Source organism: Halomonas sp. MMSF_3323, assembly GCF_030733595.1.
GTDB classification, from domain to species: domain Bacteria; phylum Pseudomonadota; class Gammaproteobacteria; order Pseudomonadales; family Halomonadaceae; genus Halomonas; species Halomonas litopenaei.
The window spans coordinates 1-55,376 of the sequence record NZ_JASHIT010000013.1 but is presented as its reverse complement, the minus strand read 5'-3'; the positions used below and the strand labels follow the sequence as shown (position 1 = coordinate 55,376).

Sequence of the window (55,376 nt, the reverse complement as noted above, 5' to 3'; positions counted from 1 at the left end):
CAGAGTGTTCGATGGCCCGGATGAATTCACCATAGGCGTCACCCAGCAGATCGCCGAGCCGCTGACGCACGTCATTGATCGACAGCAGTGGCTCAAGGCGAGCCGTCATCGGGTCTTCACCTGTCAGGGCGGGAAGCTGCAGGCGGCCGCGAGCGTCTCGCTTCAGGGTGAACAGCACCCCCGGGACACGCTTGAGACAGGCAAGACTCGCGCTTTCATTGCAGGTCGGGGAGGGTGACGGCGGGTCACGATCTTCCATAGCAGGCAGTCCTTGGCCACGGGATGGCGGGTCAACCCGAGGTATCGGGCCTTCACCACCATCTTAAAGGCAGGGCATTGCGGGTATATCAGTCCAAGGGACTAAGAAATATCAGACAAAATTCTGCATTTATGGATTGCGCCATAGGGAGGAAAGGCTTGAACGTTCTCGCTAGGCCGCTGATAGCGGGCGTTGTGGCCGTGGAGCCGGGAGCTGATCTATCGGCAGACATCGGCGTGAGGGCTTGATCAAGGATATGCCGCAGCGAGAGTGACTAGGCAGGTTCCCGTCATGATTCACCGAAAGCGCGCGCATTTCCGGCAACTTCGCGGTCACCGGGGTGCGTCATAGCGAAGCTCTCGCCCCCTGGAAAAGACTACCTGCCACAGTTGCAGGTAGCGGGCACGGAAGGCTCCGGCACAGATCGCCAGGTAGTAGCGCAGCATCCGATAGGTGCGTTCGTTGTAGTGCCGTGTGTTGTAGTGACGTGCAATGTCATGCCTGCAGGCGTCAAGGTTGGCAAGCCACGCCAGCAGGGTGGGATCGTAGTCGGAGCCGAAGTTCTGCCAGTCTTCCACCATCAACATCTCCTCGCTGTGCTGGCAGATCTGGCGGGCGGACGGCAACACGCCGTTGGGAAAGATGTAGCGATGGATCCAGGGGTCTGCGGTGATGCGAGAAGTATTGGAGCCAATGGTATGCAGCAGGAAGAGCCCGTCATCCGGCAGCAGGTCGGCCACCGTCCGAAAGAAGGTCGTGTAGTTGCGCTGTCCTACGTGTTCGAACATGCCGATCGAGGCGATCCGGTCGTACTGGCCTTGCAGGTCGCGGTAGTCGGCCAACTGGATATCGACGGGCAAGCCCTGGCAGCGCTCCCTGGCCAGTGCCACCTGCTCCCGGGATATGGTGATGCCGGTCACGCTGACGCCGTAGTGACGGGCGGCGTGCTCGGCCAGGCTGCCCCAGCCGCAGCCGATGTCGAGAAGGTGCATGCCAGGGCGCAGGGCCAGCTTTCGACAGACCAGATCGAGCTTGGCGAGCTGGGCCTGATGCAGCGTCGTTGCCTGGCGCCAGTAGCCACAGGAGTAGCACATGGTGTCGTCCAGCATATACCGAAACAGGTCGTTGCCGAGGTCGTAGTGAACCTCGCCGACCTGATAGGCTCGGGCGCGACTCTGGAGGTTGAAGAAGCCCGCCTGCAGGCGATAGAAGAGGTGGCTCGCGGCGCTACGCGAGCGTTGGCCCAGACCGTGGCGCAGTAGCCGATGGGCAAGCTGGTCGATACGCCGCGCCTCCCACCAGCCATCCATGTAGGCTTCCCCGAGCCCCAGCGTGCCCTGGTGCAGGATGCGGGCGAACAGATCGGGATGATAGATTTGGATATCGTGGGGTTCAGGTCCGTTGAGGCGAATGCCCGAGCCCTCGAGCAACTGCTCGATGATCCGTCGAGGGCGATTGTTCGGCAGTGCGATGGGATGGGGGCGGGCGTCGCTGGTCATGTGGCCTCCTGGTGTCCGTGCAGGCGGCATGTCCGAGGAAACGAGAAGCGGGCAGGAGAGTTGCCCGCTCCGAAGTGAGGCCAGGTCCGCCACCTCGGCAGGGGCCTGAATCACCTTCGGCTATCTTTATTGTTGCAAAACAGCATAGTTCAGCTGGCATGCCTTTCCAGCGAAGAACGCGGGCGGGTTGGCACAGAATCAAGGAGGCTTAAGTTATGCACGTTATCGTCGATCTTTGCGTGGTCCCCCTGGGTGTGGGCGTTTCGGTCTCCGACCACGTGGCCGCTTGCCAGCGGGAGATCCAGGCGTCCGGTCTCAGCCACCAGATGCACGCCTATGGCACCAATATCGAAGGCCCCTGGGACGAGGTCATGGCGGTGGTCAAGCGCTGCCATGAGGTGGTGCACGAGATGGGGGCGCCACGCATCACCACCACCTTGAAACTCGGTACCCGGACCGACCGCGATCAGAGCATGGCAGACAAGGTCGAGAGCGTGGCACGACGCCTGGGTGACTGACGGCTCACTTCGAAAGCACACTTTACCGCCTGCCCCGACCTCGCGACGCTGATCGCTGCATGAGACGGGGCGCGTACCTAGCCGGGCCCCGTCAGTCCGCAGGTGGCAACAGATGGTGACCGGCCTGGTCGGCCAGGTGGCGGCCGAGTCGCTCCAGCGGCTCGCCGCCGTGGCGCCAGTAGTGCCAGTAAAGCGGTACGTCCAGATGCCAGCCCGGCACCACGTCCTCAAGCTCCCCCGTCGAGAGCTCCCGATACGCCTGGATTTCGGGAATGAGCCCGAAGCCGAGGCCCGCGTGGGCCAGGCGCAGAAATCCCTCGACGCTGGCGCAGCGGTGGTGCGGGAAGGGGCCGTTGACGCCATGGGCCGCCATGAAGCGGTGTTGCAGTTGATCGTTGGGCCCGAAGATGATGGCCGGCGCCTGGGCCAGAGAACCGGCGTCCGCGCCCTGGGGGCAGTGTCGGGCCATGAAGTCGGGACTCGCCAGGGCGCGGTAGCGCATCACGCCCAGGGCGATGACCCTGGCGCCCTGAACCGGCATGTCGCTGGCGCACAGGCAGGCAGCCACTTCGCCCAGGCGCATGCGTTCAAGTCCGACCTCCTGATCCTCGATGACCAGATCCAGGGTAATCGCCTGATGCTTGAGGTAGCCGGCGATGGCGCCCGGCCACCAGGTGGCGAGGCTATCGGCATTGATGGCGATACGTAGCTGACGGTGGCCCAGTGCCAGCTGCGGTGCATCCTGGATCAACTCGCCCTCCAGCAGTTGTACCTGCTGGACGTGGTTCAAAAGCCGTTGACCCAGTTCGGTCGGTGTCGGCGGGGAGCCCCTCACCAGCACCGGCTGTCCCAGGCGAGCCTCCAGCAGCTTGATGCGCTGGGATACCGCCGATTGGGTCAGCCCCAGCGCGCGGGCCGCGCGCTCGAAGCCCTGGTGGGTCAGCACGGCGGCCAGTGCATCGAGCAGTTTGTAGTCCAGCATGGGCGTCTATCCATGTCCTTGAGTATAAGAAATGGTAATGAGGCAGTGGGAGAAGTGATTTCTCTTATTTACCAGCTTGCCCTAGTCTCTGCCACATCCAGCAGCGCCCGACATCGGCGCAGCGTCGACAATCATCGTGAGGAAGGACAGACCATGTGGCTTTCACTGATCCAGGGCGTGGGCACCGGAGCGGGACTGATCATCGCCATCGGCGCGCAGAACGCCTTTGTGTTGTCCAAGGGACTGAGGCGACAACACGTCTGGTGGGTGGCGGGGATCTGCGCCCTGTGCGATGCCGTGCTGATCGGCCTGGGGGTGATGGGCCTCGGCGCCCTGATCGCCCAGAGTGAAGGGGCCATGTTGTTGGCGCGCTACGGCGGCGCCGCCTTCCTTGCCTGGCAGGCCTGGCTGGCCATTGGTCGGGTTCGACGGCCCAGGGGCATGGACGTTGCATCGTCTGCCTCCAGTGCCAGCCTTGCCCAGGTGGTGCTGGCGACCCTGGCGGTGACGCTGCTCAACCCCCAGGTCTATCTGGACACCCTGGTTATGCTGGGCGCCATCGGTTCGCTGCAAGAGAGCCCGGTGGGGTTCTACGTGGGGGCGACCATTGCTTCCTTTGTCTGGTTCTTCGGTCTGGTAAGCGCCGCCGGCGCCCTGGCACCGCGGCTGAAGAGTCCGAGGGCATGGCAGTGGGTGGATGGGATCATCGCCGTGATCATGCTGCTGGTGGCGTGGCAGCTGGTGACGCTGACGGTGTAAAGGTCCCAGCGATAGGCAGCCTGTCATGCCAGCGTGACGTCGTGTAAGGATTTCGTGACGCCTGGGGTGCAGAGCGCACACGGGGTGTCACGCCAGCGCTACAGCGGGCCGACGCCGGGGCGTGTGCGCTACCACCTCAAGCCGCTCCGGGGGGATGGGGGGCGCGTGTCGAGGAGCCTAGGATGGGGAGTGACAATCACAATGACGGAGGCCCACATGACCGCAGTCGCTCCCATCGATACCCACAACCCCATCGGCACCAATGGCTTCGAGTTCGTCGAATACAGCGCCCCGGATCAGGCTGGCATCGACGCCCTGCGCGAGCTGTTTCTCGCCATGGGGTTTACCGAGACGCGCCGCCACCGCTCGAAGCGGGTCACCCTGTTTCAGCAGGAGGGGGTGAACTTCGTGCTCAACGCGGAACCCGGCAGTCACGCCGCCAAGTTCGCCGAGATTCACGGTCCGGGCGCCTGCGCCATGGCGTGGAAGGTAGCGGATGCTCGTCAGGCACTGTCCTACGCCATCGATCAGGGCGCCCGTCAGGTCGATAACCCTGTCGGTGCTGGCGAGGTCGGCATTCCGGCGGTGGAGGGTATTGGTGGTTCGTTGCTGTATTTCGTCGATGATCGGGTCGACGAACAGGGACGTACCATCTACGACATCGACTTCGAGCCCATCGCCGGCACCTCGGCTCAGGACAACAGCGTTGGTCTCAAGGTGCTGGATCACCTGACCCACAACGTGGCGCGGGGCCAGATGGACCCCTGGGCCGACTTCTATACCCGTATCGCCAACTTCCGTGAGAATCGCTATTTCGACATCGAGGGCAAGAAGACCGGGCTTCATTCCCGCGCCATGACCGCACCCTGCGGCAAGATGCATATCCCGATCAACGAGTCCGCCGACGACAACTCCCAGATCGCCGAGTTTATCCGCGAGTACAACGGCGAGGGCATCCAGCACCTGGCCATGGCCACCGACGACATCTACGCCACGGTGCGCGCGTTGAAGGCCAACGGCATTCGCTTCCTGTCCACCCCCGACACCTACTACGAGAAGGTCGATGTGCGGGTGCCCAACCACGAAGAGCGGGTCGAGGATCTGCGTGAGTTGAGTCTGCTGATCGATGGCGGTCCGGATCAGGGGGTGCTGCTGCAGATCTTCACCGAGACCGTGATCGGTCCGATCTTCTTCGAGATCATCCAGCGCAAGGGTAACGATGGCTTCGGCGAGGGCAACTTCAAGGCGCTGTTCGAATCCATCGAGGAAGATCAGATTCGCCGCGGTGTCCTCGACGCCGACTGACGTCGGTCGGCTACAGCCGCTGTCGTCACTGGCGTCTTGTCGGCCAGGTGAGCGGCAGCGGATCCTTCGCCAGGTAGGCCCTTGGCCGCGACTTTGCGTCGTCGGCCTGCCCAATCACAACAAAATCCGTCACAATGGCGCGCTGGATGCCCTGGGTCTGTGCTGTTTCAGGCTGTTTTCAGGGCGCCACCGCCATGGTGGACAAACAAAAGTGCGCAAGCGATCTCTGGTGAGTCATGACAACCAATGAACCCTCTCGCACCCAGTGGCTAGGCCGCTGGGGCTTCGTTCTGGCCGCGACCGGCTCCGCTGTGGGCCTGGGCAATATCTGGAAATTTCCGTACATGACCGGAGAGTACGGCGGCGGCGCCTTCGTGCTGGTCTACCTGGTCTGTATCCTGTCGGTCGGTGTGCCCATCATGATGACCGAGATCGCCCTGGGGCGGCGTGGTCGGGGCAGCCCTATCGACGCCATTCGCCGGGTAGTCAAGGAATCAGGGGGCAGTTCGCTGTGGTCGCTGTTCGGCTGGATGGCGATGCTCTGCGGCTTCTTGATCCTGAGTTTCTACGTGGTGGTCGCCGGCTGGTCCTTCGCCTACCTGTGGAAGATGATCTCCGGCGGACTGGTCGGTTCCAGCGTCGATGACATGGCGGCCATCTTCGGCGCCAACAATGCCAACCCCTTCAGCCTCGGCGGCTGGAGCACCCTGGTGACCGTGGCCACCATGGTGATCGTCGGCAAGGGGGTGCAGCAGGGCATCGAGAAGAGCGTCGGCTGGATGATGCCGGGCATGGTGATCATGCTGCTGATCATGATCGTCTACGGCATGTTCTCCGGTGGCTTCGGTCAGGCCGTCCACTTCCTGTTCGACTTCAAGGCTTCCAGTCTGTCAAGCGAAGGCATGCTGGCCGCCATGGGCCATGCCTTCTTTACCCTGTCACTGGCCTCCGGGGCCATCCTCACCTACGGCAGCTACCTGCCGAGACGTGCTTCCATCGGTCGTACCACCCTGACAGTCGCGGTGGCCGATACCCTGGTGGCGCTGATGGCGGGGCTGGCGATCTTCCCGGTGATCTTCGCCAACGGCATGGAGCCCAACAGCGGGCCCGGCCTGATCTTCATGAGCCTGCCGCTGGCGTTCCAGGCGATGCCGATGGGCACGCTGTTTGGCATCCTGTTCTTCATCATGCTGTCGATGGCGGCGCTGACCTCCTCGATCTCGATGGTCGAGGCCACGGTGTCCTGGCTCAACGACAACAAGGGTATCAGCCGCAAGGCGGCCGCCTGGGGCACCGGCATCGTGCTGTGGCTGATGAGCACCCTGGCGATGCTGTCGTTCAATATCGGTGCCGACTGGACACTGGCCGGCAAGCACTTCTTCGATTGGCTCGACTTCCTCACCTCGCGTCTGATGATGCCGCTGGGCGGACTCGGCATGGCGCTGCTGGCCGGTTTCTTCCTCAAGAGCGAAGCGGTACGCGATGAGCTGGACCTGCCGGCGGGCATGCACGCCCTGTGGCTGTTCATGGTGCGCTACGTCAGTCCCCTGGGCATCCTGGTGATCTTCGTCGATGCGCTGGGCATCGTCGCTGTAGATTTCGCCGCCCACTGGCTGTGGCTGGCACTGATCCTGGTCGTGATGACCGGTCTCGGTGAAACCCTCAGCCCGAGGCTGCGGCGGACGCTGAGCGCCAAGGGGTAAGACAGTCACCCCACTGACCCTGCCAAAGCCGCCAGAGCGCCGCTTTCCCCGTCGGGGAAGGCGGCGCTCTGGTGTGGGGTGACGACGCCTTGCAGCAGCAATGAAGTGTGTTTTTGGTAATAACGAAGTGGACGTTTAATTCCGGCATGGCATAATGATGCCCGTTGTCATCGCCCGTTGTTCACTCTGGAGTCCACCGTCATGAGCCCTTCCCAGTTGCCTGCCCACAGTGGCTTTCCGGCCGGTAGCGTGAGTCTCGTCGGTGCCGGTCCCGGCGATCCTGAGCTTCTGACCCTGCGAGCCTGGCGGCGACTGTGCGAGGCCGAGGTGGTGCTGCACGATCGACTGGTCAGTGAGGAAATCCTGGCGCTGGTGCCGGCATCGGCGGATCGCTACTACGTCGGCAAGGCTCGCTCCGATCACAGCCTGCCCCAGCAGGACATCAATCGCTCGCTGGTCGACTGGGCTCGTCAGGGCAAGCGTGTGGTCAGGCTCAAGGGGGGCGACCCTTTCATCTTCGGTCGTGGTGGTGAGGAGCTTGAGACCCTGGTGGCCGAAGGCGTTCAGGTGGAAGTGGTACCGGGCATCACCGCGGCTTCCGGCTGCAGCGCCTACGCCGGCATCCCTTTGACCCATCGTGATCACGCCCAGTCGGTGCGCTTTATCACCGGGCACTTGAAGGAAGGGGGTTGCGAACTCGACTGGCGGGCGCTGGCAAGCCCCGGTCAGACGCTGGTGTTCTACATGGGGCTTGGCAGCCTCGACTACATCAGCCAGGGCCTGATCGGCGAGGGACTGAGTCCGGACACCCCGGTGGCGCTGGTCGAGCAGGGAACTACCCAGCGCCAGCGCGTCCATCTATCCAGCTTGGCTAATTTGCCGAAGTTGAATGATCGGGATATCATTCGACCGCCCACCTTGATCATCGTCGGCAGCGTGGTTTCGCTGCACGAGCAACTGGCCTGGTTCGATCATGCGCAAGCGGGGAGTCGTGGGTGGATGCACGGCAAGCATCCGTCACCCCGAGAACGTTCTTCGGATTGAACGTGCGCCATCGCTGGAGACTTCGCACCAGGCTCTGAATCCCCGCGTCTCGCGGGTCACCTGAGGTGAAGATGATGTTGTCCATTTCTCTGCGTCGTATGCTGTCCGGTCGATCGACCATGGCCGCCTGGGCGGCCGCCGTTGTTCTGGCCATGGCGTCGCTTGCGAGCGCGCCGGCAATGGCCCGTGACGACGGAGAGGTTGCTTCCCAGCGCGGCCAGGCTTCCTACTACAGTGATCGCTTCCAGGGGCGTCGAACCGCCAGCGGCGAGTCCTTCGACCAGCAGGCGCTGACCGCCGCCCATCGCAGTCTTCCCTTCGGTACCAAGGTGCTGGTCACCCGTCGTGATACCGGCCAGAGCGTCGAGGTCGAGATCAATGACCGCGGCCCCTTCGTCAAGGGACGGGTCATCGACCTGTCCAAGCGTGCCGCCCGCGAGCTAGGCATGCTCAAGCGCGGCACCGCGCCGGTCCTTCTGACCTACCTGCCCGGAGCGTGACCCGGGGCACCAACAGGGGCCACAAGCATCGGTACGTCGAAACGAAGATGTGCGATCGCAGGTGATCGACCAAGGCCCGCCAGGCAAGCCTGGCGGGCCTTGTCGTGTCTGCGCAACGATAGCAGGGCGCATCGTCACCGCGAGAACTGCTCGATCGCCCGGGTATCGACCGGCTGATCGTGAAATTCGCGCTGCCAGCGGGCGAGCAGGGCGGTGCGCTTCAACTCATCGAGGGTCGCCAGCAAGCCGGGGCTCAGAGGAATCGGCCTCAGGCCGTCAGGGTAGTCGCGGCGCATGGCGGTGGCGGTGCCCGGGCCATCCAGTTGGGGGTGCAGGGCGCCGAGTTCGCCGGCCTCGGCGATGACCCTTTGGCCGTCGGCGCTCAGCAGGTAGTCGATAAAGCGGCGCGCTGCCCCCGCGTGCGGCGCCTGGCGAGGCACGAAGGCCAGACGTCGAATGACCAGGGCATAGTCGTCAGGAATCACCAGCCTGAGCTCGGGGTCATCGGCGATCCTTTCCCGGGCATAGCTGCCCAGCACGTTGTAGGCGATGTCGTAGCGACCCTGCCTGAGGCCTTCCAGCATGGCGCCTGTGGTATTCACCAGGGCGGTATCTGCCTTGCCCAGCGCCGCCACAAGGTCCCAGTAGCGCGGGGACAGGCGTGACTCCTCGATGGCGTAGGTGTAGCCGGCGCCGCTGGAGGTGGGGTCGTAGGTGACCAGGCGTCCTTGCAGCGGCGAGCGCGCCTCGGCCAGCAGGCCGAGCAGATCGGCGCGGCTGTCGACGGGGCCGAGGCGCTGCTCGAGACGGCGGCTGACCACCATCACGATGGGTTCGAAGGTAAAGGCAAACAGCTCCTGACGCCACTTGGCCGTGTCCGGCCAGCGCTGGGTGATGGCGGTGTCGATGCTCTGGGCGTGACCCTCGTTGACCAGCAGGTACTGCCAGGGCATGGCCGACGAGATGACCACATCGGCCTCTGCCGGGGCGTCGAGAAAGCGCTGATGCACGTCCAGCGTCGAGAAGTTGCGGTAGGTGATGGTGTAGCGCGGATTACGACGATGGAAGTCCTCGAGTAGCGGCAGGGCGTAGGGGATATCCAGGGCCGCGTGGATCACCAGCGCATCTGACGACTCTCCTGTACCTTCGAAGGTGACCTCATCGTAGGCTGGCTGCTGCGAGGCGTTCCCCGGGTATGCCTCGAGGGGGGAGTCGGCCCCTGCCTCGGGTATGGATTGCGCCAGGGACTCATCAGGCAGAAGCGACCACAGCGCCAGCGACGCCACCAGCGTGACAACGGCGGTCATCCAGGGGGGCAGCGCAAGGGTGCGGGATATCATGGCTGGCTCCGTGAAGGGGCGGACGTCGATCCCTTGTCGACGCCTTCGCCGAATTGCAGGCTGACTCGCAGGCCCGGCGGTGGTGCTTCCCGGGCGTCACCGAGGCTCAGTCGAGCGCCGTGGGTGCGGGCGATGCCGTCGACGATGGCCAGGCCCAGACCCGAGCCTTCGCTGGTGTGCTCACCGCGGTGGAAGGGGCGCAGTACCAGCAGTCGACGCTCGTGGGGGATGCCCGGGCCGTCATCGACGACCGCCAGCGCGATCGGGTCGGCGCTGACCTCGACGGTGATGTGCCTGGCACCGTAGTGGCAGGCGTTGTCGATCAGGTTGGCCAGCGCCTCGCCCAGCTGCCAGTCGAGCCCCCGCACGTGCACCGGTGCCTCTGGCGCTTCCAGTCCAAGGTCGACGCCGACGCGCTGACAGCGTTGCCAATGGGCCATCACCGCCTCACGGGCGACCTGAACCAGATCGGTGGGGGCCAGTTCGGGCTGGTACTCGGGATTGTCCAGGCGGGTCAGTGACAGCAGTTGCATGGCCAGGCGCGAGGCGCTCTGGCTGGTGGTCTGCATGGCGCCCAGGGCCGAGTGCCAGATGGCGGGGTCGTCCTGGCGCAGGGCCAGTTCGGCCCGGGCGGAAAGCCCCGCCAGGGGGGTGCGGAGCTGATGCGAGGCGTCGCCGATAAAGCGTTCCTGGTTGGCCTTGACCCGACGCATCCGTGCCAGCAGCTCGTTGACGGTGTCGCGCAGCTCGGCCAGCTCTCGCGGCAGCGGCAATTCCAGCGGTGCCAGGGTGCGCGGATCACGGGTGCGTATCTGGCGTCGCAGTCGTGTCAGCGGTGCCAGCGCCAGGCGAATGGCGATCAGCAGGGCGGCCACCGACAGCACCGCCACCGCCAGCAGGTAGGCGAGGCTCTGGCGAAACAGCTCGCCGCTGAGCGCGTCGCGCCCCTCGCGCGTGTGGGCGACCCGGATCTCGAAGGGCTCGCGCAGGCGCCAGTCCTCAAGCCGAGAGCGGCGCACGCCGAGGCGCAGAGGCATATCGTGGTAGTCAACGTCGCCATAGACGACGTCGCTTGCGTCCTGGGCGGCGCCTTCGATGCCGGGCAGGTTGGCGTTACCGGTGACCCGCTCACCGCGAGCGTCCACCAGGGTATAGAACACCCGTTCGTCGTGGCGCGAGGCGAGCATTTCCAGGGCCGCCGGGGGCAGATCGAGCCAAAGGCGATCGTCCTGCCACTGGGCCTGTTCGGCGATCGACAGACTGGCGGCGTCGAGCAGTCGGTCGAAGGCCCGGTCGGCGGTCTGGCGAGCGTCCAGCCAGGCCCGCCACAGCACCACCGAGCCGACGATCAGCATCGGCAGCAGCAGCCAGGTCAACAGTCGGCGGTGCAGTGAATCCCCGCTCATGGTGCTTCCAGCAGGTAGCCGAGACCGCGCACCGTGCGCAGGTTCACTCGATGCCCCTGAAGGCGCTTGCGCAGACGATGCACGTAGACCTCGATGGCATTGTCGCCGAGTTCCTCCTCGCCGAAGGCTTCACGCACCAGGGTAGCCTTGTCCACCGGCTGGCCGGCGTGTCGCATCAGGCACCCCAGCAGGCGCTGCTCTCGCGGAGGCAGTGCCAACGCCTCGTCGCCCAGGCTGAAGCGCTGGGCCAGGCTATCGAAGCTGAGTTCGCCCACGGTGATCAGGCCGGAGGGGGCGCGGCGACGCATCAGGGCGCGTACCCGGGCCTCCAGCTCCTCCAGCGAGAAGGGCTTGGCCAGGTAGTCATCGGCACCCAGGTCGAGCCCTCGCACGCGATCTTCTACCGCGCCGCGAGCGGTGAGAATCAGCACCGGGGTCGAGCTGTCGTGGCGCCTCAACGCCTCCAGCACCTCCAGGCCGCCGAGCCCAGGAAGGTTCAGATCCAGAAGTACCATGTCCAGTCGGTGATTTCCCTGGAGGCGGTCGCGGGCGTCGATGCCGTTGTCGAGATGCACAACCTCGTGGCCTGCGATGCCGAGGGCATCGACCAGGGTCTCGGCCAGAAGCCGATCGTCTTCCACCAGCAGCAGTGTCATGCGCGCCTCCCTTGGGTGTCCCGCTGATCGATCAACTGTGTCACCGCCTCGTCGAGCCGTGTCGCGGCGGCCTGTGTGTCCAACCGTCCCTCGGGCCCGGACAGGGCCAGCCAGAGTTCGTGACGACCTTCCAGTGGCAGCCGCCGACACACCATGATGCCTCCCGCAAGGGCCGGCGCCGGAGCGTCGGTGTCGCGAAGGGGCCACTGGCTGCCGGGAACAAGGTCATGGCGCAGGCTCTGATCGGGCAGGGCGGCCAGGCGACAGTGAACCACGCCGGCGGTCACCTCGAGCAGGCTGGCGGTGTCGCCGAGTTGTCGCGCCAGGCCGTCGAGCAGCGGCTGGATCAGCGCCGCGAGATCGCGACTGGGGGCGTGGCGACGGGCGAGGCGCACCGGAGCACCGCCAATGCGCCAGCGGCCATCCTCTCCACGCTGGGTGTAGTCGAAGCGTTCCAGCGAGGCCAGAAGCCTGAGCAGGGTGCTCTTGTAGAAGCCGGTGGCGTCGGCCAGTTCTGCCAGACTGAAACTATCCTGAGGAGTATCGAAGACCTCCAGGACCGAGAGGGCCCGTTCGACCGCCTCGACGCGATCCTGTGCCATGTGAACCTTCCTGTCGGTGATAGCGAATGATGTCGCTGGCATTCAACTTTGGTCGGAATTACGCGATCGCGCGTTGACCCGGATGCTGTCCGGGCTTAGCTTTCCATCCAAGGGAACGACGTTCTGCCTTACAGAATTGTAAGCCAGGTGTCAGTTTCCAACAAGTGGAAATCTCGGCGCCGTCTCGGCGTCAATCGCGACGGGATGTCGGCTCGTGCCTCCTGTCAGCAGACAACAACAGAGGACTTCGTCATGTCCATGAACACGCCAGTCAAACTGATCGCCATCGCTGCCATCACCGGTGCAGCCAGCACTGCCGTTGCCTTTGAGCCCGAAGGCAAGGTCGAGTGCCTGGCGCCTGCCGACCCGGGCGGCGGCTGGGACTTCACCTGCCGCAGCGTCGGTACCGTGCTCGAAGAGCTGGACCTGGTGCCGCGCGGTGTTCAGACCGTCAACATGGCCGGTGCCGGTGGTGGCGTGGCTTACGCTCACACCGTCAGCAAGCGCGCCGGTGATGACCAGCTGCTGGTCGCGGCTTCCACCGCCACCACCACACGCCTGGCCCAGGGGCAGTTCCCGGGAATGACCGCCGACATGGTCAACTGGGTCGGCGCCCTAGGGGCGGACTATGGGGTCATCGCCGTCAGCGCCGACAGCGAGTACCAGGACCTCAACGCCATCATGGACGCGATCAAGGAAGACCCGCGTGCGGTGAAGTTCGCCGGTGGCAGCGCCAAGGGCGGCTGGGATCACCTCAAGGTGCTGATCGCGGCTCAGGCCGCCGGCGTCGAGAACCTGCCGAGGATCCCCTACCTGTCCTACAACAACGGCGGCGAGGCCATGACCCAGGTGGTCGGCGGCCACGTGGACGCCTTCACCGGTGACATCACCGAGGCCCAGGGTTTCATGGAGTCCGGAGACCTGCGCGTGGTGGCGGTACTGTCCGAGGAGCGTCTGCCGGGCGAGTTCAGCGAGATCCCCACCGCCAAGGAGCAGGGCATCGACGCCGTGGGTCCGAACTGGCGCGGCTTCTACATGCCGGCGGATATTCCTGAAGACGCCAAGCAGTACTGGGTCGACGCCATGGACACCATCTACGAGAGCCAGGAGTGGAAGGACGTCATGGAAAGCAACGGCCTGATGCCGTTCCACATGAGCGCCGGTGAGTTCGAGACCTTCGTCAAGGAGCAGATCGCCGACATCAACCAGCTCTCCAAAGATATCGGACTGATCCAGCAATGAGCATGTTCAACGACCGCGTATTCGGGGTCTTGATGATCGTCCTGGCCGTCGCGTACGGCTGGGGCGCCACCCAGTTTCCCGAACCCTTTGGCGGGGCCGAGGCGGTAGGCCCCGAAACCTTCCCCTACCTGCTGGCCGTGGTGCTGGGGCTGTCCAGCCTGTACATGGTGGTGCGCCCGGATCCTGACAATGCCTGGCCCTGGAGCCGCACCGGCGTCGAGCTGATCATCGCCCTGGTGGTGCTGGTGCTCTACGCGGCCCTGCTGCAGCCGCTCGGCTTCATCCTGGCGACCCTGCTGGCGGTGGGCACCCTGTGCTGGCGCATGGGCGCGCCGCCGGTCAAGGCCTTCATCGTCGGCGGTATTTCCGGCGTGGTGGTATTTCTGATCTTCAACTTTGCGCTGGACCTGCCCCTGCCCCTGGGTGTGCTGTCCTTCCTGGAGGTGGGCTGATGGAAACCCTTGGCTACCTGATCGATGGCTTCGGGGTGGCGCTCGCCCCGCATAACCTGATGTTTGCGCTGCTGGGCGCCTTTCTCGGCACCCTGATCGGCGCGCTGCCCGGACTCGGCCCGGCCAACGGTGTGGCGATCCTGATCCCGCTGGCCTTTACCCTTGGGCTCAAGCCCGAGACCGCCCTGATCATGCTCACTGCGGTCTACGCTGGCGCCATGTACGGCGGGCGTATCTCGTCGATTCTGTTGAATATTCCCGGTGACGAGCCGGCCATGATGACCTGCCTCGACGGCTATCCGATGGCCCAGAAGGGCAAGGCCGCCGAGGCCCTGGCGATCTCCGCCATAGCTTCCTTCATGGGCAGCCTGATCGCCACCGTGGGCCTGATCCTGCTGGCGCCGATCCTGGCCGATTTCGCCCTGACCTTTGGTCCTGCGGAATACTTCGCGCTGTTCCTGCTGGCCTTCGCGACCCTTGGCGGTATCACCGGCAAGAACCCGATGAAGACCGTGGTGGCCGCCTGCATCGGTCTGATGATCGCGACCATCGGTATCGACAATACCGGGGTGCAGCGCTACACCTTCCAGGTGCTCGAACTTTACGAGGGTGTCGACTTCATCATCGCCATCGTCGGCCTGTTCGCCATCTCGGAGCTTCTGTTCTTTATCGAGGACCGTGCCGGCAAGGGCAAGAAGACCATCAAGGTCAACAAGCTCAAGCTTTCCTGGGCCGACATCAAGGGCATCATGCCTTCGAGCATCCGTGGCGGCATCCTCGGCTTTATCGCCGGCGTACTGCCGGGGGCCGGTGCTTCGCTGGGCAGCTTTATCGGCTACACCCTCGAGAAGAAGGTGGTCGGCAAGAAGGGCTACTTCGGTGAAGGTGACCCGCGCGGCGTGGCCGGCCCCGAGGCTGGCAACAACGGCGCTTCCAGCGGTGCCCTGGTGCCGATGCTGACCCTGGGCGTCCCGGGCAGCGGCACCACCGCGGTGCTGCTGGCGCTGCTGATCTCGCTGAATATCACCCCTGGCCCGCTGATGTTCACTCAGAACGCGGACATCGTGTGGGGGGTGATCGCGGCGCTGTTGATCGGCAACTTCCTGCTGCTGGTGCTCAACATTCCGCTGGTCGGTATCTTCGTCAAGCTGCTGTCGGTGCCGCCGATGTACCTGCTGCCGATCGTCACCATGGTGGCCTTCGTCGGCATCTACTCGATCTCCAACACCACCTTTGATCTGTACTTCATGGTGGCCTTCGGGGTCGGTGGCTACATCCTCAGGAAGCTCGAGATCCCACTGGTGCCGGTGATCTTGGGTCTGCTGCTTGGCCCGGAGATGGAGAAGAACCTGCGCCACGCCATGGACATCTCCGACGGCGACTGGACGATCCTGTGGGACAGCGGCCTGGCCATCGGCCTGTGGCTGTTCGCCGGTCTCGGCCTGATCCTGCCGTACATTGTCGGCCCGATCCTGAGAAAGCGCATGGAGGTTCAGACCGGCCACACCACACCGGGCGATTGAGCGACCCCGCTCCCGGTGGTTGAAGAAGGCCTTCGGGCTCGACTCGACTAACGACCTTGGGCGCCCCGATGGGGCGCCCTTTTTTTGTGTGCATCATGACCGTGCGGGCGTATGCGGAGGCATATCAGCCCGCTGGCTGGTGTTGTCGGTCATCGATCCAGGCCCTGGCCAGCCAGCCGCCGGCCTCGGCGATCCGCTCCGGTGTCGAGCCGGCGTAGCCCAGCACCAGCCCAGGCATGGCGTCAGGCGCCAGGTAGTGACCCGATAGCGGCGACAGGGTGACGCCCTCGCGCCGTCCGCGCTCGATCAGGCGTTGCTCCTGTGCCCGTGAGGCGAGCCTTGCCACCAGGTGCATGCCGGCCTGGCCGGCCGACAGTTCAAGTCCTTGCTCTACGGCAGGCGCCAGGGCCTCGCGCAGGCATGCCTGGCGCTGTCGATAGCAGTGGCGCATGCGCGCGATGTGGCGAGAGAAGTGTCCCTCGACGATAAAGTCTGCCAGCGCTGACTGGGAGACGTACTGGCCTTCCCGGTGCAGTCGCGCGTTGGCGCGGCGAAAGTCGTCCACCAGGGCCTCGGGAAGTACCAGGTAGCCGAGCCTGAGGCCCGGGTAGAGTACCTTGCTGAAGGTGCCGACGTAGAGCACCGGACCGCCCCCGGCCAGCCCCTGCAGGGAGGCCACCGGCGCGGTGGTATAGCGAAATTCGCTGTCGTAGTCGTCCTCGATGATCAGCGCGCCGTGGTGGCGGGCGAAGTCGAGCAGGGCGAGACGTCGTGCCACCGGCATCGTCACGCCGCAGGGGTACTGATGCGAGGGGGTGACATAGATCAGTCGCGGTGGCGGGCTATCTGGGGCGAGAGCCTCAGGCTGCATGCCCTGTGCGTCCACCGGCACCGGGACGGGCGTTAGCCCGGCCATGTTGAAGCAGGCCTTGGCACCGGCATAGCCGGGATCCTCGACCCAGACGCTGTCACCGGGGTCGGCCAGCAGGCGGGCGATCAGCTCGAAGCCCTGCTGGGCGCCCTGGGTAATGAGGATCTGATGTGGTTGGCAATTGACCGAGCGCGATAGACGCAGGTAGTCACACAGCGCCGTCTTGAGGGCGTGATGCCCGCCGCTGGTGGCGTAGCCGAAGGCATCCAGGCTGGCCTGGTGGCGATGGCGCCGTAGCAGGCGCTGCCACGCCTCGCGCGGGAACAGATCGAGGGCGGGGACGCCCGGGGCGAAGGCATCCCGGGAGCCCTCCATCTCGCCGCAGCTCTCTAGCAGGCGCTGACCTCGCCGAGAATGCCAGCGGCTCGCCTGGATGGGGGCGCCGGGCAACGGGCTGGGTTCGGGCAGTGCCAAAGACGCCACGAATAGCCCGGCCCCCGGGCGCGCCTCGACGAAGCCTTCCGCCACCAGGCGGTCCATGGCGGCAAGCACCGTGTTGCGGCCGATGCCGAGGTCCGCGGCCAGCCGTCGAGACGAGGGCAGGGCGCTGGCGGCGGGCAAGTTACCTTGCTGTATCCACTCGCGCAGGGCCGCGTACAGGCGCTGGGACAGCGAACCCGACGGGGGTTCGGCGGCGGGTGGCGCCAGGCGCATGGCCAGCGCTTCGGTGATCCACTCGGCGTGACGGTGAAGGCTGGGCACTGGTTCCCCTTTTCTGGACAGTATTGGTTCTTATGGTGGGACCACTATTGCGCAAGACTGGGTGCCTGTCATCCCGACGAGCCGGTGCGCCTCTGGCCAGCCGGCGCACACGACCGCCAATGTGAAAGGTGACTCATGAACCATGTTCGTCCTGCCTGTATCGCCGATCTACAACCCCTGAGTGAGCTGCTCGATGGCTACCGGGTGTTCTATTCACAGGAAAGCGACATCCAGGCTGCCCGCGACTTTCTCCAGACGCGCTTCGCGCTCGCCGACTCGCGCCTGCTGGTCAGCGACAACGAGGGTGTGCTCGAAGGCTTCGTTCAGCTCTATCCGACGCTATCCACGGTACGGGTGGGACCGCGCTGGACCCTGGCCGACCTGTTCGTGGCGCCCGAGGCGCGTGGCAAGGGGATCGGCCGTGAGCTGATGGCGGCCGCCGCGAACCTGGCGAGGGAGCAGGGTGTCGGGCAGTTGACGCTCAATACCCAGACCCACAACCACACCGCCCAGGCGCTCTATGAGTCACTTAACTGGCAACGCAACGACGCCTTCTACGCCTATACCCTGAACCTGGATGACCCTGCGGGCACTTAAACTTCTACTTCTCGCAGTCAACATTGATGGATGCCAACCACTCTGAAGGAGCACGTGACCCTTGTATCAGCCAAGACACTTCGCCATGACCGACGAAGACGCCATGATGGCGGTGGTCCGAGCCTATCCCTTTGCGACCCTGGTCACCGACGGTGACCAGGGGGTATGTATCGACCACCTGCCGCTGATGGTCGAGCAGACGTCCCAGGGCAAGCTGGTGCTGCGTGGCCATATCGCCCGCGCCAACGCCCTCTGGCGGCTGGGTGAGGGTGAGCGAGCAGACGCGGGAGCGATCGAGGCGGTGGCGATCTTTCATGGCCCCGACGCCTATATTTCGCCTGGCTGGTATCCCGACAAGCGCCGCCATGGTCGCGTGGTGCCGACCTGGAACTACCAGGTAGTGCATGCCCATGGCCGGCTCGCCTTCCAGCGTGAAAGCGATTGGCTCACCTCGCACCTGACGTCGCTGGTCGATCGCTTCGAGGCGGGCCGGGAAGCGCCCTGGGCGGTGGACGACGCCCCCGAAGACTACCTGGAGGGGATGCGTCGTGGCATTGTGGGGGTGGAGCTCGAGGTGACGCGCCTGGTGGGCAAACATAAGGCGAGTCAGCACAAGCCTCAGGAAGAACGCGAGGGCATCCGCGAAGGCCTTCGAGGGGATGGGCGTTCGGCTTGTGACGCTGCCGTGCTGTGTGGCGATCAGCAGCGATGATTCCACCTGCTGGGGCAGCAACGATGGGGCAACAACGATGGAGCAAGGACGCGAGATGAATGACTGCCTGAGACAGGCAACGCTCGAGGACGCCGAAACGCTGGCCGCCCTGGGGCGCAGGAGCTTTTACCAGACCTTTGCCGACTTCTACTCGAAAGCGACCATGGAGCGCTATCTGAGTGATGCCTTTGACCTTGGGCGGGTTCAGCGCGAGCTGGCCTGCCCACAGTCGCGATTCTGGCTGCTGGAAGAGGCCGGCCGCAGCGAGACGGGTGAAGCGGGAAAGGAGCGCGAGGGCGTTGCCAAGGGGCCCGTAGCGGTCGGCTATCTCAAGCTCAACTGGGGGGAGGCCCAGACCGATTTGAGCGAGCACAATGGTCTCGAGATCGAGCGCATCTATCTGCTGGCCGAGTCCCAGGGCCGAGGGCTTGGCAAGATGCTGTACGACAAGGCCATCACCGAGGCGCGAGAACAGGCCAGGGCCTTCGTCTGGCTGGGCGTGTGGGAAAACAATCATCCCGCCATCGCCTTCTATCGCTCCCGGGGCTTTGTCGAGGTAGGCACCCACAGTTTTCAGATGGGCGATGTGGTGGACAGGGATCTGATCATGCGGCGTGATCTCTGACGTAGCCATCGCCATCGCCATCGCCATCGACCATAAGGTCCCATGGATAGAACATCGCTGCACCACGATACTGCGAGGCCACCATCAATGGACAACAACAAGACGAGGGAATCTCTGTGAGTTATCGAATTGCCACCATCGCTGGTGACGGTATCGGCCCGGAGGTCGCGGGCGCCACGGTGCAGGTACTGCAAGCGCTGCTGGGCAGCGACGTGCTACGTTTCGACTGGCTCGACGGTGGGGCGGGGCACTATGACAAGACCGGCGAGGTGCTGCCCCAGTCGACGCTGGACGCCTGTCGGGCCAGTCACGCCATCCTGCATGGCGCCGCCGGGCTGCCGGGGGTGACCTACGACGACGGGACCGAGGTGGGCAACGACCTGCACCTCAAGCTGCGCTTCGGACTGGACCTTTACGCCAACGTGCGTCCGATCCGCCTGCTGCCCGGGGTCGAGTCGCCGTTGAGACACCATCAGCCCGGTACCATCGACTATGTCATCGTGCGCGAGAACACCGAAGGCCTCTACGCCAGTCGCGGCGCAGGGGTGGTGCTGCGAGACGAGATGGCAAGCGACAGCCTGGTGATCACCCGCAAGGGCACCGAGCGAGTCGCGCGCTTCGCCCTGGAGCTGTCACGGCGACGTCAGGGCGCACCGAAGGACGGCAAGCGGCGGCTTACCGTCTGTGACAAGGCCAACATCCTCAGAAGCTACGCCTTCTTCCGTCGGGTATGCGACGAGGTAGGCGCTGAGTTCAACGACGTCGAACTCGACTACGCCTACGTTGACGCCATGACGGTACACCTGGTCAAGCGCCCGGACTTCTATGACGTGATCGTTGCCGAGAATCTGTTCGGTGACATCATCTCGGACCTAGGGGCGGCCACCGTCGGCGGGATGGGGGTGTCGCCGTCTGCCGAACTGGGCGATCGCCACGGTCTGTTCCAGGGGGCCCACGGCAGCGCCCCGGATATCGCCGGGCAGGACGCCGCCAACCCCATCGCCACCCTGTTGTCCGGGGCCATGATGCTCGAATGGCTGGCGGTGGAGCACGCCGACGATCGTCTGTCTGACGCCGCCGGTCGGTTGCGTCAAGCGGTGGACGGCGTACTGTCCGATGGCCGGTATCGGCCCCGGGAATTCGGCGGCGATACCGGCTGCAGCGCCTTTTCCGAACAGGTGCTGCGACAGCTCGAGGGCTAGGCGCTGTCCGAAAAGTCGACGAGCGAAGGTTAGACAAGGCAAAAATCGGTGAGAAAGCGCAGTTTACGGGGTGTAAATGAGCATTTTGATCCGATTTTTAACGCCGTATTACCGAGCGCAGGCACTTTTCAGACAAGCCCTAAGCCTTGTCGTTGAAACGGTCTGGTGCTTGGCCCCGTGTCGGGTCCCAAGGGGGCTCATGGCGGGACACCCAGTCCGGTTCAGGTTCGATGTCTTCAAGGTAGTGCGCGCCAAGTGTTGCGAGAGACGTCGGTCGCGCAGACGGTCCTGGTCGGGTTGCTGGGGTGGCTAATCTGGCCACCCCTGGCCAATCTTGCACCAGATGTATTCTGGTCAATAGGAGGGCGTATGCCGGCCAATCATGCTCGAAACGTGGCGCTCACGCCTGAACTAGATGGTTTTATCGACGAACTTGTGGCCTCTGGGGATTACGCCAATGCCAGCGAAGTGCTACGAGCGGGGTTGCGTGCAGTCAAGGAACGTCGTGAGATTGCGCTCATCGGCTCTCGAATAGGTGTCGCGCTTGAGCAGCTTGATCGTGGAGAAGGTGTAACCGGTGATCCACGAAAAGTTCTGGGTAGTGTTCTCGAGGCTGCTCGAACTGGCGATGCTTCTTGACGTGATTGATTTATGCGCCGGCGGCACTTGCAAGCCTGAAAGATATTCTTCGTTGGACCCTATCGGAATTCGGCGAGGCGAGAGCCGAGCGGTATACGGCACAACTTGTTCACCGCCTTGAATCCCTGGCGGCGGGACATCCGCCCCATCCCAGGCCATGCTCGACACTATCGAGCACTGTTGGCCATGAATCTCACCTTCGCTACTTCCGTGAAGGTCGACACTATCTGATCTTGCGCGAGACGGACGAGACACTCGAACTTGTCGAAGTCTTCCACGAACGGATGAATGTGGACGCATGGCTACGTGCCTTGTCTCGGTGATGTTTTCATATCGACTCCCATTTGCCTTCCGAGCAGACACCCCCGTGTGTCGCTGAAAGGTGGCTGCGCTCGGAACACTTGTACTCGCCGCTGCCGTCATGCTGAGCCCTGCAAGTGAAGCGTCTCGATATAGGGCGCCCCTTTCTGGTGCCGGCCGTGGCGGGGTGCACCGCTGGTTGGCGCTGTGATGGTGCAGAAGCAGGGGGCGGGGGAGCGAAGTGCACCACATGTGGTGCAACGGTGCGCCCCGGTGGCGCGAGATGCTCTCTTGTGGCGCAAGGCGGGGTGGGTAAGCCCCCGTCTAGGCCGACGTAATGTCGGAATTGATAAATGTTTTATATGGCTGGCATGGGACTTGCTTGAAGTGGTGATGGAGGTCGACGTCGCAAGACGTCAGGCCTGAGCGATACAGCGGTTTTACCTGAACCGCCTGGCTCCCTCTCGACGATGGTCCATCACAACGACAAGGCAACCCCTGGAGGTTTCCCATGCCCACCGCTTCGATGTCTTCTACGCAGGTTTGTGCCCACCGTTCCAAAGCGCTTTCGACAGAGACGCTTTCCCGCAAGGCGCTGGCCAGCCTGGCCGTGTCCACGCTGTCGCTGGCCATCGCCGCACCGGCGCTGGCCCAGGAGGACCCGATCAAGGTCGGTATCCTGCACTCCCTGTCCGGCACCATGGCGATCAGCGAATCGACCCTGAAAGACACCATGCTGATGCTGATCGAGCAGCAGAACGAAGCGGGTGGCCTGCTCGGCCGCGAGCTCGAGCCGGTGGTGGTGGACCCGGCTTCCAACTGGCCGCTGTTTGCCGAGAAGGCCCGCGAGCTGCTGGCGCAGGAAGAGGTCGACGTGATCTTCGGCAACTGGACCTCGGTATCGCGCAAGTCGGTACTGCCGGTGGTCGAGGAGCTCAATGGCCTGCTGTTCTATCCGGTGCAGTATGAAGGCGAGGAGTCCTCCGAGAACGTCTTCTACACCGGCGCTGCGCCCAACCAGCAGGCGATTCCGGCGGTGGACTACCTCATGAACGAGGTCGGTGTTGAGCGCTGGGTGCTGGCCGGTACCGACTATGTCTATCCGCGCACGACCAACAAGATCCTCGAAGCCTACCTGAAGTCCCAGGGCGTGGCCGACGAGGACATCATGGTCAACTACACCCCCTTCGGTCATTCCGACTGGCAGAACATCGTCTCCGAGATCAAGCAGTTCGGTGGTGCCGGCAAGAAGACGGCGGTGGTCTCCACCATCAATGGTGACGCCAACGTGCCCTTCTACCGGGAGCTGGCCAACCAGGGCGTCGAGGCCTCGGACATCCCGGTGGTGGCCTTCTCGGTGGGCGAGCAGGAGCTGTCCGGTCTCGACACCGCGCCGCTGGTCGGCCACCTGGCGGCCTGGAACTACTTCATGAGCGTGGATGAAGACGTCAACTACGACTTCATCGACGCCTGGTACGACTACACCGGCGACGACAACGCCGTCACTAACGACCCCATGGAAGCCCACTATATCGGCTTCAACATGTGGGCCGAGGCGGTGCGCAAGGCCGAGACCACCGATGTAGATGCGGTCAAGGAAGCGATCATCGGTGTGTCGGTGCCCAATCTCACCGGTGGCTACGCCACCATGATGCCCAACCACCACATCACCAAGCCGGTGCTGATCGGCGAGATCCAGGACAACGGCCAGTTCTCGGTGGTGTGGCAGACCCCGTCCACCGTGGCCGGCGACGCCTGGTCCGACTATCTGGAAGGCTCCCGCGATCTGATCAGCGACTGGCGTGCTCCGCTTGAGTGCGGCAACTACAACGTGGTGCAGGGTAGCTGCGGTGGTGGCTCAGACGTCGCCTCCAGCGAATAGAACATAACGACAAGGGGCCGGTGTGCACGGCGCACCGGCCCGGATCACGCCAACCCTGCCCGTGGTGCCGTCGGCACCCGGGTGTCTCAAGGGACCTCACCATGAATTTAATTGCAGGTCGTCACTGGCTGAGCGCGCTGGTGCTGCTTTGCCTCGTCGCCCTGGGGCTGGGCCAGGCTTGGGCTCAGGACGCCGGCGCTTCCGAGGCCGCTTCTTCCGACCAGGGGCCAGCGCTGTTGTCGGCGCTGGCCGAGTCCAGCTTCCGCGACAAGGAAGCGGCCATCGACGCCATCGCCGAGAGCGGTGACGAGCGCGCCCGGCGCTGGCTCGAGAGCTTTGCCGAGGGCAAGCTCGCCCGCGTCAAGGACAGCGGCGCTATCGTCGTGGTACTGGAAAATCGCGGTCGCAACTGGCCCGTGGCCGACGCCCTGACGCTGGAGCCGGCCGGCGAAATATCGCGCCGCGAGCTCGACCGCGTCTCCATCAACAACAGTCTCAGGGGCTATCTGGACAGCACCCTGGCGCTGATCGACCTGCGTGTCGACGACCCTGCCCAGCGGCTGGCGGCGGCGCGGGATCTGCTGGGCGAGGTCGAGGCCGACGCCGTCGAGTCGCTGAGCGAGCTGGCCGCCGCCGAGAGCGACCCCGAGGTGGCCGCGACCCTGGAGCAGGCCATCGCCATCGCACGGGTCGAACAGGGGGACGTGGCGGCGGTCGAGGCGCTGTCCGGTAGCCTCAATGGCCAGGCCAGGGCCGCGCTGATGCAGGCCAGCCGCAGCGACGATGTAGCGCTGGCGGAAGCTGCCCAGGCGGCGCTGGCCGAAAGCGAGCAGGCGCTCAAGCTCAACCGCGCCGCCGAGACGCTCTACTTCGGTCTGTCGCTGGGCTCGGTGCTGGTACTGGCGGCGATCGGCCTGGCTATCACCTTCGGCGTCATGGGGGTGATCAACATGGCCCACGGCGAGCTGATCATGCTGGGGGCCTACACCACCTGGGCGATGCAGCAGCTGTTGCCGGGGCAGCCGGGGCTTGCGCTGCTGCTGGCGATTCCGGCGGGCTTTCTGGTGGCGGCGCTGGTGGGTGTGGCCATCGAGCGAGGCGTCATCCAGTTCCTCAAGGGGCGTCCGCTGGAAACCCTGCTGGCGACCTTCGGCGTCAGCCTGATCCTGCAGCAGCTGGTGCGCACCCTGATCTCACCGCTCAACCGTACCGTGGTGACGCCCGAGTGGATGAGCGGCTCGCTGGTGATCAACGAGGCGCTGTCGCTGACCCTCAATCGCCTCTATGTGCTGGGCTTCGCCATCCTGGTGTTTGCCGCCCTGATGCTGGTGATGCGCCGCACCCGGCTGGGGCTGGAGGTACGCGCGGTGACGCAGAATCGTGCCATGGCACGCTCCATGGGCATTCGCGCGACCCGCGTCGACATCCTGACCTTCGCGCTGGGGTCGGGGGTGGCTGGCCTTGCGGGGGTGGCGCTGTCACAGCTCACCAACGTCGGTCCCAACCTCGGCCAGAACTACATCATCGATTCCTTCATGGTGGTGGTGTTCGGCGGGGTCGGCAATCTGTGGGGCACCCTGGTGGCGGGGCTCTCGCTGGGGGTGATCAATCAGGTGCTGGAGCCCTGGGCCGGGGCGGTACTGGCCAAGATCCTGGTGCTGGTGTTCATCATTCTGTTCATTCAAAAGCGCCCGAGGGGACTCTTTCCCCAGAAGGGCCGCGCGGCGGAGGGCTGAGCGATGCCATCATCCCGACTATGGCTGGCTCGCCCGTTCGGCGAGCGGTCGACCCTGATCTTCCTGGCGGTGCTCGGTGCCACCATGGCGCTGGTGGTGGCGGCAAATCTGCTGCTGGCGCCGGAGCACCCGCTGCACGTCTCCACTTATACCGTTACCTTACTGGGCAAGTACCTGTGCTATGCGCTGCTGGCGGTGGCGGTGGATCTGGTCTGGGGTTACCTGGGGATTCTCAGCCTGGGCCATGGCGCTTTCTTCGCCCTCGGCGGCTACGCGATGGGCATGTACCTGATGCGCCAGATCGGCGACCGCGGTGTCTACGGCGATCCGCTGCTGCCGGACTTCATGGTATTCCTCGACTGGGACAGCCTGCCCTGGTACTGGCTTGGCTTCGACATGGCCGGTTTTGCCTTTGTGATGGTGCTGCTGGCGCCGGGCCTGCTGGCGCTGGTGTTCGGCTTCCTGGCGTTCCGTTCGCGGGTCACCGGGGTCTACCTGTCGATCATCACCCAGGCGCTGACCTTTGCGCTGATGCTGGCGTTCTTCCGCAACGAGATGGGCTTTGGCGGCAACAACGGCCTGACCGACTTCAAGGAACTGCTGGGCTTCGACCTGTCCGCCGACGCCACACGACTGGGGCTGTTTATCGCATCCGGCGTAGCGCTGGCGCTGGGTTTCCTGCTGTGTCGAGCCATCGTGGTCAGCAAGCTTGGGCGGGTCTGCGTGGCGGTGCGCGACGCCGAGTCCCGCACCCGCTTTCTCGGCTACCGGGTGGAGCGCTATCAGCTTTTCGTGTTCGTCGTCTCGGCCATGCTGGCCGGGGTCGCCGGCGCCCTCTATGTGCCCCAGGTGGGCATCATCAACCCCAGCGAGTTCTCGCCGCTGTTCTCCATCGAGGTGGTGGTGTGGGTGGCGCTGGGTGGCCGTGCCACCCTCTATGGCGCGGTGATCGGTGCGCTGGCGGTGAACTACGCCAAGAGCGTGTTCACCGGGGTGATGCCGGAGGCCTGGTTGTTCGCGCTCGGTGCGCTGTTCGTGCTGGTGACGGTGCTGCTGCCCCAGGGCATCGCCGGGCTTTTGTCACGCTCTCGCCAGCAAGGCAGCGACGATGACAGTGACACGCAAACCGACACGCCAACCGACACGCTGGATGCAACCCCCAGGGAGGCCACCTCATGAGCTTTCTTCAGAGCCTGGCCGATCGCGATCGGGTCTTCGACTTCCTGGTCCCGGAACAATCGCCGGTCGACGTACGCCACGGCCCGATCCTCTATCTCGAGGACGTGTCGGTGAGCTTCGACGGCTTCAAGGCCATCAATGATCTCAACCTGACCATCGACGACGGCGAACTGCGCTGCATCATCGGCCCCAACGGGGCCGGCAAGACCACCATGATGGACATCATCACCGGCAAGACGCGCCCGGATCAGGGCAGCGTGTGGTTCGGCAGCCGCCACAACCTGTTGACCAAGAACGAGCCGGAGATCGCCCGGCTCGGCATCGGACGCAAGTTCCAGAAGCCCACGGTGTTCGAGGCGCTGACGGTGTTCGAGAACCTCGAGCTGGCGATGGCCATGGACAAGAGTCTGTGGCCGACCCTCAAGGCGCGCATGACCGGGGAGGTGCTGGCGCGAATCGAGGAGGTGCTCGAGACGGTGGGCCTGGCGTCGCTCAGTCGCCGCCAGGCGGGCATCCTGTCCCACGGACAGAAGCAGTGGCTCGAGATCGGCATGCTGTTGATGCAGCGCCCTCGACTGTTGCTGGTCGACGAGCCGGTGGCGGGGATGACCGAGCAGGAGATGGAGCGTACCGCAGAGCTGTTGTTGAGCCTCGCCGGCAAGCACTCGGTGGTGGTGGTGGAGCACGACATGGGCTTTGTGCGTTCGATCGCCCGCACGGTGACGGTGCTGCATCAGGGTTCGGTACTGGCCGAGGGCAGTATGGACAAGGTGGCAAGCGACCCCAGGGTGATCGAGGTCTACCTGGGTGGCGACGAGGAGGCGGCATGATCGGACTGGAGCGGGTACCTCAGCAGTCTTCGGTAAGAGCGCTGTACTGGGCGGACGGCGCATCCCGCGGCAGGCTGGCCACGCTGTGGGCGAAGGTCTGCGGCCGGTGGGCGCGAGAGACAGGCAAGGAGGTGGATCGATGCTGAGCATTCGCGGGCTCAATCAGTTCTATGGCGAGAGCCATACCCTGTGGGATCTCGATCTCGACGTGCCCAGGGCGGCCTGTACCTGTGTGCTGGGTCGTAATGGCGTCGGCAAGACCACCCTGATGAAGGCGATCATGGGCGAGGTGCCGATCACCGGCGGTGAGCTTCACTACGCCGACGGTGTCGCGCTGGAGAAGCGTCGCCTCGAGGATCGCTCACGCCTGGGCGTGGGCTATGTGCCCCAGGGACGCCAGATCTTTCCGCTGATGACGGTGGAGGAGAACCTGCGCACTGGCCTTGCCGCCCGTGGTGATGGCCTGCGCCAGGTGCCCGAACGGATCTATGAGCTGTTCCCGGTACTCAAGGAGATGCGTCACCGGCGTGGCGGCGATCTGTCCGGCGGTCAGCAGCAGCAGCTGGCGATCGGGCGCGCCCTGGTGATCGAGCCGAAGCTGTTGATCCTCGACGAGCCGGGGGAGGGCATCCAGCCCAATATCGTCGCCCAGATCGGCGAAGTCATCCGTCGGTTGATCGCCGATGATGGGCTGACCGTGCTGCTGGTGGAGCAGAAACTGCCCTTTGCCCGTCGCTTCGCCGACCACTTCGCCATCCTCGATCGCGGGCGGAGAGTCGCCGTCGGTGATATCGGTGAGCTCGACGACGCCGTGGTGAAGCACTACCTGACCGTCTGAGCGGTAGCGCGTCAATCAGGATGAATCGCTGCACATCAATGGTGCGCAATCGTAAGGTTGCGCACTTTTTTTGTGCGCGACCAAAGGCGTGCTTTTCTCTGGTGCAATCCTTGGTTGTTCTATAAGAAATTGAAAATTAAGTAGAAAAATAGAGATTCGAGAAGCTGGTACGGGGCTTGCACCTTGATTGGGCAATGGTGGTGGCCTTTTTTACTTTCGCTTGCCACGCCGACTCGACGGACCGCCCGGGAGAGCCATGAGCGCGCAGACAACACAGGATTCGACCGATCGGCACGGCCATCGCTTCGACGCGGGACGGCGCTGGGAGGCCAGCCTCGATCTCGGCTTTCGCCATGATGGCCAGGCCACTCGCCTCTATCGGGTGGATCATCGCGGCCCCCTGCGGGTGCAGCGTCCCTTCTACCCCGAAGGCCGCGACGGCACCTGCCACGTCTATCTGCTGCATCCCCCGGGGGGGCTGGTCAGCGGCGATATCCTGGATATCCAGGCGCGGGTGGGCGCGGGCGCGCGGGCGCTGCTGACCACACCGGCGGCCAACAAGCTGTATCGGGCCGACCGCAACGCCGTGGCCTGGTCCCAGCGCACTCATCTGGTGGTCGAGGAGGGCGGGCTGATCGAGTGGTTGCCCCAGGAAACCATCGCCTTCGACGGCTCGCGAGGGGTGCAGGCCACCGAGATCGAGCTTTCCGGCAGCGCCCGCTGCCTGGGCTGGGAGGTGCTGGCGCTGGGCCGGCCGGCCAGTGATCTGCCGTTTGCCAGCGGCCACCTCGAACAGCGCTTCCGGTTATCCCGGGACGGACGACCACTGTGGATCGAGCGCCAGCCCCTCGACCCTGACCATCGTCGTTTTCACGGCGCCTGGGGGCAGCGAGGGTGCAGCGTCCAGGCAACCCTGTGGGCGGTCGGGCTCGAAGACGAGTCCGCGGCGATCGAACGTCTGCGCCAAGGGTTGGGGCAGGGAGGGAATGACCTTGCCGGCAGTCCCGGCGCTGGTGAAGCCGAGCGCTGGGCCGTCACCGTACGTGATGGCGTCCTGCTGCTGCGCTACCTCGGTCACTCGCGGCGCGAGGCCTGGTCGCTGTGCGAGGCGGCCTGGACGTTGCTGCGTCCGATGCTGATGGATCGCGAGGCCTGTGTGCCACGCATCTGGTTTACCTGAATGTCATGCCGGGCGGGACAGGCGACCCCTGGCCACCCTGACCAACATCGAGGATGAAAGGATGGAGCTGACACCGCGTGACAAGGACAAGCTCTTGCTGTTTACCGCTGGCCTGGTGGCCGAGCGGCGACGCGCCAAGGGGCTCAAGCTGAACTATCCCGAGGCGGTGGCCTTGATCAGCTGCGAGATCATGGAGGGTGCCCGGGAAGGCCTGAGTGTGGCCGAGATGATGAGCCGAGGGCGCCAGATACTGGGGCGTGACGAGGTGATGGAAGGGGTGGCGGAAATGGTCGACGAGGTGCAGGTCGAGGCCACCTTTCCCGACGGCACCAAGCTGGTAACGGTGCACAACCCGATCTCGTGACGCTGCCAGGCCCCGGCTTGATCCGGGGGCGACGCGACAGGCTCATACGCTGATACCAATAGGGAGGGCGCGGGATGATCCCCGGAGAATACCAACTGAAGGACGGTGACATCGCCCTGTGCGAGGGTCGCGACAGGGTCACGCTGGAGGTGGCCAATCGCGGAGATCGACCGATTCAGGTCGGATCCCACTATCACTTCGCCGAGACCAACCCGGCACTGGCGTTCGATCGCGACAGGGCGCGGGGCTTTCGTCTGGACGTGGCCGCCGGCAGCGCGGTGCGCTTCGAGCCGGGGCAGAGCCGTGAGGTCACCCTGGTGAGCTTCGCCGGACGTCGTCATATCTACGGCTTTCGCGGTGAAGTCATGGGCGCGCTGGACGATGCCGGTGCACCCAGCGGCGACAGCGGCCAGGAGGACGCCCGATGAAGATCAGTCGTCAGGCTTATGCCGACATCTATGGCCCCACCGTCGGAGACCGGGTGCGCCTGGGAGACACCGAGCTGTGGATCGAGGTAGAGAAGGACGCCACCCACTACGGCGACGAGGTCAAGTTTGGTGGTGGCAAGGTCATTCGTGACGGTATGGGGCAGAGCCAGCGTCTCGACCAGACGGTGATGGACACCGTCATCACCAATGCCCTGATCCTTGACTGGTGGGGCATCGTCAAGGCCGACGTGGGCCTTCAGGCGGGTCGCATCGCCGCCATCGGCAAGGCCGGCAATCCAGACACCCAGCCGGACGTCACCATCGTGATCGGACCCGGCACCGAGGTCATCGCCGGCGAGGGCAAGATCCTCACCGCCGGCGCCATCGACGCCCACGTGCACTTCATCTGTCCGCAGCTGGTGGACGAGGCCCTGGCCAGCGGCATCACCACCATGCTGGGGGGCGGTACCGGGCCTGCCACCGGATCGAACGCCACCACCTGCACGCCGGGGGCCTGGCACATCCATCAGATGCTCAAGGCCTGCGACAGCCTGCCGATGAACATCGGTCTGCTCGGCAAGGGCAACGCCAGCCTGCCTGAGGCGCTGGAGGCCCAGATCGAAGCGGGCGCCATGGGGCTCAAGCTGCACGAGGACTGGGGTACCACCCCGGCCTCCATCGATACCTGCCTGAGCGTGGCCGAGCGCTACGACGTTCAGATCGCGATCCACACCGACACCCTCAACGAGTCCGGTTTCGTCGAGGACACCCTGGCGGCGTTCAAGCAGCGTGGCATCCATACCTACCATACCGAAGGCGCCGGGGGCGGCCACGCACCGGACATCATCACCGCCTGCTCGAAGGACTATGTGCTGCCGTCGTCGACCAACCCGACCCGGCCCTACACGGTGAACACCGTCGACGAGCACCTGGACATGCTGATGGTGTGTCATCACCTCGACCCCAATATTCCCGAGGACGTGGCTTTCGCCGATTCGCGCATTCGCCGCGAGACCATCGCCGCCGAGGACATCCTGCATGACCTCGGCGTCATCTCGATGATCGCCTCGGATTCCCAGGCCATGGGACGCGTCGGTGAGGTGGTGTGCAGGACCTGGCAGACCGCTCACAAGATGAAGGTGCAGCGTGGTTTACTGCCGGAAGATCAAGAACGTGGCGCCGACAACCTGCGTGCCCGCCGCTATGTGGCCAAGTACACCATCAACCCCGCCATCACCCACGGCCTGGCCGATGAGATCGGTTCAGTCGAGGTGGGCAAGCTTGCCGATCTGGTGCTGTGGGATCCGGCCTTCTTCGGCGTCAAGCCGGCGCTGGTGCTCAAGGGGGGAATGATCGCCATGGCCCCCATGGGCGACCCCAATGCCTCTATCCCGACACCCCAGCCGGTGCACTACCGTCCGATGTTCGGGGCGCTGGGCCAGGCCGCCGCGGCGACCCGGGTGAGCTTTGTCTCTCAGGCCGCGCTGGATGCGGGGCTCAAGGATCGGCTGGGGCTTCAAAGCCGCCTGGTGGCTTGCCGGGATGTGCGTGCGGTGCGCAAGGGCGACATGAAGCTCAATGACCGTTGCCCGGATCTCAAGGTCGACGCCCAGACCTACGAGGTCACCTGCGATGGCGAGCTTCTGACCTGTGAACCGCTGGACGTGCTGCCGTTGGCCCAGCGCTATCACCTTTTTTGAGTCAGCGATGATGACGGTTTTCGACAGTGCCGCTGACAGTACCAAGGAGTCATCCATGAGTTCGCTATTGTCGCTGACCCGCCGGCTCGGGCCGTTGCCCGTCGGCGATGGGCAAGACGGCGTCCAGGACACCCTGACCCTGAGCTACGACGATCGCATCAAGGGGCGCCTGCGGGTGACCCTGGACAGCGGGCGTGCGGCGGGTCTGTTTCTCGAACGCGGTCCGGTGCTGCGCCACGGCGACGGTCTTCAGGCCGAGGACGGCAGCCGCGTCCGGGTCATCGCTGCGCCGGAACCGGTGGTGACCGCCTGGGTAGCGCCGGGGCCGGACGCCGGCCTTGCGTTGGCTCGGTTGTGCTACCACCTGGGCAACCGCCACGTGACCCTCGGTATCGGCGAGGGCGAGTACCAGGGTGACGCCTGCTGCTACGTGCGCTTTGCGCCGGACCATGTGCTGGAAGAGCTGGCCGAGCGGCTTGGTGCGCGGCTCGAGCACCACCAGGCGCCGTTTGATCCCGAGCCGGGCGCCTACACCATGGGTGGGCATTCGCATGGTCATTCGCACAGCGATTCTCATGACCATGACCATGACCATGGGCACGGGCATTCGCACGGGCATGGCCATTCACACGGCTCGCCACATGGCTCTTCACATGGCTCCTCACATGGCTCCTCACACAGCCACGCTCAGGGGATCACCTGATGGCCGGGATCGAGTCTGCGTCACAGGCGCACGATGATCTGGCCCTGCTGGGGCTGCTGCAGCTGGTCAGCCCGGCGTTGCCGATCGGCGCCTTCGCCTGGTCCCAGGGGCTCGAGAGCGCCTTCGAACTGGGCTGGGTTCACGATGAAAAGAGTCTTGGCGACTGGCTCGAGGGCGTGCTGGAGGATGGCCTGGCGGTGGCGGAACTGCCTGCCCTGGCGCGACTCGTCGAGGCCTGGCAGCAGGGCGACGAGGATAGGGTGGCGCATTGGGACTGCTGGCTGGGGGCGGTACGCGAGACCCGAGAGCTGCGCGAGGAGGATCGCCAGCTGGGCGCGTCGCTGGTGCGCCTGATGCGCAGCCTGGGGCTGGCGCCCGAAGCCGGGTTGCCTGACGAGCCTGGCTATGTGACCGCCTTCAGCGCCCTGGCGGTAGCCCGCGGGTTGCCGCCGCGCCAGGCCATGCTGGGCTTTGCCTGGGCCTGGCTCGAGAACCAGCTGGCGGCAGCCTGCAAGGCGCTGCCGCTCGGGCATACCGCGGCCCAGCGACTGGTCGAGCGGCTGCGTCCGGCTCTGGTCGAGGCGGTGGGGCGTGCCCTGATCATCGACGATGACGACATGGGGCCGGCGCTGCCGGGGCTCGCCCTGGCCAGCGGCCTGCACGAAACCCAGTACTCGCGGCTGTTTCGCAGCTGAGCGAGTGACAACGATGCCATCGATACCGGGGTATCGACGGCGCCATTCTCCGGTCTTCGACACGTCGGGGAATGGCCTTACATGACAGGCAGGAGAACACCATGACCACTTCAACCACTCCCTCCCAGTGCCTGCGCGTCGGCGTGGGCGGCCCGGTGGGCTCGGGCAAGACGGCGCTGCTCAAGCAGCTGTGTCGGGCCCTGCGTGATCACTACGATATCGCCGTGGTGACCAACGACATCTACACCAAGGAAGACGCCGACTTCCTGACCCGCAACGAGGCGCTGTCGCCGGATCGCATCCTCGGCGTCGAAACCGGCGGCTGTCCGCACACCGCGATCCGCGAGGACGCCTCGATGAACCTGGCGGCCATCGACGAGCTGCACCGCCGCCATCCTGGGCTCGAACTGGTGCTGGTGGAGTCCGGCGGCGACAACCTGTCGGCCACCTTCAGTCCTGAGCTGTCGGACCTGACGCTCTACGTCATCGACGTCTCCGCGGGTGACAAGATCCCGCGCAAGGGCGGGCCGGGCATCACCAAGTCGGATCTGTTGATCATCAACAAGATCGACATTGCCGAGCAGGTGCATGCTTCGCTGGAGGTGATGGACCGTGACTCGCGCAAGATGCGTGGCGAACGTCCTTTCGTCTTCACCAATCTGTATGACGGCGTCGGTCTCGACACCATCATCGGTTTCATTCTCGAGCGGGGCATGTTGCCCGACCGGCGAGCCGAGGCAGTGGAAGCCTGAATCGCCCGTTACCACGCAGCCGAAGCGTTGCGTTCTCAGTCAACAAGGAGTCTGTCATGACACAGCGTTCTCGTGTTTCTTCCCGTTCCCTGGCGATCGCCGGCGCCATGGCCGCTGGCCTTGTCGCACCGCTGGCGCTGGCGCACCCCGGCCACGGCGTCGAGCATGGCGGCCTTGCCGCCGGCCTGATGCATCCCTGGTTGGGGCTCGATCACCTGCTGGCGATGGCGGCTATTGGCCTGTGGAGTCTGGGGCAGGGGGCAGCCATGCGACGCTTTACCCCGCTGATGGCACTGGCTGGCATGCTGGCCGGGGCTGGTCTGGCGCTGTCCGGCGCGCTTCCCGCCGGCGCCTTGCCCGGTGTGGAAGGGGGAATTGCCCTGTCGGTGCTGATCGCCGGGGTCATGGTGGCGGCGCTGATGCGTCTGCCGGCAGCGCTTGGCGGAGGCCTGGTGATCGCCCTGATGACGATGCATGGCATCGCCCACGGCGCCGAGATGCCCGCAGCCGCCTCACTCGTCGCCTACGTGGTGGGCTTTTCGGCCTCGACGCTTGCCATCACCATGCTGGCGCGGGTGCTGGGTGGCTGGCTGGCCAGCCGCGAACAGCGCCTGGTGCGTGCCCTCGGCGCCGCCATCGCGGTCTGCGGTGGGGTGCTGGCGCTGAGCTGAGCGATCTCCCCCTGACCGTCGATGGTCTCTCGCGCCCGGCCCTGTGCCGGGCGCGAGCGTTTGAGGCTGCTGCATCGCCCTGCCTGCGACGGCGGAGACGGGTACGTGTTTGGGTGAAACGTTTTGGGCTATGCTCGTGCGCCACGGATGAATTCGCCAAGAGGACGCTATGGCCAGGCTGGGACGCACGATCAAATGGAGCGGGGCAGTACTGCTGGTCGCCTGGGCGGGGATGGGGCTGTGGCAGAGTATCAAGCCACTTCCGGAAAACGTCGGCAAGGCCTGGCCCGAGCGGCCAGTGGGCGAGGTCGAATTTCTCGCCGATCGAACCTGGTATGACGAGGGTGGCCGCCGTCATCTTGATCAGCACATCTTTGACGAAGCGGTCACCATGATCGAGGGTGCCCGCCGGCTGATCGTCGTCGACATGTTCCTGTTCAATCGCCTCGAAGGCAGCGGCGGGGGCGAGTTTCTGCCCTTGGCCGAACGCCTTGCCGATGCGCTGATCGCCGCCCGCCAACGCCAGCCGTCGCCGCGAGTGGTGGTGATCACCGACCCCCTGAATACTCTCTATGGAGGCCAGCGGGTGCCACTCTATCAGCGGCTCGAGGCGGCGGGGGTCGAGCTTGCCATCACCCGTCTCGATCGCCTGCGCGCCTCCAACCCGCTGTGGTCAGGCCTTTGGCATCTGGGACTGGATCGGCTTGGCAACGATCCGGACGGCGGCTGGCTGCCCAATGCCTTCGGTGGCGAGCCGGTGACCCTGAGAAGCTACCTGGCGCTGCTCAATTTTCGCGCCAATCATCGCAAGACGCTGACGGTGGATCACGCCGAAGGGTGGTCGACACTGATCACCTCGGCCAATCCCCACGACGGCAGTAGCCTGCACTCCAACGTGGCGCTGAGGATCGACGGCCCCGTGGCCCATGACGTCATCGCCTCCGAGGCCGAGGTGGCGTCCTGGTCCGGCGTCGAGGTATCGCAGCCGCCAGCGCCCGAGGCCGAGACATCGGATGGCGCGATGGCGCAACTGCTGACCGAAGCCGCCATCCGTGACGCCGTGCTTGCTCAGGTCGATGACACCGTCGCCGGCGATCGACTGGATGTCGCCGCTTTCTACGTCGCCCACCGCGGGGTGGTCCAGGCGCTGAAGGAGGCCAGCGGGCGAGGGGTGGCGGTTCGGGCGCTGCTCGACCCCAATCGTGAGGCCTTCGGTTTTGAAAAGGGAGGCCTGCCCAACCAGCCGGTGGCCGAAGAGCTGCTGGACGCGGGCGTTCAGGTGCGCTGGTGTGTCACCGACGGTGAGCAGTGCCACAGCAAGGTGGTGTTGGTGAGAAGGGGCTCGGCGAAGGACGAGCTGGCGGACGCCGTGATTCTGGGCTCGGCCAACCTGACCCGACGCAATCTCGACGACTTCAATCTTGAAAGCAGCGTCTTGCTAAAAGGGCGAGGGGTCGCCGCCATCGACGAAATCGGCGCCTGGTTCGACCAGCGCTGGGACTCGAGCGACGGACGTCGAACCAGCCGAGCCTGGGCGCCGCGGGACGAGGCTGGCTGGTTCGATGGCTGGCGCTATCGATTGATGGAGGCCAGCGGCCTGTCCACCTTCTGACCTCGCTGGTGGGCTGCGCAGGACGGTGGAGATACCGACGCGGGACCACGATGTGCCTCGACCGGCCAGCTTGACAGTCCGCCACCCCGCGACCATGTTTCACACGCTGGCCGACGCTCGCTTTGACACAATTTCGAGCTCGGCCTGGCGACATCGCAACGCCCGTGTCGGGCACAAGGAGAGTCTTCGATGGAAAAGTTCTGGTTGGTGGTAAAGGTCGTGATTCTGGCGCTGATCGCCATCCTGGTGGTGCAGAACATCGAGATGGTGCAAGTGAAACTGCTCGGCTGGACCATTGCCATGCCGATGGCCCTGCTGGTGGTGGTGATCTACCTGCTGGGCATGATCAGCGGTCGCGGCCTGATGGGGCTGATTCGTCGCCTGCAGGGCAAGGAGCCGCAGCGCCGCTGAGGGCATCGACCCGCGAGCGCTTTCGAGGGTCCTGGTGCCAGGGCAGGCCGAGGCGGCAGTTGTGCTCGAGCTCTGCGATGACCTGGGCGCCCAGCAGCAGGATCACGGCGCCGATCTCGAGGCTCAGAAGTACCACGATCAGGGTCGCCAGGGGGCCGTAGACCGCGCTTACCAGTGACAGGTTGGCGAAGTAGTAGACCAGGGCGATCCTGACCCCTTCCCACATCAGGGCGGCGGCAAAGCCCCCGGCCAAGGCGCGCCTCAGGGAAATGCGTACCACCGGCAGGACCTTGTAGATGGCGCTGAACAGCAGGAAGACGCCGACGAAGCTGGTCAGGTTGAGGGCCGGCTCCGACAGCGAGGCCATGGGCAGCTCACGGCCGTATAGCGCCATCCACAGTCCATTGAGGGTGCTGGCCAGGCTGACCGCCATGGCCAGCGCCAGCAGCGCCGCACTCAGCACCAGCATGAAGGCGTAGGGCAACAGGAAGGACACCCAGAGGCTGCGGGTGTCCTTGACGTCGGGCTTTCTGAAGATCAGCGCCAGGGCGTCTTCCAGCATGCGAAAGGCGAAGGAGCTGAAGATCAGCAGCACAGGGATGCCGTAGATGCCGATCGCGTCGCGGGAGTCCAGCAGTGCGCGCACCGACTCCAGCATCACCTCGGCGTGGGTAGGGGCGATGTGGCGTGCCTGCATGGCGATCACATTGAGCAGCTGCTGCTCGTCAACGACCTGAGCCATCGCCACCACCATCAGTGCGAACAGCGGAATGGTGGACAGCAGAATATTGAAGCCGACCCCGCCCGCCAGCAGCATTCCCCGATTGTGCAGAAAGTGGGTCAGCACCCGCCACATGAAGAAGGCGAGCCGTGGCAGCAGAGTAAAGACGGCGTGTTGGTACCAGCGCGGTGCTGTCATGGGCCCGAATCGTCCTTGAGGGATAGGGCATGATACGCTGGGAGCCAGTGTCAGCGTCAAACCCTTGCCCAACCAGATGGTCTAAGGGCGGGGGTACGCCGGGAGGAACGAGTGGCATCTGCAGACCAGGAATCCCGCACCGAATCCGACGCCAGGCTGATCTACGATGGACAGTGTCCATTGTGTCGGAGCTTCGTGTCGCGCTACGGACTGTCCAAGGGACGGCTGGAACTTGTTGATGCGCGCCATCACCCCGAAGAGGTCCGGCGTCTGGAGCGTCTGGGCTGTCGCCTGGACGAGGGTATGGTGCTGGAGCTCGGCGACGAGCGCTACCATGGTGATCAGGCGGTACGTATGGCGGCAGTGGCCGGGCGAGGTCGAGGTCCGCTGTCGCGTGGGATGCTGTGGTGGCTGTCGTCGAGACGGCGAGCACGCCTCAGCTATCCGCTGCTCAAGGCCGTTCGTCGTGTCATGCTCAAGGGGCTCGGCGTCGGTCCGATCAGGCCTTGAAGTGTGTCGCTCTCACCGGATGGGGCCGCCGACGGCCTGGCGTTGAGCATCAACATTGAGCATCGGTAACGGGCATCAGCACTGGGTATCAGCACCGGGCATCGGCACCGACCAGCGATACTGGCCACCAACGCCGTTCATCTACCGTTATTTATCACAAGCCACCAGGAGGGAGGCAAGATGCAACTAAGTCGACGTCTGTCGGTCCCTCATAGCGAGATCGCCATGAGTGCGATTCGTGCCCAGGGAGCCGGCGGCCAGAACGTCAACAAGGTCGCCTCGGCGATTCATCTGCGCTTTGATATTCAGGCATCGTCGTTGCCTGACGACGTCAAGGAGCGCCTTTTGGCGCTCAATGATCATCGCATCACCCAGGACGGAGTGGTGATCATCAAGGCCCAGTCGGAACGCACCCAGGAGGCCAACCGCGCAGCGGCACTGGCGAGGCTGAAATCGCTGTTGCAGCAGGGACTGGTGATTCCCAAGGCGCGTCGCGCCACCCGGCCCAGCAAGGCGGCCAAGCGGCGTCGCCTCGAAGGCAAGAAGCAGCGGGGCAAGCTCAAGTCGCTACGCGGCAAGCCGGAGACGTAGCGCATCGAACAGTCGCTGCATCCTGAACGCTTGTGAGGGCGGCTTTCCGCAGACTCCTGCGCTTCGCTAATGGGGCTCGACGCTCTGCGGAAAACATGCTCGGATAGGGTACACGGCAATTTTCTAATGCTCGCTAGCGCGTATTTTTGATGGAGCACACCCCTGACGCGCCCGCAGTCAGGCAGTATGCTGTGATCACTTTGGTCCTCGAACCTCAGGACCCGTCCCACCCCAAGGGAGACCCCCGAATGGAAGAGATCAATCCCGACAAGGACAACAACACCGAGAAGGATGGCAACACCTCCGAGGCGACCCAGTCTTCAGCCTCCGGCAAGGATGCCAAGGAGCTGTTCAAGGACAACCGCGTCAAGGGCCTGGCGGCGGTGGCCGGCGTCAGCCTGATCTGGGCCATCGGTGCCCAGCTCAGCGCCAGTTCCAACGGCGAGGCACGCACTGCCCTGACCAAGGAACTCGATGCCAGCGAGTCACGCGTCGAGACCCTGCGCGAGCAGGTGTCCGGGCTGGAAGAGAGCCAGGCTACCCTGGAAGCCCAGCGTGCCGAGCTCGAGAGCCAGGTATCCCAGTGGGAAGAGGCCGAGACCTCGCTTGAGGAAATGCGTGCCCAGCTCGAAACCCTGAAGGCCGAGGAGGCCGAAGCGCGTACCGCCCAGGCGGCAGCCGAAGAGCAGGCCGCCCAGGTACAGGCCGATCTGAAGGAACTCGAATCCACCCAGGCATCCTTGCAGTCCGACCTGGTGGCGGCGCGCAATCGTCTGGAAGAGGCGCAGAACGAACAGCAGCAGCTGGTGGAGCGTCGTGATTCGCTCAAGTCCGAGGCTGAGTCCTTGACCGGTGAGGTCGATGACGCCGAGAAGCGCCTGAGTGATCTGGAAAGCTCCATCGAAGAGAAGCAGAGCGCCGTCGGTTCACTCGAGGAAGAAGTGGCGAGCCTCGAGAGCCAGCAGCAGGAGGCGCAGACGCAGGCCGAGCAGGCCCAGGCCCGCCTCGAGCAGACGCTGGCCAGCACCGCCGAGCAACGCGAGCAGGCCGAGGCGCGTGTTCGCCAGGCCGAGTCCCGTGCCGAGGAAGCGGTCGCCCGCCGCGATGAGCTGCAGGCCAGGATCGATGAACTCGAGGCCCGTGCCGACGAGCGTCGCCAGCGTCTGGCTCGTCTCAACAATCAACTCGACACCTGGCGCATCGAGCTCGAGAACCTCGATCGTGCCACCGCCGAGCTCTCTGACGGCGCATCCTCCGGTCAAGGCAGCGACAGCGAGGGTAGTGCCGATGAGCAGGCCTCGTCCCAGGGCGAAAGCAGCAGCGGCTCCGTCGAGGTCATCAGCTCCGGGGGTGGCGACCAGAGCAATGGCGACCAGAGTGGTGGCGGCGAAAACAGCGGCGACCAGAGCAGTGATGGCATGAGCCAGGCCGATATCGCCGTTCAGTCGGCGAAGCGGTCGGCGGCAGAGGAACAGTCGTCGCAGGAGCAGGACTCTTCTCAGTCCTCGGGCAACAGCGCGGCCTCGGCCAGCGAGCAGGGCTCCAACGAGAGCGCCGCCGAGGACGAGGACGTGGCCTCGTCCGAGTCCATGGAGAAGACCCCGGGTGGCAGCGAGGGTGATCAGGCTTCTGCCGACGCCTCCCAGAGCGGGGAAGGTTCCTCCGCCGACGCTTCCCAGGCGGATGCGGCCAGCGAAGAGGGCTCCGCCGATGCGGCCGCCGAGGGCGAGGAATCGTCTACCCAGTGGACCGATGAGGTAGCCTCCGGTGCCGCCGAGGCCGTCGAGACGGTCAAGGACGTGGCCCGTCAGGCTGCCGAGAAGGTGCGCGATGCGGCAGCCTCGGTCACCGACGACGCCAGCACCGAAAGCACCAACTGAGCGTCAGCGAGACGGTTGCCGGCGGTGACGTCGGCAAGGTTGCGGGAAGCAACAGCGGCGGGCCTTCGGGCCCGCCGCTGCGTTTGGCGGTCCCGCTTCGCTTAACCTCGCGCCGCCTGGGCCCTATACTGGCCCGGCGGATTAACCGCGCCCATCTGGAAACAGGAGCGAGACGTGATCGAAGGGGTCAAGCATATCGTTGCCGTGGCATCGGGCAAGGGTGGTGTCGGCAAGTCGACGGTGACCGTGAATCTGGCGCTGGCCATGGCCGCCGAAGGCTATCGCGTCGGCGTTCTCGACGCCGATATCTACGGGCCCAGCCAGGCGCAGATGCTGGGAGTCGGCGAAGGCGTGCGCCCCCAGGCGAGCGGCGAGAACCAGTTCCTGCCGCTGGAGGCCCACGGCATCCAGGCCATGTCCATGGCGTTCATGGTCGACGTTCGCGAGCCCATGGTGTGGCGTGGCCCGATGGTGGCGGGGGCCTTCCAGCAGATGCTTAACCAGACACGCTGGAGCGACCTGGACTATCTGTTCGTGGACATGCCGCCGGGCACCGGTGACATCCAGCTCACCCTGGCCCAGAAGGTACCGGTGGACGGCGCGGTGATCGTCACCACGCCCCAGGACATCGCCTTGCTGGACGCGCGCAAGGGCATCGAGATGTTCCGCAAGGTCAAGGTCCCGGTACTGGGCGTGGTCGAGAACATGAGCCTGCATACCTGTTCGAAGTGCGGCCACAGTGAGCCGGTCTTCGGCGAGGGGGGCGGAGAGCGCATCGCTGCGGAGTACGATACCCGGGTGCTGGGGCGCCTGCCGCTGTCGATGGGCATTCGTGAGCAGGTGGACGGTGGACGTCCCAGCGTGGTCGCCGAGCCCGACGGCGAAGTGGCGACGACCTTCCGGACCATGGCGCGTCAGGTGGCCGAGCAGATCGACGGTGACGGTGGCGACCAGGGGCCGAGCATCAGCTTCAGCGAGTAAGGGCCAGCGGAGGATGACGCCTGGCGGCGTCGCCGGCTGATCCTCATCAAGCGCCTGTCAGGCGCCTATCACCTTTGCATCGTGACGTGGCAGCGAGGGGCCGCTATCATGTGGCCCCACCGAACGCGTCCACTCTTCGAGCACCCAGCAGGAAGTCCCATGAGCATCAAGTCCGACAAATGGATCCGCCGCATGGCCGAGAACGAAGGCATGATCGAGCCCTTCGAGGCCGATCAGGTTCGCTACGTCAACGACCGGCGGGTCATCTCCTATGGGACCTCGAGCTACGGCTATGACGTACGCTGCGCCGACGAGTTCAAGGTGTTCACCAACATTCACTCGGCGGTGGTCGATCCCAAGGCCTTCGACGAGAAGAGTTTTGTCGACATCAAGGGCGATGTCTGCGTGATTCCGCCCAACTCCTTCGCGCTGGCGCGGACCGTCGAGTACTTCCGCATCCCGCGCAGCGTGCTGACCATCTGCCTGGGCAAGTCCACCTATGCGCGTTGCGGCATCATCGTCAACGTGACGCCGCTGGAGCCGGAGTGGGAAGGTCACGTGACCCTCGAGTTTTCCAACACCACCAATCTGCCGGCCAAGATCTACGCCAACGAGGGCGTAGCACAGATGCTGTTTCTGGAGTCCGACGAGATCTGTGACACTTCCTACGCCGATCGTGGCGGCAAGTACATGGGCCAGCGTGGAGTGACTCTGCCGCGCACCTGAGTGCGAAGAGGCGAGGGCTTACCGCTCACGCGACTGCTGCATGCAAGGCCCACAGACAACAAGGCCCGCCGATCGCTCGGCGGGCCTTGTTGTTTCAGTCGACAGCGCGGCCAGGTTTCAACGGGACTCGTCGTCCTCGTCGAGTTCCTCGGCGGCGTCCTCGTGGGACAGTCGCATGCCGCCCGGCGGCAGCGGCTGGCCGTCGATGGTCGCGATGTCGCCCTGCAGGCGCAGACGCCCCTCGAGGAACCAGCGTACCGCGATCGGGAAGATCAGGTGCTCACGACTCAGCACTCGCTCCTTGAGGGTCTCTTCGGTGTCATCCTTGTTAACCTTGACCACGGCCTGGATCGCCACCGGCCCGCCATCGAGTTCCTCGGTGACGAAGTGTACGCTGCAGCCGTGCTCGTCGATGCCGTCGGCCAGCGCCCTGGCGTGGGTGTGCAGGCCCTGATAGGCCGGCAACAGCGACGGATGGATGTTGATCATCCGCCCCATGAAGCGCTGGACGAAACGTGGCGTCAGGATACGCATGAAGCCGGCCAGCACCACCAGGTCAGGCTCGTGGCGCTCGATCACCTTGATCAGGGCGCCGTCGAAGGCATCGCGGCTGTCGTACTCGCGGTGGGGCAGGGCCACCGCGTTGATGCCGGCATCACGCGCCCGCTTCAGACCGTAGGCGTCGGCGACATTGGACACCACGGCCACGATCTCGCCACCCAGTTCGTCGTGGCTCTGGGCGTCGATCAGGGCCTGCAGGTTGGTGCCACCCCCCGAGATCAGCACTACCACCCGTGGCTGGGTGGCCTCTTCCGGGGTGAAGCCGTTGAGCTCGCCCTCGTTCACGCCCTCGCTCATGACGCTGGCATCTCCAGTTGCACCTGCTCCTCGTCGCCCTGGCGCGCGGCGATGTGGCCAATGCGATGGACGCCTTCGCCCTGGGCCTGCAGATGAGCGCGGATCTGGTCGGCCTGATCTTCAGGTACCACCAGCACCATGCCGATGCCGCAGTTGAGCACGCGGTGCATCTCATGTTCGTCCACGTTGCCCTGCTGCTTGAGCCAGTCGAACACCACAGGGCGCTGCCACAGGCTGGTATCGACGTGGGCGGTGAGGTCCTCGGGCAGTACCCGGGGCAGGTTCTCGAGCAGGCCACCACCGGTGATGTGGGACAGGGCGTGGACCTGATAGTCGTCGTGGCGCAGCAGTTCCAGCAGCGGCTTGACGTAGATGCGTGTCGGCGCCATCAGGGCGTCACCCAGTGACTGGCCGTCGATGTCGGTGGACAGGTCGGCGTGAGCCACTTCGAGGATCTTGCGGATCAGGGAGTAGCCATTGGAGTGAGGACCGGATGAGCTCAGGCCCAGCAGTACGTCACCGGCGGCGACCTTGGTGCCGTCGAGGATCTCGTCCTTCTCCACCACGCCGACACAGAAGCCGGCCAGATCGTAGTCGCTGCCTTCGTACATGCCGGGCATCTCGGCGGTTTCGCCACCGACCAGAGCACAGCCGGCACGTTCGCAGCCTTCGCCGATGCCGCTGACCACGTCGGCGGCGATATCGACGTCCAGCTTGCCGGTGGCATAGTAGTCGAGGAACAGCAGCGGCTCGGCGCCGGCGACCACCAGGTCGTTGACACACATCGCAACCAGATCGATGCCGATGGTGTCATGGCGGCCCAGGTCCATGGCCAGGCGCAGCTTGGTGCCGACCCCGTCGGTGCCGGAGACCAGCACCGGCTCACGGTAGCCGCTGGGCAGCTGGCACAGCGCGCCGAAGCCTCCCAGCCCGCCCATTACCTCGGGGCGGGTGGTGCGTTTGGCGACGCCCTTGATGCGATCGACCAGGGCGTTGCCGGCGTCGATATCGACACCGGCGTCCTTGTAGCTGAGCGAAGCCCTTTCGGGGGAGGAGGAGGAGTCGGTCATGACAGATCCTGTGGAGTCGGTCGACCCGCGGGCGTGGTGCGCACCAGCGGACGAACGTGAGACAATGGGCACGTTGGGGGCGGAGATTGTAGCACTGTGCTTCGGCCATCGCAGCCATGGCACACTATCGGTCGGGCATCACAGGGAATGGTGGTTTCTTTCGGGGAAAAGCGAATGAGCAAGCAGTGGTGGATCGTCGCCGCGGTGGCGGCTGTTGTGCTGTGGTTCTTCGTCAGCATCGAACCGGTGTTGGCGCCCTTCTTCGTCAGCATGGTGCTGGCGTACCTGGGTGACCCTATCGCCGATCGCCTGGAGGAGCGCGGGCTGTCGCGTCAATGGGCGGTCTGCGTCGTGTTTGTGCTGTTGACGCTGCTGGTAGGGCTGACGCTGCTGCTGCTGGTGCCGCTGCTGGGACAGCAGATCGGGCAGCTGGTGGAAGCGCTGCCGGCAGTACTGAGCTGGATTCAGAGCACGGTGTTGCCGGAGCTGCAGTCGTTGACCGGGCTCGATCTCAGCACCGACTTCGATGCACTGCGCAAGGCAGTACTGGAAAACTGGAAAGAAACCGGTACCGTCGCCGCCAGCGTACTGGCCCAGGTGTCGCGGTCGGGTATGGCGCTGGTCGGCTGGCTGGCCAATCTGGCGTTGATTCCGGTGGTGACCTTCTACCTGCTGCTGGACTGGGACGTGCTGGTGGGCAAGGTCAGGCGTCTGCTGCCGCGTCAGTGGGAGCCGACGGCCGTTCGGCTGGCCAAGGAGTGCGACGAGGTGCTGGCGGCCTTCCTGCGTGGCCAGTTGATTGTGATGCTGTGTCTCGGCGTCATCTATGCCATCGGACTGACGCTGCTGGGAGTTCGCTTTGGCCTGCTGATCGGGCTGCTCTCAGGACTTGCCAGCATCGTGCCCTATCTGGGCGTGATCGTGGGGATCTCGGTGGCCGGTGTGGTGGCCTTCTTCCAGTTCGGCGACTGGCTGGTACTGCTGGGCGTGGGGCTGGTGTTCGGCTTCGGGCAACTGGTGGAAAGCACCCTGCTGCAGCCGAAGCTGCTGGGGGACAAGATTGGCCTGCATCCTGTCGCGGTCATCTTTGCGGTGCTGGCCGGCGGCCAGCTATTCGGTTTCACCGGTGTGCTGCTGGCGCTGCCGGTGGCGGCCATGGTGATGGTCATCTTGCGCTACCTGCATGATACGTATAAGAATTCGTCGCTCTATGACGCGGAGCATGAATCCGACAAGGAGCCCTCCGCCGCCAACGAGGAGTCCTCATGAGTCGAGCCCCCGCGCAGTTGCCTCTGGGCGTCGGACTGCGCGACGACGCGACCTTCGACAACTACCATCCGGGTGCCAACGCCACCCTGGTGGAGTGCCTGAGCCATCAGTTCGATGACAACGGCGAGCCCTTTCTGTACCTGTGGGGGGGCGACGGCGTCGGTCGGAGCCACCTGTTGCAGGCGGCCTGCCACCAGGCCTCCGCGCGGGACCTGCGAACCCTCTATCTGCCACTGGAGGAGCTGGGCCACTTCCCGCCGTTGATGCTCGAGGATGTGGAGCGTCTCGACCTGGTGGCCATCGATGATCTGGATCGAGTGGTGGGGCGCAAGCGCTGGGAGGAGGCGCTGTTCCATGCCTTCAACCGGCTGCGAGACAGCGGCAAGCGATTGTTGATCGCCGCGGATCGCCCGCCCCGGCAGCTCGATATCAAGCTGGCGGACCTGGCGTCACGGCTGACCTGGGGCATGACCTTCCACCTCAGGCAGCTGTCCGACGAGGACCGCATGCAAGCGTTGAAGCTGCGTGCCCACCTGCGTGGCATGGAGTTGCCCGACGAGGTGGCACGCTACATCCTGCATCGTGGTGCACGCGAGCTCAGTGAGCTGTTTCGCTCGCTCGAGGTGCTGGACAACGCCTCGCTGTCGGCACAGCGCAAGTTGACCATCCCCTTCGTCAAGAAGGCACTGGACTGGTAGCGGTCTGGGCATCTCCAGGAAAGCTCTCCAGGAAAGCTCTCCAGGAAAGCAAGACGGCGACCCATTTTGGGTCGCCGTCTTGTTGTCAGGGCCAGGTCGAATCGGTACGCGGTATCAGCGGCTGAGCTGAATCTCGCTGTGGCCACCATTTCTTAGCGTGACTTCCTTGATCACGATCTGGCGGCCGCCACTGGCCGGATCGACCACCGTGCCCGAAACGTAGAAGTCGCCGGGGGGCAGGTCGCGTAGCTGAAAGTAGCCGTTGGTGTCGGTGCGGGTGGTGTGGGTGTATTCGCGGGCCCGTGGGTCGGCGCGTTCCACCGCCCGGCCGGCCAGCGCCTGGGCCGCCGCCTCGGCGGAGTACTTGGTGATCGGTGCGACCGATACCGTCTCGCCACCGCCGATGACCGGGCCTGCGGGGGTGTTCAGGGTGAGTCTGCCGGACAGCACGGCGCTGCCGCTCTTCGGCAGCTGGGCGTAGACGTCCGCGGGGAAGGGGATCTCCCTGGGGACCCTGGCTTGATCGGCGGTGGGCTGGTCGTCTCTCGGGCCCGGCTGTTCGATCGGGGTGTCGGGTTCGCCGATATCGATGACCTCCGGGGCGCGGGACGTGCCGGTGGTGCTGACGCTCTGACAGCCGGTGATCAGCAAGGCGAGGATGGCGATTACCGCCAGGCGGAATCGGCGTGACAACAGCGGGTAGGGTGCCTTCATGGCGCGGTCTCCTTGCAACGAATGTCGTTGGGCCCTGTGTGCTGTCAGCTTATGGAATCGGCGTCGGAATTGCCACGCGTGGCGTGTGCGTGGCCGGACAGGCGTCTGCCCGAGCCAGTCATGATGACTTGGCGTTGGCGCTAGCCTTGGTGGCGGTGTCACAAGGCAGCGCCTTGATTGACGCTGGCTGCAGACGCAAAACGGCCCCCGATTGAAATCGGGGGCCGCTTGGTGAACGACCTGAGTCGTTCAGGCGTCTGCCGTAGCCAGATTACTTGGCGTTGGCGGTAGCCTTGGTGGCGGTGTCGGTGGCCTGCTTGACGTTCTCTTCGGCCAGCTTCTGGCTCTTGGAGACGAAGTCCTGCTGCAGAGCCACGACCTTCTCGGCGTCGCCTTTCAGGCGCTCGGTCAGGTCCTTGGCGACCTTCTGCTGGCCTTCCATGTAGGAGCGCAGACCTTCGACGTCCTTGACGGAAGTGAAGGCGCGAGCCTGGGCCAGACCGGTCTCGGTGTAGGCCTTGGCGGCTTCCAGCTGGGCGCTGGTCAGCTTCTCGGCGAAGTCGACGGTCAGGCTGGCGTAAGCGCGGGCCGGGCCGAAGAACAGGTTTTCGACTTGCTCGTTGTTGAACAGTGCTTTGGTATCGATAGTGCGCATCATGTGAACCTCCTGGGGTTTCGAACTACTTGTCGGCGATGACCGTGGGACCATTCCCAGTGGTCGATGCCGTTGCGTCGTCTGTTGCAGTGCACAATAGCAGAGGGTTTTGTGCATCGCAACATGGATTGGGTCGAGAATCGGGGGAAGAGGGGTTTGGATCCAAAGAATGCTTGAAACAGCGAAAAAACGACGAAAAGTCCGTTATCTAGCCTTCTTCGCCCTTTGATGGGATACCGGCGTGCAAGTTCACCGTGCCCCTGGATCACCTTCAGCCTAGTGTGGAGACATGACAGCGATGTGATCCCTGCAAGCCTTGCAAGCAGGAAGTCTCGCCACCATGGTATTCAAGAGAAAACGAAGGACCGTACCCTTAACCCTTTGCCTTTGACGATCAGGAGTGATCCATGACGCAGACCCGTATCGAACGCGACAGCATGGGGGAGCTCGAGGTTCCCGCCAATGCGCTCTATGGCGCCCAGACGCAGCGTGCGGTCAACAACTTCCCGGTGTCGGGCCAGCCGATGCCGTCAGCCTTTATCCACGCCATTGCTCGCATCAAGCGAGCGGCGGCGGTGGTCAACGGCGACCTGGGATTGCTGGACGACGATCGTCGTCGTGCCATCGTCGAGGCGGCAGACGCGATCATCGCGGGTCAGCACGATGATCAGTTCCCCATCGATGTGTTTCAGACCGGGTCCGGCACCTCGAGTAACATGAACGTCAACGAGGTGATCGCCCACCTGGCGAGCTCCGATGACTTGAGCGTCGGACCCAACGACCACGTCAACATGGGGCAGTCGAGCAACGATGTCATTCCCACCGCCCTGCACCTGTCGGCGGCGCTGGAAGTTACCGGTACGCTACGCCCGGCGCTCGAGCACCTCAGAGGTGTCATCGACGCCAGGGCAGAAGAGCTGGACGAGGTGGTCAAGACCGGACGCACTCACCTGATGGATGCCATGCCACTGCGTCTTGGTCAGGAACTCGGTGGCTGGTCGAGCCAGGTGGGGCAGGCCATCGAGCGTCTCGACAGCGCCATGGTGCGGCTGTGTCGGCTGGCCCAGGGGGGGACTGCGGTCGGCACCGGTATCAATGCCCATCCGGAGTTTGCCGAGCGCATGGCCGCCGAGCTCTCCGCCCGCACCGGGCTCGCTCTGACGCCCAATGACAGCTTCTTTGCCAGCCTTGGCTCCCAGGACGCAGCGGTGGAACTGTCGGGTCAGCTCAAGGGTCTGGCGTGTGTGGTGATGAAGATCGCCAATGATCTGCGCTGGATGAACTCCGGCCCGCTGGCGGGGCTTGGCGAGATCGAGCTTGAAGCCTTGCAGCCGGGCAGTTCGATCATGCCGGGCAAGGTCAATCCTGTGATACCCGAATCCGCCGCCCAGGCCGCCGCTCAGGTGATCGGTCTGGACACCGCCGTGACCGTCGCCGGACAGAGCGGCAACTTCCAGCTCAACGTGATGCTGCCACTGGTGGCAAGCAACCTGCTGACGTCGATCACCCTGATGAGCCAGACATCGCGGCTGCTGGCGGACAAGGCGATCGCCACCTTCAAGGTGCGCGAGGACAACCTGAGTGAGCCACTGGCGCGCAATCCCATCCTGGTGACGGCATTGAACTCGGTGATCGGCTATAACGCCGCGGCGGCCATCGCCAAGAAGGCCTACCAGGCCGGCCGGCCGATCATCGACGTGGCCGAGGAGGAGACCGACCTCGGACGCGATGAGCTCGAACGCCTGCTGGATCCCGCCTCCCTGACTCGTGGCGGTATTCCCGAATAGAGGTGACGAGGGCGCGGCCGACATGGCGCCTCTTGGAATAGCGCCTCTTGGAATAGTGCCCTTGGAATAGCGCCCCTTGAAGAAGAAGAGCCTTGCCACGACGGCAAGGCTCTTCTTTTCTACTGCTACCCGTCTTTTCTATTGCTGCGAGTCCATCGCCACACTTGTTACCACTACATGGACATCGCCTGGAAGGCGGGAACTCAACTCGACTGATCGCGCTCCCTGGCTTCCTCGACGGTTTCACGGGCGTCGTGATGCTCTTCGTTGTCGGCGTCCGGGGTGTCGTGCTCGTCGGCTCTGGAGGGGCGATAACAGACGGTGGCAAGGATCGGGAAATGGTCTGAGCCAAAGGCCCGCAGCCGATCCATCTTGGCAAGGGTGAAGTGCTCGCTGACGAAGACATGGTCCAGCGGCCAGCGCAGGAACGGATAGCCGGCGTGGAAGCTCGAGAACATGCCGCGGCCGCGCCGCAGGTCCAGCATGCCGCTGACGCGGCAGAACAGGCGCGTGCTGCGTGACCAGGCAACGTCGTTGAGGTCGCCGGCGACCAGCGTCGGTACCGGGTTCTGGTGGATCTCTTCGGCGACCAGCGAAAGCTCCGCGTCCCGCCACAGCGATTCCTCGCTCTCGCTCGGTGCCGGTGGCCTGGGGTGAAGGGCGCGAAAGCGGATGTGATCTCCGCTTTCGAGTTCCACCTCACAGTGGATCGAGGGGATGTCATCCTGGATCAGCCACTTGACCTCGGGGTCGATCAGCGGGCGACGGGAATACAGGTGCATGCCGTAGAGGTTGTCCAGCGGGACCCGCACGGCGTAGGGGTAGCCGTCTGCCAGGCCGGCATCGAGCTTGTCGCCCCACCATTGGTCGGATTCCAGGGTCAGCACCATGTCCGGGTCGCGCTCGGCGATGATCTCCAGCAGGTCGTCGCTGCGCCGGTTCGGCGTGAGTACATTGGCGATCAAGAGCGTCAGGCAACGCTCCGGGGCGTCGCCCTTGGCGGCCATGACCTGCACCGGCCACAGCGGTGTCCAGGGCAGTACATAGAAAGCCTGGATGGCGAAGACGACCAGGCCGGCCGTGGCAATCCAGAGTGTCAGGGAGTCGCTCGCCAGCGGGCTTGCCAAAGCACAGAACAACCCGATGAGTCCGATCTGGACACGGGGGAACTCGCAGGCCCTGAGCCACCACCAGTGGGACGGAATCCTGGCGATCAGGGTTGCGCCGGCGACGATGGTCACCACCGCGATCAGAAGGGTATCGATGACAAGTGAGAGCATGCAGGGGTCCCTTTTCGGTCCGGCGCACCGGCTCGGCGCAACAATGATGATGACGAGCCTAACGGTCCTCGGCCTTTAACGATAGAGCCAAGGAGCGCCGTTGAGGACCTCAGGCCCGTTCGCGCGATGTCGGTGTGGCACTCGCGAAGTATTCCTCGAGCCGTTCTTGGGCCTTGTCGCCGAACAGGATTCGGGCGGCCTCATCGAGGCCAGGTGACCCGTGCAGGGTCTGAGTGTCCACCACCAGGGCGATCTTGGAGCGGCGGCGCAGGAAGTCCTCGAGTCGTGTGATCATCTCTCGCCGGGCGGCGTGCTCGAGCTCGCAGCGCAGGTATTCGGTACCCTCGATCAACAGCTCTCCCTGTCGCGGGTCCTGGCGGATCTGCTCCAGCATGTCGAAGGCGTTGAGGCCGTAGCGACGCCACAGGCGCTTGCTCAGAGGTTCGCTGGACGAGGAGGGGGTGCGCTCATCGAGGTCCAGCAGGCTTGCCTGGTGCAGGAATTCTCGCCTGTCCGTGTCCGAAGGTTCGCCGTACCAGCGGGCGCGGGGCTGTGGCAGCTCGAGGCCTAATCGTTGCACCTCTCTGACGATCTCCTCGCCGACGTTGAGGCAGTCGGTGAGCTTGCCACCAAAGATGCTGATATGGCGCTCATTGGCGTTGATGTCGATGGCATGCTTGCGCGACATCTGGAGAAAGTCGCGGCCATTGCCGGCGTTGGCCTTGACCGCCAGCGGGCGCACGCCGCAGCGAGTGGCGATGATGTCCGAACGGTTGAGTGGGCGCTTCAGACTCAGGCGCTTGTTGATGTTGTCCAGCACGAAGTCGATGTCGGCGTCGCTGATCGCGACCTCCGGGCGCTCTTCCTTGGTGTCGGTGGTGCCGATGCAGGTGCGCGGCCCCATGGGAATGGCGAAGAACAGCCGCCCGTCGTCGGCAAAGAAGGCCAGCACCCGCTGGCGCTCCGACAGCCGTGGCACGATCAGGTGGATGCCCTTGGAATAGGCGTGGTGGTGATCGGTGGTCTGTCGGCTCAAGGCGTTATGGTCGTCCACCCAGGGGCCGGTGGCATTGATGATGATTCCGGCGCGAAGGCTGAAGGTCTCGCCGCTCTGGTTGTCCCGGGCGTCAACGACCCAGCCGTTGTCGCTGCGTCGTGCCCCCCGCGACTCGACGTAGTTGGCCGCCGCCGCGCCGTAGTCCAGCGCCGAGCGTACGAAGCTATAGACAAAGCGGGCATCGTTGTCATGCAGGTAGGCGTCGGAGTACTCGAAGCCACCGATCGCCGCACGCGTATCGACCAGTGGCTCGCGTCGGTTGATGCCTTTTGGCGTCAAGTAGCGCGGCAGTCGGGTGAAGGCGTTGCCCATCAGCCAGTACAGCCAGGTGCCCGCCCAGAGCATGCGAGGGTGATAGCGAAAGCCCCTGTCGATGGTGGTCAGAAAGCGAATTTCCTGGACCGTCGACGGAAAGCTCCTGATCAGGTGGTTGCGGCTCTTGCATAGCTTGCGCACCAGCGAAAAGTCATAGCTTTCCATGTACTTGATGCCGCCCCACACCAGATTGGACGAGTGCTGACTGGTCTCGCCGGCGAAGTCGCCACGGTCGATCAAGGCCACCCGGGCGCCCTTGCCGGCCAGCGCGGCGGCGCTGGCGGCGCCGTTGATGCCGGCGCCGATGATCAGTACATCGAAGTGCTCCTCCTTCAGGCGCTGAAGGTTGGCGTCACGTAGTTGCATGCAAGTCCCCCGCGGTTCCTGAAGGAATCGGGACGTAAAGCCCCGGTGTGGTCAGTCTTCGTCGCGCTCCCAGTTCATGGTCCGTCGCACGGCCTTTTTCCAGCCCTTGTAGCGTCGTTCCCGTTCGGCGTCTTCCATGGCGGGCGTAAAGGTGCGTTCGATGTCGCCCCGGGTGGCGAGCTCCGGCAGGTTCCACATGCCCACCGCGATCCCCGCCAGGTAGGCCGCCCCCAGGGCGGTGCTCTCGATGACCCTGGGGCGTTCGACGTCGACCGCCAGCATGTCAGCCTGGAATTGCATCATGATGTTATTGGCGACGGCGCCGCCGTCGACCCGCAGGGCCTTGAGGGTGATCCCCGAGTCCTTCTGCATGGCGTCGATGATGTCTCGCGTCTGGTAGGCCAGGGCGTCCAGGGTGGCGCGGGTGATATGCTCCTTGCCCGAGCCTCGGGTCAGGCCGAAGATCGCTCCACGGGCGTACATGTCCCAGTAAGGAGCGCCGAGGCCGGCGAAGGCGGGGACCACGTAGACACCACCGGCATCCTCGACCTTGCTGGCGTAGTATTCGGAGTCTTCCGCCGAGTCGATCATCTTGAGTTCGTCGCGCAGCCACTGCACCGCCGCGCCGGCGATGAAGATCGATCCTTCCAGCGCATAGGTGACCTTGCCGTCGAGCCCCCAGGCGATGGTGGTCAGCAGGCCCGAGGTCGAAGGCACCGGGGTCTCGCCGGTATTCATCAGCAGAAAACAGCCGGTACCGTAGGTGTTCTTGACCATGCCCTTGTCGAAGCAGGCCTGGCCGAACAGGGCGGCTTGCTGGTCACCGGCGATACCGGCGATGGGGATCTGGGCGCCACCGAACATTTCCTTGGCGGTGGTACCGTAGACCTCGCTGGATGGCCTGACCTCGGGCAGCATCGCCCGGGGAATATCGAGGGCCTCGAGCAGTCGGTCGTCCCAGTCGAGCCGCTTGATGTCGAACAGCATGGTGCGCGAGGCGTTGGAGACATCGGTCAGGTGGCGTTCGCCGCGGGTCAGGTTCCACACCAGCCAGCTGTCCATGGTGCCAAACAGCAGATCGCCAGCCTCGGCGCGCTGCTGGGCACCGTCCACCTGGTCGAGGATCCAGCGAATCTTGGTGGCGGAGAAGTAGGCGTCGACCACCAGGCCGGTGGTGTCGCGGATATGGGCTTCCAGCCCCTGGGCCTTGAGGTCGTCGCATAGCGGTGCGGTGCGTCGATCCTGCCAGACGATGGCGTTGTGGATCGGTTTGCCGGTGTGCCGGTCCCAGATCAGGGTGGTCTCGCGCTGGTTGGTGATGCCGATGGCGGCTACCTGGGACGGCTTGACGCCCTGGGTTTCCAGCACTTCTCGTGCGACTCCCATCTGGCTGCCCCAGATCTCCATGGCATCGTGTTCCACCTGGCCTGGCTTGGGGTAGTGCTGGGTAAATTCCTTCTGCGCGATGCCGACGATGCGGGTGTCCTGGTCGAACAGGATGGCCCGGCAGCTGGTGGTGCCCTGATCAAAGGCGAGAATATAGCGTGTTGGCATGTTCCGGTGTCCTGACGGTTGTTGTGGTCGAGCGATACCTTCACCTTCGGTGAGCAGACGGTTTCCGTCTAGTGCTGCCGGCAGGGACGTGGCCAGATGCAGCGACGTCGGGTGCCCCTATGCAACGTCGCCGCCGCGGGTGATCAATGGTCGTACGAGGCCACAACAAGTTCGTTATCGAAAATAAAGGTAGCGTTGAGGTCGTGAACGAACAACCAGAGCGCGAAAGTTTTCGCTAGCACTTTGGTCGTGGCGTCTGGAGAGCAGGCGCAGAATGTCGCCTCGGCTGGGTTGGTGCGCCAAGGCGTCCACGGGACCGAAGAGGAGTCGGGAGGGCCTGGCGTTTTCGCAAGATGACACAGAGCGGCTGTGGCAGGCCAGGTGCAGGAACAGGCCTGGCGCAGGATCACGCAAGGTGCAGGGCGACCCCGTGGTCCTGCAGTAGCCGTGCGATGGCCTCCGGTGGCTCGCGATCGGTGAACAGGGCGTCGAGTTGGGATACGTTGCCCTGGCGCACCACCGGGTTGCGATGAAACTTGGAGTGATCGGCGACCAGAAACACCTGACGTGAGTTCTCGATAATCGCCTGAGCGACGCGGACTTCCTGATAGTCGAACTCGAGCAGGGAGCCGTCCTGATCGATGCCGCTGATCCCGATCAGCCCAATGTCCACCTTGAACTGATGGATGAAGTCGATGGTCGCCTCGCCGATGATCCCGCCGTCACGGGGTCTGACCTGGCCGCCGGCGACGATCACCTTGAAGTCTTCCTTGTGATGCAGGATGGACGCCACATTGAGGTTGTTGGTGATGATCTCCAGGCCCTGATGCTCAAGCAGTGCCTCGGCCACCAGTTCGTTGCTGGTGCCGATATTGATGAACAGCGAGGCATGGTGCGGCACCTGGCGCGCCACGGCATCGGCGATGCGTCGTTTGGCGTCGAGGTTGAGCGTCTTGCGGGTGGCGTAGGCGGTATTGACGGTGCTCGACTCGAGGCCCGCGCCACCGTGGACTCGGCGCAAGCGGCCTTCGCTTGCCAGTGTGTTGAGGTCGCGGCGGATGGTCTGAGGGGTCACCGCGAAGTGATCGGTCAACTGCTCGATGCTGGCGTATCCCTGGCGACTGACCAGTGCAATGATGGCGTCCTGACGCTGCTGCTGGTTCATCCCGATTGCCCTTGTGCTTGGAAGGCCTTGAAAGATGGAAAGCCCTTGTGCCTGAAAGGACCCTGACAGACGGAAGGCCTCGATAGATGGAAAGCCCTTGTGCATCGATGGCCCTGGAACAGGCAGGCCCTGGTGCATGGAACGTCCTGGTACATTGTCGGCGAGGACGTCGCTTTGGGGACGCCGATGAGGCTGTCGTGGATCTCGCTTCACCAGACGCATTCCCGATGATCGTAAACGAACGCGACCGGATTTGGCGATGGTGGAATCGCGCTGCGGTGAAGGCGTTCGAGACGCCGCACGGGCCCCTCGAAGGAAAAAATCATTCGGTGAACTCAAGGGCTTGCAAAATTCTGCCGAAGGCGTAGAATTCGCATCCGTTGTCAGCAGCGAGGGTGGTGACTCCCTCGTTTCGGCAGCCGTGTAGGACCATAGCTCAGTTGGTTAGAGCGCCACGTTGACATCGTGGAGGTCGGCGGTTCAAATCCGCCTGGTCCTACCA

Annotated in this window: 55 protein-coding genes and 1 tRNA gene (1 of these 56 running past the window's edge); 39 read left to right on the top strand and 17 right to left on the bottom strand. The window is 64.5% G+C overall.

The window, feature by feature from the left end; translation table 11 throughout:
- A protein-coding gene (locus RBB39_RS08690; RefSeq protein ID WP_213227121.1) for a GGDEF domain-containing protein crosses the window boundary here: on the bottom strand, window positions 1–259 show its beginning. Its footprint begins 674 nt before the window's first position; the window shows 259 of its 933 coding nt (coding positions 1–259); the start codon lies at window positions 257–259; its stop codon lies off the left edge, out of view.
- Between the two features lie 332 nt (window positions 260–591).
- On the bottom strand, window positions 592–1,758 hold the full coding sequence (gene cfa / locus RBB39_RS08685) for a cyclopropane fatty acyl phospholipid synthase (protein ID WP_253028827.1): 1,167 nt from the start codon (window positions 1,756–1,758) through the stop codon (window positions 592–594).
- 215 nt (window positions 1,759–1,973) lie between these two features.
- Between cfa and RBB39_RS08680 the strand changes: the two genes are divergently transcribed.
- Window positions 1,974–2,276: an MTH1187 family thiamine-binding protein gene (locus tag RBB39_RS08680; RefSeq protein WP_045994015.1), complete on the top strand. Its 303-nt coding sequence runs from the start codon at window positions 1,974–1,976 to the stop codon at window positions 2,274–2,276.
- 91 nt (window positions 2,277–2,367) lie between these two features.
- Here RBB39_RS08680 and RBB39_RS08675 read toward each other — a convergent pair whose 3' ends face one another.
- Window positions 2,368–3,258 (bottom strand): LysR family transcriptional regulator ArgP, encoded by an 891-nt coding sequence (locus RBB39_RS08675; protein ID WP_045994014.1) that lies wholly within the window; start codon window positions 3,256–3,258, stop codon window positions 2,368–2,370.
- Between the two features lie 153 nt (window positions 3,259–3,411).
- Here RBB39_RS08675 and RBB39_RS08670 point away from each other — a divergent pair, with 153 nt between their 5' ends.
- The 5 genes from RBB39_RS08670 (at window position 3,412) to RBB39_RS08650 (ending at window position 8,569) form a co-directional block, all read left to right on the top strand.
- Complete coding sequence (locus tag RBB39_RS08670; RefSeq protein ID WP_222516537.1) at window positions 3,412–4,017, top strand: LysE/ArgO family amino acid transporter; 606 nt, start codon at window positions 3,412–3,414, stop codon at window positions 4,015–4,017.
- 216 nt (window positions 4,018–4,233) lie between these two features.
- Window positions 4,234–5,322 (top strand): 4-hydroxyphenylpyruvate dioxygenase, encoded by a 1,089-nt coding sequence (gene hppD, locus RBB39_RS08665; protein WP_222516536.1) that lies wholly within the window; start codon window positions 4,234–4,236, stop codon window positions 5,320–5,322.
- A gap of 236 nt (window positions 5,323–5,558) precedes the next feature.
- On the top strand, window positions 5,559–7,025 hold the full coding sequence (locus RBB39_RS08660) for a sodium-dependent transporter (protein WP_045994012.1): 1,467 nt from the start codon (window positions 5,559–5,561) through the stop codon (window positions 7,023–7,025).
- Between the two features lie 201 nt (window positions 7,026–7,226).
- The gene (gene cobA / locus RBB39_RS08655) at window positions 7,227–8,069 is read left to right on the top strand and encodes a uroporphyrinogen-III C-methyltransferase (protein WP_045994011.1); all 843 of its coding nucleotides are present in this window, start codon (window positions 7,227–7,229) and stop codon (window positions 8,067–8,069) included.
- Window positions 8,070–8,248: 179 nt separating this feature from the next.
- Window positions 8,249–8,569: a septal ring lytic transglycosylase RlpA family protein gene (locus RBB39_RS08650; RefSeq protein ID WP_371931866.1), complete on the top strand. Its 321-nt coding sequence runs from the start codon at window positions 8,249–8,251 to the stop codon at window positions 8,567–8,569.
- 134 nt (window positions 8,570–8,703) lie between these two features.
- On the opposite strand, the gene RBB39_RS08645 is transcribed toward RBB39_RS08650, so the two are convergent.
- The 4 genes from RBB39_RS08645 to RBB39_RS08630 are packed head-to-tail and all read right to left on the bottom strand — an operon-like array spanning window position 8,704 to window position 12,573.
- A complete protein-coding gene (locus tag RBB39_RS08645; RefSeq protein ID WP_306169024.1) occupies window positions 8,704–9,909 on the bottom strand; it encodes an ABC transporter substrate-binding protein in 1,206 nt (401 codons plus the stop codon).
- Window positions 9,906–11,315, bottom strand: coding sequence for a sensor histidine kinase (locus RBB39_RS08640; RefSeq protein ID WP_306169023.1), 1,410 nt, complete (start codon window positions 11,313–11,315; stop codon window positions 9,906–9,908). Before RBB39_RS08640 ends, RBB39_RS08645 begins: the two co-directional genes overlap by 4 nt.
- Complete coding sequence (locus RBB39_RS08635; RefSeq protein WP_045994009.1) at window positions 11,312–11,971, bottom strand: response regulator transcription factor; 660 nt, start codon at window positions 11,969–11,971, stop codon at window positions 11,312–11,314. The genes RBB39_RS08640 and RBB39_RS08635 overlap by 4 nt, the downstream gene beginning before the upstream one ends.
- Window positions 11,968–12,573 (bottom strand): helix-turn-helix domain-containing protein, encoded by a 606-nt coding sequence (locus RBB39_RS08630; RefSeq protein ID WP_213227107.1) that lies wholly within the window; start codon window positions 12,571–12,573, stop codon window positions 11,968–11,970. Before RBB39_RS08630 ends, RBB39_RS08635 begins: the two co-directional genes overlap by 4 nt.
- 252 nt (window positions 12,574–12,825) lie before the next feature.
- Here RBB39_RS08630 and RBB39_RS08625 point away from each other — a divergent pair, with 252 nt between their 5' ends.
- Genes RBB39_RS08625 through RBB39_RS08615 form a run of 3 tightly spaced genes read left to right on the top strand, consistent with a single transcriptional unit; the run spans window position 12,826 to window position 15,790 of the window.
- Window positions 12,826–13,815, top strand: coding sequence for a tripartite tricarboxylate transporter substrate binding protein (locus RBB39_RS08625; RefSeq protein WP_045994007.1), 990 nt, complete (start codon window positions 12,826–12,828; stop codon window positions 13,813–13,815).
- Window positions 13,812–14,267 (top strand): tripartite tricarboxylate transporter TctB family protein, encoded by a 456-nt coding sequence (locus RBB39_RS08620; protein ID WP_045994006.1) that lies wholly within the window; start codon window positions 13,812–13,814, stop codon window positions 14,265–14,267. The genes RBB39_RS08625 and RBB39_RS08620 overlap by 4 nt, the downstream gene beginning before the upstream one ends.
- Window positions 14,267–15,790 (top strand): tripartite tricarboxylate transporter permease, encoded by a 1,524-nt coding sequence (locus tag RBB39_RS08615; protein WP_108133069.1) that lies wholly within the window; start codon window positions 14,267–14,269, stop codon window positions 15,788–15,790. Before RBB39_RS08620 ends, RBB39_RS08615 begins: the two co-directional genes overlap by 1 nt.
- A 124-nt stretch (window positions 15,791–15,914) precedes the next feature.
- Here RBB39_RS08615 and RBB39_RS08610 read toward each other — a convergent pair whose 3' ends face one another.
- Entirely contained in the window at window positions 15,915–17,375 is a 1,461-nt protein-coding gene (locus RBB39_RS08610) for a PLP-dependent aminotransferase family protein (protein WP_306169034.1), read from the bottom strand.
- A 183-nt stretch (window positions 17,376–17,558) separates the two neighbouring features.
- On the opposite strand from RBB39_RS08610, the gene RBB39_RS08605 reads away from it, so the two are divergent.
- The 21 genes from RBB39_RS08605 (at window position 17,559) to RBB39_RS08510 (ending at window position 36,479) form a co-directional block, all read left to right on the top strand.
- Window positions 17,559–18,020: a GNAT family N-acetyltransferase gene (locus RBB39_RS08605; protein ID WP_306169022.1), complete on the top strand. Its 462-nt coding sequence runs from the start codon at window positions 17,559–17,561 to the stop codon at window positions 18,018–18,020.
- A gap of 61 nt (window positions 18,021–18,081) precedes the next feature.
- Window positions 18,082–18,732 carry an FMN-binding negative transcriptional regulator gene (locus tag RBB39_RS08600; protein ID WP_306169021.1) on the top strand — a complete coding sequence of 217 codons (651 nt, stop codon included), beginning with the start codon at window positions 18,082–18,084 and terminating at the stop codon, window positions 18,730–18,732.
- A 55-nt stretch (window positions 18,733–18,787) separates the two neighbouring features.
- Entirely contained in the window at window positions 18,788–19,357 is a 570-nt protein-coding gene (locus RBB39_RS08595) for an N-acetyltransferase (RefSeq protein WP_306169020.1), read from the top strand.
- Window positions 19,358–19,473: 116 nt separating this feature from the next.
- A complete protein-coding gene (locus RBB39_RS08590) occupies window positions 19,474–20,559 on the top strand; it encodes an isocitrate/isopropylmalate dehydrogenase family protein (protein ID WP_253029533.1) in 1,086 nt (361 codons plus the stop codon).
- A 369-nt stretch (window positions 20,560–20,928) separates the two neighbouring features.
- Window positions 20,929–21,198 (top strand): type II toxin-antitoxin system ParD family antitoxin, encoded by a 270-nt coding sequence (locus RBB39_RS08585; RefSeq protein WP_124804871.1) that lies wholly within the window; start codon window positions 20,929–20,931, stop codon window positions 21,196–21,198.
- A gap of 5 nt (window positions 21,199–21,203) precedes the next feature.
- Window positions 21,204–21,521, top strand: coding sequence for a type II toxin-antitoxin system RelE/ParE family toxin (locus tag RBB39_RS22755; RefSeq protein WP_108133073.1), 318 nt, complete (start codon window positions 21,204–21,206; stop codon window positions 21,519–21,521).
- 503 nt (window positions 21,522–22,024) lie between these two features.
- The gene (gene urtA / locus RBB39_RS08580) at window positions 22,025–23,380 is read left to right on the top strand and encodes an urea ABC transporter substrate-binding protein (protein ID WP_124804896.1); all 1,356 of its coding nucleotides are present in this window, start codon (window positions 22,025–22,027) and stop codon (window positions 23,378–23,380) included.
- Window positions 23,381–23,481: 101 nt separating this feature from the next.
- Window positions 23,482–25,116 (top strand): urea ABC transporter permease subunit UrtB, encoded by a 1,635-nt coding sequence (gene urtB / locus RBB39_RS08575; RefSeq protein WP_045992501.1) that lies wholly within the window; start codon window positions 23,482–23,484, stop codon window positions 25,114–25,116.
- Window positions 25,117–25,119: 3 nt separating this feature from the next.
- The gene (urtC, locus tag RBB39_RS08570; protein ID WP_045992500.1) at window positions 25,120–26,295 is read left to right on the top strand and encodes an urea ABC transporter permease subunit UrtC; all 1,176 of its coding nucleotides are present in this window, start codon (window positions 25,120–25,122) and stop codon (window positions 26,293–26,295) included.
- Complete coding sequence (gene urtD, locus RBB39_RS08565) at window positions 26,292–27,125, top strand: urea ABC transporter ATP-binding protein UrtD (protein ID WP_045992499.1); 834 nt, start codon at window positions 26,292–26,294, stop codon at window positions 27,123–27,125. Before urtC ends, urtD begins: the two co-directional genes overlap by 4 nt.
- A 139-nt stretch (window positions 27,126–27,264) precedes the next feature.
- The gene (gene urtE, locus RBB39_RS08560) at window positions 27,265–27,963 is read left to right on the top strand and encodes an urea ABC transporter ATP-binding subunit UrtE (RefSeq protein WP_253029515.1); all 699 of its coding nucleotides are present in this window, start codon (window positions 27,265–27,267) and stop codon (window positions 27,961–27,963) included.
- 256 nt (window positions 27,964–28,219) lie between these two features.
- Window positions 28,220–29,143, top strand: coding sequence for an urease accessory protein UreD (locus RBB39_RS08555; protein ID WP_253029516.1), 924 nt, complete (start codon window positions 28,220–28,222; stop codon window positions 29,141–29,143).
- 61 nt (window positions 29,144–29,204) lie between these two features.
- Window positions 29,205–29,507 (top strand): urease subunit gamma, encoded by a 303-nt coding sequence (ureA, locus tag RBB39_RS08550; RefSeq protein ID WP_045992496.1) that lies wholly within the window; start codon window positions 29,205–29,207, stop codon window positions 29,505–29,507.
- A 74-nt stretch (window positions 29,508–29,581) separates the two neighbouring features.
- The gene (locus tag RBB39_RS08545; protein WP_045992495.1) at window positions 29,582–29,935 is read left to right on the top strand and encodes an urease subunit beta; all 354 of its coding nucleotides are present in this window, start codon (window positions 29,582–29,584) and stop codon (window positions 29,933–29,935) included.
- Window positions 29,932–31,635 carry an urease subunit alpha gene (gene ureC, locus RBB39_RS08540; protein ID WP_045992494.1) on the top strand — a complete coding sequence of 568 codons (1,704 nt, stop codon included), beginning with the start codon at window positions 29,932–29,934 and terminating at the stop codon, window positions 31,633–31,635. The genes RBB39_RS08545 and ureC overlap by 4 nt, the downstream gene beginning before the upstream one ends.
- Before the next feature lie 55 nt (window positions 31,636–31,690).
- Window positions 31,691–32,338: an urease accessory protein UreE gene (gene ureE, locus RBB39_RS08535; protein ID WP_108448797.1), complete on the top strand. Its 648-nt coding sequence runs from the start codon at window positions 31,691–31,693 to the stop codon at window positions 32,336–32,338.
- Window positions 32,338–33,033: an urease accessory protein UreF gene (locus RBB39_RS08530; protein WP_108448796.1), complete on the top strand. Its 696-nt coding sequence runs from the start codon at window positions 32,338–32,340 to the stop codon at window positions 33,031–33,033. The genes ureE and RBB39_RS08530 overlap by 1 nt, the downstream gene beginning before the upstream one ends.
- Before the next feature lie 101 nt (window positions 33,034–33,134).
- Window positions 33,135–33,785, top strand: coding sequence for an urease accessory protein UreG (gene ureG / locus RBB39_RS08525; RefSeq protein ID WP_045992492.1), 651 nt, complete (start codon window positions 33,135–33,137; stop codon window positions 33,783–33,785).
- Window positions 33,786–33,841: 56 nt separating this feature from the next.
- Window positions 33,842–34,456, top strand: coding sequence for a HupE/UreJ family protein (locus tag RBB39_RS08520; RefSeq protein WP_108133082.1), 615 nt, complete (start codon window positions 33,842–33,844; stop codon window positions 34,454–34,456).
- A 169-nt stretch (window positions 34,457–34,625) separates the two neighbouring features.
- Complete coding sequence (locus tag RBB39_RS08515; RefSeq protein WP_253028697.1) at window positions 34,626–36,068, top strand: phospholipase D-like domain-containing protein; 1,443 nt, start codon at window positions 34,626–34,628, stop codon at window positions 36,066–36,068.
- Window positions 36,069–36,257: 189 nt separating this feature from the next.
- The gene (locus RBB39_RS08510) at window positions 36,258–36,479 is read left to right on the top strand and encodes a DUF1049 domain-containing protein (RefSeq protein WP_045992490.1); all 222 of its coding nucleotides are present in this window, start codon (window positions 36,258–36,260) and stop codon (window positions 36,477–36,479) included.
- Here the strand turns inward: RBB39_RS08510 and RBB39_RS08505 are convergent.
- Window positions 36,415–37,398, bottom strand: coding sequence for a YihY/virulence factor BrkB family protein (locus RBB39_RS08505; protein WP_083970369.1), 984 nt, complete (start codon window positions 37,396–37,398; stop codon window positions 36,415–36,417). The genes RBB39_RS08510 and RBB39_RS08505 overlap by 65 nt on opposite strands.
- A 111-nt stretch (window positions 37,399–37,509) precedes the next feature.
- On the opposite strand from RBB39_RS08505, the gene RBB39_RS08500 reads away from it, so the two are divergent.
- From RBB39_RS08500 to dcd, 5 genes are all read left to right on the top strand, one after another.
- Entirely contained in the window at window positions 37,510–37,908 is a 399-nt protein-coding gene (locus RBB39_RS08500) for a DCC1-like thiol-disulfide oxidoreductase family protein (protein ID WP_124804867.1), read from the top strand.
- A gap of 180 nt (window positions 37,909–38,088) precedes the next feature.
- Window positions 38,089–38,499 (top strand): alternative ribosome rescue aminoacyl-tRNA hydrolase ArfB, encoded by a 411-nt coding sequence (arfB, locus tag RBB39_RS08495; protein ID WP_045992488.1) that lies wholly within the window; start codon window positions 38,089–38,091, stop codon window positions 38,497–38,499.
- Window positions 38,500–38,747: 248 nt separating this feature from the next.
- Window positions 38,748–40,379: a hypothetical protein gene (locus tag RBB39_RS08490; protein ID WP_253028696.1), complete on the top strand. Its 1,632-nt coding sequence runs from the start codon at window positions 38,748–38,750 to the stop codon at window positions 40,377–40,379.
- Window positions 40,380–40,556: 177 nt separating this feature from the next.
- Complete coding sequence (apbC, locus tag RBB39_RS08485) at window positions 40,557–41,360, top strand: iron-sulfur cluster carrier protein ApbC (RefSeq protein ID WP_204248941.1); 804 nt, start codon at window positions 40,557–40,559, stop codon at window positions 41,358–41,360.
- Between the two features lie 159 nt (window positions 41,361–41,519).
- A complete protein-coding gene (dcd, locus tag RBB39_RS08480; protein ID WP_045992486.1) occupies window positions 41,520–42,086 on the top strand; it encodes a dCTP deaminase in 567 nt (188 codons plus the stop codon).
- A 117-nt stretch (window positions 42,087–42,203) separates the two neighbouring features.
- Here the strand turns inward: dcd and purN are convergent, their stop codons facing one another.
- Entirely contained in the window at window positions 42,204–42,944 is a 741-nt protein-coding gene (purN, locus tag RBB39_RS08475) for a phosphoribosylglycinamide formyltransferase (RefSeq protein WP_045992485.1), read from the bottom strand.
- On the bottom strand, window positions 42,941–44,014 hold the full coding sequence (gene purM, locus RBB39_RS08470; RefSeq protein ID WP_253028694.1) for a phosphoribosylformylglycinamidine cyclo-ligase: 1,074 nt from the start codon (window positions 44,012–44,014) through the stop codon (window positions 42,941–42,943). Before purM ends, purN begins: the two co-directional genes overlap by 4 nt.
- Before the next feature lie 174 nt (window positions 44,015–44,188).
- On the opposite strand from purM, the gene RBB39_RS08465 reads away from it, so the two are divergent.
- Both RBB39_RS08465 and hda read left to right on the top strand, forming a co-directional pair.
- Window positions 44,189–45,283, top strand: coding sequence for an AI-2E family transporter (locus RBB39_RS08465; RefSeq protein WP_045992483.1), 1,095 nt, complete (start codon window positions 44,189–44,191; stop codon window positions 45,281–45,283).
- Entirely contained in the window at window positions 45,280–45,981 is a 702-nt protein-coding gene (gene hda / locus RBB39_RS08460; RefSeq protein WP_045992482.1) for a DnaA regulatory inactivator Hda, read from the top strand. Before RBB39_RS08465 ends, hda begins: the two co-directional genes overlap by 4 nt.
- A gap of 114 nt (window positions 45,982–46,095) precedes the next feature.
- On the opposite strand, the gene RBB39_RS08455 is transcribed toward hda, so the two are convergent.
- Together RBB39_RS08455 and RBB39_RS08450 are read right to left on the bottom strand one after the other, a co-directional pair.
- Window positions 46,096–46,695, bottom strand: a complete 600-nt coding sequence (locus tag RBB39_RS08455) for a carboxypeptidase-like regulatory domain-containing protein (protein ID WP_045992481.1) — start codon at window positions 46,693–46,695, stop codon at window positions 46,096–46,098.
- 271 nt (window positions 46,696–46,966) lie between these two features.
- Window positions 46,967–47,350, bottom strand: coding sequence for a phasin family protein (locus tag RBB39_RS08450; RefSeq protein ID WP_045992506.1), 384 nt, complete (start codon window positions 47,348–47,350; stop codon window positions 46,967–46,969).
- A 407-nt stretch (window positions 47,351–47,757) separates the two neighbouring features.
- Between RBB39_RS08450 and RBB39_RS08445 the strand changes: the two genes are divergently transcribed.
- A complete protein-coding gene (locus RBB39_RS08445; protein WP_045992480.1) occupies window positions 47,758–49,137 on the top strand; it encodes a lyase family protein in 1,380 nt (459 codons plus the stop codon).
- A gap of 203 nt (window positions 49,138–49,340) precedes the next feature.
- Here the strand turns inward: RBB39_RS08445 and RBB39_RS08440 are convergent, their stop codons facing one another.
- From RBB39_RS08440 to RBB39_RS08425, 4 genes are all read right to left on the bottom strand, one after another.
- Window positions 49,341–50,417, bottom strand: a complete 1,077-nt coding sequence (locus RBB39_RS08440) for an endonuclease/exonuclease/phosphatase family protein (RefSeq protein ID WP_045992479.1) — start codon at window positions 50,415–50,417, stop codon at window positions 49,341–49,343.
- A gap of 109 nt (window positions 50,418–50,526) precedes the next feature.
- On the bottom strand, window positions 50,527–52,155 hold the full coding sequence (locus tag RBB39_RS08435) for a glycerol-3-phosphate dehydrogenase/oxidase (protein ID WP_045992478.1): 1,629 nt from the start codon (window positions 52,153–52,155) through the stop codon (window positions 50,527–50,529).
- Window positions 52,156–52,206: 51 nt separating this feature from the next.
- Entirely contained in the window at window positions 52,207–53,709 is a 1,503-nt protein-coding gene (gene glpK, locus RBB39_RS08430) for a glycerol kinase GlpK (protein WP_045992477.1), read from the bottom strand.
- 406 nt (window positions 53,710–54,115) lie between these two features.
- Entirely contained in the window at window positions 54,116–54,874 is a 759-nt protein-coding gene (locus RBB39_RS08425) for a DeoR/GlpR family transcriptional regulator (protein WP_045992476.1), read from the bottom strand.
- Window positions 54,875–55,299: 425 nt separating this feature from the next.
- Here RBB39_RS08425 and RBB39_RS08420 point away from each other — a divergent pair.
- Window positions 55,300–55,376 (top strand) — tRNA-Val (locus RBB39_RS08420).

What these genes read in the sequence shown, in the direction of transcription:
- RBB39_RS08490 (WP_253028696.1), top strand. Translation starts at nt 38,748, where the DNA reads ATGGAAGAGATCAATCCCGACAAGGACAACAACACCGAGAAGGATGGC.
- RBB39_RS08595 (WP_306169020.1), top strand. Translation starts at nt 18,788, where the DNA reads ATGAATGACTGCCTGAGACAGGCAACGCTCGAGGACGCCGAAACGCTG.
- RBB39_RS08520 (WP_108133082.1), top strand. Translation starts at nt 33,842, where the DNA reads ATGACACAGCGTTCTCGTGTTTCTTCCCGTTCCCTGGCGATCGCCGGC.
- RBB39_RS08605 (WP_306169022.1), top strand. Translation starts at nt 17,559, where the DNA reads ATGAACCATGTTCGTCCTGCCTGTATCGCCGATCTACAACCCCTGAGT.
- RBB39_RS08425 (WP_045992476.1), bottom strand. Translation starts at nt 54,874, where the DNA reads ATGAACCAGCAGCAGCGTCAGGACGCCATCATTGCACTGGTCAGTCGC.
- RBB39_RS08675 (WP_045994014.1), bottom strand. Translation starts at nt 3,258, where the DNA reads ATGCTGGACTACAAACTGCTCGATGCACTGGCCGCCGTGCTGACCCAC.
- RBB39_RS08610 (WP_306169034.1), bottom strand. Translation starts at nt 17,375, where the DNA reads ATGCGCCTGGCGCCACCCGCCGCCGAACCCCCGTCGGGTTCGCTGTCC.
- RBB39_RS08650 (WP_371931866.1), top strand. Translation starts at nt 8,249, where the DNA reads ATGGCCCGTGACGACGGAGAGGTTGCTTCCCAGCGCGGCCAGGCTTCC.
- RBB39_RS08465 (WP_045992483.1), top strand. Translation starts at nt 44,189, where the DNA reads ATGAGCAAGCAGTGGTGGATCGTCGCCGCGGTGGCGGCTGTTGTGCTG.
- RBB39_RS08440 (WP_045992479.1), bottom strand. Translation starts at nt 50,417, where the DNA reads ATGCTCTCACTTGTCATCGATACCCTTCTGATCGCGGTGGTGACCATC.
- arfB (WP_045992488.1), top strand. Translation starts at nt 38,089, where the DNA reads ATGCAACTAAGTCGACGTCTGTCGGTCCCTCATAGCGAGATCGCCATG.
- dcd (WP_045992486.1), top strand. Translation starts at nt 41,520, where the DNA reads ATGAGCATCAAGTCCGACAAATGGATCCGCCGCATGGCCGAGAACGAA.
- RBB39_RS08450 (WP_045992506.1), bottom strand. Translation starts at nt 47,350, where the DNA reads ATGCGCACTATCGATACCAAAGCACTGTTCAACAACGAGCAAGTCGAA.
- RBB39_RS08670 (WP_222516537.1), top strand. Translation starts at nt 3,412, where the DNA reads ATGTGGCTTTCACTGATCCAGGGCGTGGGCACCGGAGCGGGACTGATC.
- RBB39_RS08510 (WP_045992490.1), top strand. Translation starts at nt 36,258, where the DNA reads ATGGAAAAGTTCTGGTTGGTGGTAAAGGTCGTGATTCTGGCGCTGATC.
- RBB39_RS08585 (WP_124804871.1), top strand. Translation starts at nt 20,929, where the DNA reads ATGCCGGCCAATCATGCTCGAAACGTGGCGCTCACGCCTGAACTAGAT.
- RBB39_RS08530 (WP_108448796.1), top strand. Translation starts at nt 32,338, where the DNA reads ATGGCCGGGATCGAGTCTGCGTCACAGGCGCACGATGATCTGGCCCTG.
- urtA (WP_124804896.1), top strand. Translation starts at nt 22,025, where the DNA reads ATGTCTTCTACGCAGGTTTGTGCCCACCGTTCCAAAGCGCTTTCGACA.
- RBB39_RS08545 (WP_045992495.1), top strand. Translation starts at nt 29,582, where the DNA reads ATGATCCCCGGAGAATACCAACTGAAGGACGGTGACATCGCCCTGTGC.
- RBB39_RS08455 (WP_045992481.1), bottom strand. Translation starts at nt 46,695, where the DNA reads ATGAAGGCACCCTACCCGCTGTTGTCACGCCGATTCCGCCTGGCGGTA.
- urtB (WP_045992501.1), top strand. Translation starts at nt 23,482, where the DNA reads ATGAATTTAATTGCAGGTCGTCACTGGCTGAGCGCGCTGGTGCTGCTT.
- RBB39_RS08680 (WP_045994015.1), top strand. Translation starts at nt 1,974, where the DNA reads ATGCACGTTATCGTCGATCTTTGCGTGGTCCCCCTGGGTGTGGGCGTT.
- RBB39_RS08505 (WP_083970369.1), bottom strand. Translation starts at nt 37,398, where the DNA reads ATGACAGCACCGCGCTGGTACCAACACGCCGTCTTTACTCTGCTGCCA.
- RBB39_RS08615 (WP_108133069.1), top strand. Translation starts at nt 14,267, where the DNA reads ATGGAAACCCTTGGCTACCTGATCGATGGCTTCGGGGTGGCGCTCGCC.
- purM (WP_253028694.1), bottom strand. Translation starts at nt 44,014, where the DNA reads ATGACCGACTCCTCCTCCTCCCCCGAAAGGGCTTCGCTCAGCTACAAG.
- RBB39_RS08630 (WP_213227107.1), bottom strand. Translation starts at nt 12,573, where the DNA reads ATGGCACAGGATCGCGTCGAGGCGGTCGAACGGGCCCTCTCGGTCCTG.
- RBB39_RS08635 (WP_045994009.1), bottom strand. Translation starts at nt 11,971, where the DNA reads ATGACACTGCTGCTGGTGGAAGACGATCGGCTTCTGGCCGAGACCCTG.
- ureE (WP_108448797.1), top strand. Translation starts at nt 31,691, where the DNA reads ATGAGTTCGCTATTGTCGCTGACCCGCCGGCTCGGGCCGTTGCCCGTC.
- cfa (WP_253028827.1), bottom strand. Translation starts at nt 1,758, where the DNA reads ATGACCAGCGACGCCCGCCCCCATCCCATCGCACTGCCGAACAATCGC.
- cobA (WP_045994011.1), top strand. Translation starts at nt 7,227, where the DNA reads ATGAGCCCTTCCCAGTTGCCTGCCCACAGTGGCTTTCCGGCCGGTAGC.
- RBB39_RS08435 (WP_045992478.1), bottom strand. Translation starts at nt 52,155, where the DNA reads ATGCAACTACGTGACGCCAACCTTCAGCGCCTGAAGGAGGAGCACTTC.
- glpK (WP_045992477.1), bottom strand. Translation starts at nt 53,709, where the DNA reads ATGCCAACACGCTATATTCTCGCCTTTGATCAGGGCACCACCAGCTGC.
- ureC (WP_045992494.1), top strand. Translation starts at nt 29,932, where the DNA reads ATGAAGATCAGTCGTCAGGCTTATGCCGACATCTATGGCCCCACCGTC.
- RBB39_RS08645 (WP_306169024.1), bottom strand. Translation starts at nt 9,909, where the DNA reads ATGATATCCCGCACCCTTGCGCTGCCCCCCTGGATGACCGCCGTTGTC.
- purN (WP_045992485.1), bottom strand. Translation starts at nt 42,944, where the DNA reads ATGAGCGAGGGCGTGAACGAGGGCGAGCTCAACGGCTTCACCCCGGAA.
- RBB39_RS08640 (WP_306169023.1), bottom strand. Translation starts at nt 11,315, where the DNA reads ATGAGCGGGGATTCACTGCACCGCCGACTGTTGACCTGGCTGCTGCTG.
- urtE (WP_253029515.1), top strand. Translation starts at nt 27,265, where the DNA reads ATGCTGAGCATTCGCGGGCTCAATCAGTTCTATGGCGAGAGCCATACC.
- urtD (WP_045992499.1), top strand. Translation starts at nt 26,292, where the DNA reads ATGAGCTTTCTTCAGAGCCTGGCCGATCGCGATCGGGTCTTCGACTTC.
- hda (WP_045992482.1), top strand. Translation starts at nt 45,280, where the DNA reads ATGAGTCGAGCCCCCGCGCAGTTGCCTCTGGGCGTCGGACTGCGCGAC.
- urtC (WP_045992500.1), top strand. Translation starts at nt 25,120, where the DNA reads ATGCCATCATCCCGACTATGGCTGGCTCGCCCGTTCGGCGAGCGGTCG.
- RBB39_RS08620 (WP_045994006.1), top strand. Translation starts at nt 13,812, where the DNA reads ATGAGCATGTTCAACGACCGCGTATTCGGGGTCTTGATGATCGTCCTG.
- RBB39_RS08660 (WP_045994012.1), top strand. Translation starts at nt 5,559, where the DNA reads ATGACAACCAATGAACCCTCTCGCACCCAGTGGCTAGGCCGCTGGGGC.
- RBB39_RS08445 (WP_045992480.1), top strand. Translation starts at nt 47,758, where the DNA reads ATGACGCAGACCCGTATCGAACGCGACAGCATGGGGGAGCTCGAGGTT.
- RBB39_RS08555 (WP_253029516.1), top strand. Translation starts at nt 28,220, where the DNA reads ATGAGCGCGCAGACAACACAGGATTCGACCGATCGGCACGGCCATCGC.
- RBB39_RS08515 (WP_253028697.1), top strand. Translation starts at nt 34,626, where the DNA reads ATGGCCAGGCTGGGACGCACGATCAAATGGAGCGGGGCAGTACTGCTG.
- RBB39_RS08625 (WP_045994007.1), top strand. Translation starts at nt 12,826, where the DNA reads ATGTCCATGAACACGCCAGTCAAACTGATCGCCATCGCTGCCATCACC.
- ureG (WP_045992492.1), top strand. Translation starts at nt 33,135, where the DNA reads ATGACCACTTCAACCACTCCCTCCCAGTGCCTGCGCGTCGGCGTGGGC.
- ureA (WP_045992496.1), top strand. Translation starts at nt 29,205, where the DNA reads ATGGAGCTGACACCGCGTGACAAGGACAAGCTCTTGCTGTTTACCGCT.
- hppD (WP_222516536.1), top strand. Translation starts at nt 4,234, where the DNA reads ATGACCGCAGTCGCTCCCATCGATACCCACAACCCCATCGGCACCAAT.